The following is a 54,821-nucleotide window of genomic DNA, read 5'->3' as shown; positions in this document are numbered from 1 at the left end:
CACGCCGCGCTCGCGCTGCAGCTCGTCGGGATCGAACACCGAGTTGCGCAGGATGTCGGCGACCAGCTCGACGCCGAGCCCGACATCCTCCTTGAGGACCGAGGCGTGGTAGGCGGTGATCTCGCGGCCGGTATAGGCGTTCAGGCTGCCGCCGACATTCTCGATCTCCTCGGCGATCGCCCGCGCCGAACGGGTGCGGGTGCCCTTGAACGCCATGTGCTCCAGCATGTGGGCCATGCCGTTCAGCTCGGCCGATTCGTGGCGGGTGCCGCAGGCCACCCAGATGCCGAGCGTCGCCGATTCGACCTCGGGCATCTCGTCGACGGCGACGCGGAGGCCATTGGGGAGCGTCGAAAGCTTCACGGTGGTCATGCGATGTCCTTCTGTCGCCGCGCTGATCGCGGCTGGCGGAGCCCGTCCATGCGTTCGTCGATCAGAACCTTCAGCGCAGCCGCGTCGTTGGGCAGGCCCTCGACACGCTCGGCGCGGTCCAGGAGATCGGCCAGCCGCGGCGGCAGCGCCGGCCGCTCGCCGGTCGCCTTCTCGACGGCGTCGGGAAACTTGGCCGGATGGGCGGTCGCCAGCACCACCATCGGCACGGCAGCATCGCGCCGGTGGCGCTGCGCCACGGCATAGGCGACCGCCGTATGGGGATCGAGCGTCTCCCCGTAGCGCTTCCGGCAGTCGGCGATGGCGGCGAGCGTGCTTTCCTCGTCGGCCCGGCCGGCATCGAACAGGGCGCGGACGCCGCCCAGGGCATTATCTCCGACCGCCAGCCGGCCGGTGGCGCGAAACGCCGTCATCGCCTCGGCCAGCGCCCTGCCGTCGCGGCCGTAGAGATCGAACAGCAGGCGCTCGAAGTTGCTCGAGATCTGGATGTCCATGCTGGGGCTGTAGGTCGGCACGACGTCGGCCACCGTCATGGCGCCGGTCTCGAAGAACCGCGCCAGGATGTCGTTGCTGTTGGTCGCCACCACGAAGTGCGAGACCGGCAGGCCCATGCGCTCTGCCGCGTAGCCGGCATAGACGTTGCCGAAATTGCCGGTCGGCACCGTGAAGGCGACCGGGCGCTCCGGCGCGCCGAGCTTCACCGCGGCCCAGAAGTAGTAGACGATCTGCGCCATCACGCGGGCGAAGTTGATCGAGTTCACCGCCGTCAGCGCCCGCCGGTCGCGGAAGGCGAGGTCGTTGAAGCAGGCCTTGGCGAGGTCCTGGCAATCGTCGAACGTGCCGTCGACGGCGATGTTGTGGACGTTGGGCGCCAGCACCGTCGTCATCTGGCGGCGCTGGACCTCGCTCACGCGGCCGCGCGGGTGCAGCATGAAGATGTCGATGGTCGGCCGGTCGCGCACCGCCTCGATCGCGGCCGAGCCGGTGTCGCCGGACGTCGCGCCGACGATCGTGGCGTGCTGGTCGCGGGCGCTCAGCGTGTGGTCGAGCATGCGGCCGAGCAGCTGCAGCGCCACGTCCTTGAACGCGAGCGTCGGCCCGTGGAACAGCTCGAGCAGATGCAGGCCGCTGTCACCGAGCGGCTCCAGGGGCGCCACCTCGGGCGCGTCGAACGTGGCATAGGCCTCGCCGATCAGCCGCCGGAAGGTCGGCTCGTCGAAAGCGTCGCCGACGAAGGGACGCATGACGCGGTAGGCCACCTCGGCATAGGGCTGGCCGCGCAGGGCCGAGATCTCGGCCGGAGAGAAGTGCGGCCACTCGGCCGGCAGGTAGAGCCCGCCGTCGCGGGCGAGGCCCGCCAGCATGACGTCCTCGAAGCCCAGCGGCCGGGGCGTGCCCTGCGAGCCGTGGCGCGTGCTGATGTAGTGCAAAAGAAAACTCCGACTAGGGTCTTCTCCCAAGCGAAGCTCGGGGAGGAATTACTACGCCACCTGGCGGCAGGGCGCATGGTCCTTGCGGACCCTCTTGGTCGAGGCGGGGTACTTCTCCAGCATCCGGGCCGGTCGCGTCGGACGCTTCACGAGATCACCCCCGCAGTTGGGGCAAAGGCCGCCCAGACGAGTTCGGGCGCAGTCGGCGCAGAACGTGCACTCGAAGGTGCAGATCAGGGCCTCGGGCGCGCCGTTGGGCAGGTCCTTGTCACAGCATTCGCAGTTGGGGCGAAGGTCGAGCATGGCTCCCTCTTACGCCGACAGGTAGCGGCTTTCCAGATGCGCCTTGAAGGCCGAGGTGCCGAGCGCGGCGCCCGTGGCCTCCCGGAGGATCTCGTCGGTGCCGGCAATCGAACCCTTGCCGTGCACATGCGCGCCCAGCCAGCCGATGAGGGGGCCGAAATCGCCCCGGGCGATGGCCGCCATCAGGCCGGGCTCCGCGGCCCGCGCCGCGGCGAAGAGCTGGGCGGCCGCGAGCGCACCCAGCGTGTAGGTCGGGAAGTAACCCCAGCCCCCGTCCGGCCAATGGATGTCCTGCAGGCAGCCCAGCGCGTCGTCGGGCGGGACGATGCCCAGCAGATCGCGCATCCCGTCGTTCCAGGCGCCCGGGAGATCGGCCAGGGCGAGGTCGCCCGCCAGCATCGCCCGTTCTAGCCGGTAGCGCAGCATGATGTGCAGCGGGTAGGTCACTTCGTCGGCGTCGACGCGAATGAACCCGGGAGCAACGCGCGTGTAGAGACGGTGGATGTTGTCGGCCGTCCAGGCCGCGCCGTCGCGGCCGAAGGCGGCGCGCATGCGCGGCGCGGCAAAGGCGACGAAGGCGTCGCTGCGGCAAGCCTGCATCTCCATCAGCAGCGACTGGCTCTCGTGCAGCACCATCCCCCGCGCGTTGCCGACGGGCTGGCGCCGCCAGTCGCGCGGCAGGCCGGCCTCGTAGAGGCCGTGGCCGGTCTCGTGCAGCACGCCCATGAGGGCGCGCGCGAAGTCGGCCTCGTCGTAGCGCGTCGTGATGCGCACGTCGTCGGGCGTGCCGCCGGTGAAGGGATGGGCCGAGACGTCCAGCCGGCCGCGCGTGAAGTCGAAGCCGATCCGGCGGATCAGCTCCTCTCCGAGCTGCCGTTGGCGCTCGACCGGAAACGGACCCTCGAGCGCGAGCGGCGGCGGCATCGCCGCCTGCCGCTCCATCACCCGACCGAGCATGTCGGGCAGGAAGCCGCGCAGCTCCGCGAACAGCGCGTCGATGCGCGCCGCCCGCCCGCCGGGCTCGAACTCGTCGAGCAGCGCGTCGTAGAGCGAGGTGCCGAGCACCGCCGCCTTGGCCTCCCCCACCCGGCGCATGATCGCCAGGACCTCGCCCAGCGCCGGCAGCAGCGACCGGTAGTCGGCCGTCGCCTTCGCCTCCCGCCAGACCAACTCGCAGGCGGCCGTGGCCCGCGTGCGCGCCTCGACCAGATCGGCCGGCAGAGCGCTCTCGTGGATCCAGACGCGACGCATCTCGCGCAGGTTGGCGGCGCGCCAGGCATCGAGGTCGGCCGCACCTTCTTCCGCCCGCGCCAGCAGCTCGGGCATGTCGGGCGCCGAGATCAGGCCGTGGGCGACGACGCCCAGCGTCGCGAGCTGGTCGGCGCGATCCTCGCCCGCGCCGGACGGCATCATGGTCGAGCGGTCCCAGTGCAGGATCGCGCTGGCGCGGTTGAGGGCGCTCAAGCGCGCGAAGCGGCGCTCGAGCTCGGCATAGGAGGCAGCGGCGTTCATGGCGCGTCCTCGGACGTGACCTTCGTGCGGCCCGCGACGGTGAGGCGGCCGTTCTCCCAGTGGTAGGCGAGGTAGACGCCAGCCAGCGCGGCGGCGAGCAGGAACCAGGTGATGGCGTACTGCAGGTGATCGTTGGGGATATCGAGCCGCGTCTGGCCGCCGATCGGCACGCCGCCCGGATTGGGCGTCGGATCGGCTTCGAGGAAGAACGTGTCGAGCTTCGCGTCCGGCTTGCCGCCGGCCATGCTGCGCATCAGCGGCACGTCGACATGGAACCAGACGTTCTTGTCGGGAACGTTCTCCGGCGCGAACTGCCGCTTCTCCTGGCTGCGCCGCACGATTCCGGTCAGCTCGACGCGCCCAGCGACCTGGCCCTGGGCGCGCTTCGCCGGGTCCTTCTGCTCCTGCGGGATCCAGCCGCGATCGAACAGCACGATCCGTCCGTCGTCGGTGCGCAGCGGCGTGACGACCTGGAGTCCGACCTTGTTCCGCAGGCTGCGCGCCGCGAGATAGAATTCCCTGTCGTTGAGGAACGTCCCCGCCACACGGACGCGACCGTATTCGTGCGCCAGCGGGTCGCCCCGCAGCAGCTCGTCCAGCGCGATCGGCGCGGCCGCCTGGTTCACCTCGATACGGTGGAGGATGTCGCGCTTCCACTCGCGGCGCTCCATCTGCCAGAAGCCGAGGCCGAGGCACACCACCAGGATCGGCAGCGATACGAGGGTCGGCCAGAAGGCGGGCCGCAGCCGGAACATGTCGTCTCCCTACTCGTCGAGGGCGGTGGAGCGGTGGCGGTACTGCAGGGCGATCAGCAGGCCCTTGAGGAGGCGCAGCAGCCAGACCGCGAGCCCCACGGTCAACGGCCCCCACAACAGGACGTGCAGCCACCACGGCGGCTCGTAGCGGAACTCCACCCAGAAGACGAGGATCATGATGACGGTGCCCAGCCCCAGGATCACGAACACCGCCGGGCCGTCGCCGGCATCGTGGCCGCGCAGGTCGAGCCCGCATTCCGGGCAGCGCTCGACGACCTGCAGCAGGCCGGCGAACAGCCGTCCACGTCCGCAACGCGGGCAGGCGCCGCGCAGAGCGACCTCGGCGGGCGATTGGCGCGGCCAGTCGGACATCACGCTCCTCCAAAGGCGAACCGCCGGGGAACACCCGGCGGTCCAGAAGTCATCCGTCGTGAGGCGACGTCAGTGCAGCGCGATCGGCGCGTTGCCGGAACCCCACCAGTAGATGCAGAAGAACAGGAACAGCCAGACGACGTCGACGAAGTGCCAGTACCAGGCGGCCGCCTCGAACCCGAAATGCTGGTTGGGCTTGAACTGGCCGGCCATCGCGCGGAACAGGCAGACGAGCAGGAACGTCGTGCCGACGAGCACGTGGAAGCCGTGGAAGCCCGTCGCCATGAAGAAGGTCGACGAGTAGATGTTCTCGCGGAAGCTGAACGGCGAATGCAGGTACTCGTAGGCCTGCACGCCGGTGAAGAAGATGCCGAGGATCACGGTGAGGGCGAGGCCGCGCACGGCGTCGCGCTTGTTGCCCTCGAGGATCGCATGATGCGCCCAGGTCACCGTGGTGCCCGACAGCAGCAGGATCAGCGTGTTCATGAACGGCAGGTCGAACGGCGCGATGACGCTGACGCCCTTCGGCGGCCAGATGCCGCCGGTCGCCTCGGTCTTGATCGGCATCTTCTCCCCGCCCGGATAGAGCGAGGCATCGAAGAACGCCCAGAAGAAGGCGGCGAAGAACAGGACCTCCGAGGCGATGAACAGGATCATGCCGTAGCGCAGGCCGAGCTGGACCACGGCGGTGTGGTACTTGCGCGACTCCGCGATGACGTCGCTCCACCACCAGAACATCACGGCCAGGATCACCAGAAGGCCCGGCGCGATGACCCACCACTCGAACTTCTTGGCGATCGATTCGAAGCCGCTGCCGAACAGGTCGGGATGCATGCCGAGGGCGGCTCCCAGCGCCAGCAGGAGCGCGCCCAGCGCGCCGAGCGCCGGCCAGGGGCTGGGATCGACCAGGTGATAGGGGTGCTTCGGTGCGCCGTCAGCCATTGTCATCCACCCTTTCCGGTCGCCTTGGCGGGAATGCCGCCGAGCAAAGTCTTCGCCCGCTCCGTCTTGGCCTCGAAGAAGGTGTACGAGAGCGTGATGGTGCGAATGTTGTCGTAGCGCCGATCCTTGTCCATCTCGGGATCGACGAAGAAGATCACGGGCATGTCGACGGACTGGCCCGGCTGCAGCAGCTGCTCGCTGAAGCAGAAGCATTGCACCTTGTTGAACCACCCGCCGGCCGTTTCCGGCGTGACGTTGAAGGTCGCCGTGCCGACGATCGGCCGCTGCGACAGGTTGGTCACCCGGAAGTGCGTCAGGTGCTCCTCGCCGAGATGGACGCGAATCTCACGCTCCACCGGCTCGAAGCGCCAGGGCAGGTTGGGGTCGACGTTGGAATCGAAGCGCACCGCGACGGTGCGGGCGGCGACCGGGCGTGTGCCCTCGACGGCGACGACCGGCGTGCCGCCGAAGCCGGTGACGCGGCAGAACATCTCGTACAGCGGCACCGCCGCGTAGGCGAGCGCCAGCATGCAGCCGACGACGCCGGCGAGCTGCCAGGCGAGGCGGGCGTTGCGGTCGACCCGCTTCACTCGTGGCCTCCCATGCGCACGATGGTCAGCGCGAAGAAGATCGCCGCCATGACCAGCAGGAAGCCGGCCACGAACAGGTTCTTCCCCCGCTGGCGGCGGTGCACGTCGGTATCGCCGGGGCGGCGTTCGTCGCTCATGACGTCGCTCATCCGCCCGTCGCCCAGGAGAGCAGCCGGTCGAGAGGAAGGGCCGCGAACAGGGCCGCGAGATAAAGCAGGGAGAAGCGGAACATCCGCCGGGCCGGAGGATGGGCCGACGCATCGTCCGCCGTGCGCCAGACGCCGAGCGCCCGGACCACGAAGACGAGGCCCAGCGCCACCGCCACGGCACCGTACAGCCAGCCGACGGCGCCCAGCAGCACCGGGACCAGCGAGACCGGCAGGAGCGCCAGCGTGTAGACCAGCATCTGCCGCTTGGTCTCGCGCGCCCCGGCCACCACCGGCAGCATCGGCACGCCGGCACGGCGATAGTCGTCGCTGCGGTAGAGGGCGAGCGCCCAGAAATGCGGCGGCGTCCACAGAAAGATCAGCAGGAACAGCGCGATGCTGACGGCCGACACGTCGCCGCCGACGGCGGCCCAGCCGATCATCGGCGGGAAGGCGCCGGCCGCGCCCCCGATCACGATGTTCTGCGGCGTCCGGCGCTTCAGCCAGATCGTGTAGACGAAGACGTAGAACAGGATGGCCGTGGCCAGCAGCGCCGCCGCCACGAAGTTGGTCGACACCGCCATCAGCAGGACCGAGAAGATCGACAGCAGCACGCCGAGGCCGAGCGCGTCGTCCGGCGCGACGCGGCCGGTCGGCAGCGGCCGGCCGGCGGTGCGGGCCATCAGCCCGTCGAGATCGCGCTCGTACCACATGTTGATGCAGCCGGCGGCGCCCGATCCCAGCGCGATGGCCGCGACGGCCAGCGCCGCGGCGAACGGATGGAGGTGCCCGGGCGCAATCAGGACGCCGACCAGCCCCGTGAAGACGACCAGCGACATGACGCGCGGCTTCAGGAGGTCGACATAGTCGCGCACGCGCGACGGCGTCGTCCCCTCGAACGCCCCAGTCAGCAGGTGTGCCGTGTCGCTCATCGGTCAATCCGGCGGTAGTGCCGGCCCGCGCTCGTCGTCGGGCCGGCGCCGCCTGCGCTCCTCAGTGGTGGGCCTGCGGCGAGACGTGCGGCAGTTCCTCGAACGTGTGGAACGGCGGCGGCGAGGCGACGGTCCACTCCAGGGTGGTCGCGCCCTCGCCCCAGTAGTTCGCACCGACCCGCCGGCCGGCCAGCAGGCCGCCGAACACGACGAAGATCAGCCAGAAGATGGTCGACCCGAACGAGAGGAACGCGCCGATCGACGACAGGTAGTTCCAGTGCGCCATGGCGTCCGGATAGTCGACATAGTGGCGCGGCATGCCCGACAGGCCGCTGAAGTGCATCGGGAAGAAGGTCAGGTTGACGCCGATGAAGGTCGTCCAGAAGTGAACCTGCGCCGCCCATTCCGGATACTGGCGGCCGCTCATCTTGCCGATCCAGTAGTAGTAGCCGGCGAACATGCCGAACACCGCGCCCAGCGACAGCACGTAGTGGAAGTGCGCGATCACGTAGTAGGTGTTGTGCAGGGCATAGTCGACGCCGGCATTGGCCAGCACGACGCCGGTGACCCCGCCGACGGTGAACAGGAAGATGAAGCCGATCGCCCACAGCATCGGCACTTCGAGGCGGATCGAGCCGCCCCACATGGTGGCCACCCAGCTGAAGATCTTCACGCCGGTCGGGACCGCGATAACCATCGTGGCGGCCACGAAGTAGGCTCTCGTGTCGACGTCCATGCCGACCGTGTACATGTGGTGCGCCCACACGACGAAGCCGACGACGCCGATCGCCACCATCGCGTAGGCCATGCCCAGGTAGCCGAAGACCGGCTTCTTGGAGAAGGTCGAGATGATCTGGCTGACGATGCCGAAGGCCGGCAGGATCATGATGTACACCTCGGGATGGCCGAAGAACCAGAAGAGGTGCAGGAAGAGCGTCGGATCGCCGCCGCCCTCGGCCTTGAAGAACGAGGTGCCGAAGTTGCGGTCGGTCAGAAGCATGGTGATGGCGCCGGCCAGGACCGGCAGGGCCAGCAGCAGCAGGAACGCCGTCACCAGGATCGACCACACGAACAGCGGCATGCGGTGCAGGGTCATTCCCGGCGCGCGCATGTTGAAGATGGTCGTGATGAAGTTGATGGCGCCCAGGATGGAGCCCGCGCCGGCGATGTGCAGCGAGAAGATCGCCAGATCCATGCCGGCGCCCTGGCTGATGCTGAGCGGCGGATAGATCGTCCAGCCGGTGCCGACGCCCCCGCCGATCACCGCCGACATGAGCAGGAGGATGAAAGCCGGCGGCAGCAGCCAGAAGCTGATGTTGTTCATGCGCGGGAAGGCCATGTCCGGCGCGCCGATCATCAGCGGCACGAACCAGTTTCCGAACCCTCCGATCAGCGCCGGCATGACGACGAAGAACACCATGATCAGCCCGTGGGCCGTCACGATCGTGTTCCAAAGGTGGCCGTTGGGCGCACCGTCCGCGCCGTTGAAGTACTGGACGCCGGGCTGCAGCAGCTCGAGCCGCATCACCACCGAGAAGGTGGCGCCGATCAGGGCGGCGAAGATCGAGAACACAAGGTACATCGTGCCGATGTCCTTGTGGTTGGTGCTGAACAGCCAGCGCTTGATGCCGGTCGGCGTGTGGTGATCGTCGTGCCCGTGGGCTTCGTGGCTGCGGGCGGCGCCGTGCGCGGTTGCCATGTCTTTGTCTCCTGCGGCGATGCGCTTAGCGGTTGGCGGGAGCGGAGGCGGAAGCGACGTCGGTCGACGGCAACAGCCCCGCCGACTTCTTCTTCTCCTCGACCCATTTGTCGAATTCGGGCTTGGACACCACGCGCACGCCGATCGGCATGAACGTGTGGTTGTCGCCGCAGATCTGGGAGCACTGGCCGAAGTAGTAGCCCTCCTTGGCGACGTTGATCCAGCCTTCGTTGAGGCGGCCCGGGATCACCGTCTTCTTGAGGCCGAAGCCCGGCACCGTCCAGCCGTGCATGGAGAGGCCGGCGGCCGTGCCGATGATCCGGATGGTCGTGCCGGCCGGGATCACCATCTCCTCGTCGACGGCCAGCAGGCGCGGCACCTGCGGCTTCAGCTTCACGCGCTCGGCTTCCGGCAGCATGCGGCTCTCGACGGTGAAGTTGCCCTGGTCGGGATAGGTGTAGGTCCAGTACCACTGGTTGCCCGTCACCTTGACGGTGAAGGCAGGGTCCTGCGCCTTGTCGCCGAAGTAGAGCAGGCGGAAGGACGGGATCGCGATGATGACCAGGATCAGGATCGGGATGACCGTCCAGGCGATCTCGAGCGCGGTATGGTGGGTGGTGGTCGACGGAACGGGGTTGCGGGCGGCATGGAAGCGCCAGACGGCATAGATCAGCAGGGCGAGGACGAAGAGGCAGATCAGCGAGATGATGACCAGCAGCAGGTCGTGCAGGGAAACCAGGCGGTCGCCCACGGGCGTGTAGCCCGGCGGCATGTTCATTTCCCAGTCGTGCGGCACGCCGACGATCGGCTGGGCCTGCGCCACGCCCACCCATCCAAGCGCCACGACGGCCACATAGCAAAGAACGTCAAGAATGCGCCTGCCGGTCATGCAATCGTCCCTTCAGCGGGCGGCCGCCTGTGGACGTTTCCGGCCCGCAAAATCCCCCGCATTTTCACAGCGGTTAGTACCAGATATAGGCCTGTCAGGTAACGGGTTTTCACCTATGGCCGATATGTGGCGGCCAGTCGCAGCCACTGTCCTGGCGGCCCGGTCGCTGGGCCGGATCGTCGCGCCCCGGCCCTTGTGTTTCCATGGTCCGCCAGTATGGTCGCGCCCGCCGGCCGCCCGGCACGGTTCAGCGAAAGGATCTCAGCATGCGTCGAGCACTGACGCCGTTGATCGTCGCCATCTCTCTCATGTTCGCAGGAGCGACCGCCGCCATGGACAAGGAAAACACCCTCAACATCGACCTGAAGGACGGCCGCGTCGTCATCGAGATGCGTCCGGACCTCGCCCCCAACCATGTCGCCCAGATCAAGAAGCTGGCCCGCGAAGGCAAGTATGACGGCGTCGTCTTCCACCGCGTGATCGAGGGCTTCATGGCCCAGACCGGCGACCCGACCGGCACCGGCACGGGCGGCATGGGCGAGCCGTTGAAGGCCGAGTTCTCCAAGGAGCCGCATACGCGCGGCGCCGTCTCGATGGCCCGCACCCAGGATCCCAACAGCGCCCGCAGCCAGTTCTTCATCGTCTTCAAGGACTCGAACTTCCTGGACGGCCAGTACACGGTCTGGGGCAAGGTCGTGTCGGGCATGGAGTTCGTCGACAAGATCAAGCGCGGCCAAGGCCAGTCGGGCGCCGTTCCCGACCCCAAGGACAAGATGATCAAGGTCCAGGTCGCCGCCGACGCCAAGGACTAGCCAACGAAGCGGATGCCATCTCGAGTGCCAGCGAGGGACCTTTCAGGCGACAGGAAAGGTCCCTCGCTACGCTCGGGATGACAGTTTGCCCTGCTCCTGCGCGCCCTATTCCTTCGTGACGGTGTGGAAGGTCTTGGAGATGATCTGCCACCGTCCGTCGACCTTCAGCAGCGTCAGGTAGTCGGTGAAGTAGCGCGGCGGCAGCTGGCACTCGACCTTGGCGATCGCGGTGGTCGGACCCGAGAAGTCGATCGACACGATGCGGTCGGCCCGCGCGCTGCCCTTGGCCTTCCCCGAAGGGCGGCCGTCGACCATCTTGAACCATTCGGCGCGCGGCCAGTCCGTCGCCTTGCCATCCGCCGCGGCGGCGTAGAGGTGCGAGGCGGGATGGAAAGCCTCGCCCAGCTTGGCCGTGTCGCCCTCGTAGAGGCCGTCGAAATAGACCTGCAGCACCTTCTCGACTGCCGAAACGTCCGAGCTCATCGCCCCTCCTCCGTGTTCAGACCGCCCCGCCGGGGCTTACCAGGATCTTGCCGTTGCGGCCGCCCCGGTCGGCATGCGCCAGAGCGTCCCTTATCCTATCGATCGGATAGACGGTATCGACCGGCGCGACCAGTCGCCCGGCCATCACCTCGGCCGCCAGCCCGGCGTAGATCGCGCGGACCTGCTCGGGGCTGCGCTTGGCCAGGAAGCGGCCCAGCATGAATCCGGTGAGCCGGATGCCGCGATAGATGAAATGGCTGCGGCCGACCGCGGGATCCTCGCCGCTCATCGATCCGTAGTGCACCAGCGTCCCGTCGGTCGCGAGGCATTCCGCCAGCCGGCCGGTGGCCGCGCCGCCGATCGCCTCGACGCCCAGCGCGATCCGCGCCCCGCCGGTCGCATCGGCGGTGCGGGCGGCGAGATCCTCGCCGTCGACCAGCACCCGATCGGCGCCCAGCGCGGCGAGTTCGGCCGCGAGGTCGGCGCGACGCACGACATTGACGGTGCGCAGGCCGCGCTGGCGCGCCAGCACGATCAGCAGGCGGCCGACCGCGGAGTTGGCGACATTCTGGATCACCCAGTCGCCCGGCTGGAGGTCGACGAAGTCCGACAGCATGAGCTGTGCGGTCGGCGGGTTGATGCGGACCATCGCCGCCTGCTTCAGGTCGATGCCGGCCGGCAGCGGGATCGCATCGTCGCCCTTCACCTTGCGGCGCTCGGCCCAGTTCTCGCGCTGCAGGTTGATGACGAGATCCCCCGGCCGGACGTGCGTCACCGCGCTGCCGACCGCCGCCACGCGGCCGACGCATTCGGCGCCCGGCGTCGCGGGCAGCGGCGGCTTCAGCCGATAGCTGCCGCGACAGAACCACATGTCGGCGGGATTGATGGGGAAGGCCAGCACATCGAACACGACCTCGTCGTCGGCCGGCGGCCCGACGTCCGGAACGTCGACGCAGCGCGCCACTTCCCACGGCACGCCGTAGCGGTCGATCTGGACCTGCTTCACCCTGCGTCTCCCCGTTCTCTCGTGCCGCTTTGTTGGCCCGTCGATTGCTTATATGGTGATTCGACAGGGGGTGAAATGCCGGATGGCAGGATCGGCGTTTGACGAGATGAACTCCGGCGCGGCGGGAGCGATACGCGATCCCTACCGCGCCGTCGCGAGCTGGCTGGCCCGAACGTCGCCCGAGAAGGTGGCGGCGACGCGCCACGAGGTCGACCTTTTCTATCGCCGCCACGGTATCACCTTCGGCGCCTACGGGTCCGTCGACGGCAGCGAAACGACGATTCCCTTCGACATCATTCCGCGCGTCATCGCCTGGGACGAATGGGAGTATTTGCACAAGGGGCTGGTGCAGCGCGTCCGGGCGCTGAACGCCTTCCTCGCCGACGCCTACGGCCAGCGCGAGATCTGCCGGGCCGGCGTGATCCCCGAGCAGCAGGTGCTGATGAACGCCGAGTTCGTCGCCATGGCCCAGGGCCTCGATCTGCCGGGCGGCGTCCATGCGCACATCGCCGGCATCGATCTCGTGCGCGTCGGCGAGAAGGAGTTCTTCGTCCTCGAGGACAATGTGCGCACGCCCTCCGGCGTGTCCTACGTGCTGGAGAACCGCGAGGTCATGATGCGGCTCGCGCCCGAGCTGTTCTCGGCCAAGCGCGTGATGCCGGTCGCCCACTACACCGAGGAGCTGCTGGCAACGCTGCGGTCGGTGTCGTTCAGCGACGATGCCGAGCCCAACGTGGTCCTCCTCACGCCGGGACACTTCAACAGCGCCTACTTCGAGCACGCCTTCCTGGCCGACGAGATGGGCATCGAGCTGGTCGAGGGCTCCGACCTGTTCGTCGACGAGGGCCGCGTCTACATGCGCACGCCGCGCGGGCCTCAGCGGGTCGACGTGATCTACCGTCGCGTCGACGACGCCTTCCTCGATCCCCTGGCGATGCGGCCGGATTCCTACCTCGGCGTCGCCGGCCTGCTGGGCGCGCTGCGGGCACGCCGCGTCAACATCGTCAACGCGCTGGGCAACGGCGTGGCCGACGACAAGTCGACCTACACCTACGTTCCCGAGATGGTGCGCTTCTATCTCGGCGAGGAGCCGATCCTGAACAACGTGCCGACCTGGCGCTGCGACCGCGAGGACGACTTCAAGTACGTGGTCGAGCGCCTGTCTGAGCTGGTGGTCAAGGAGATCCACGGTTCCGGCGGCAAGGGCATGCTGGTCGGCCCGACCTCGACCCGGGTCGAGATCGAGGAGTTCTCGCTGCTGCTGAAGGCGAGGCCGCACAACTACATCGCCCAACCTACGCTCGCGCTGTCGACCTGCCCGACCTTCGTCAGCCAGGGCGTGGCGCCGCGCCATGTCGACCTGCGGCCCTTCGTTCTGTCCGGCCGCAAGACGACGATCGTGCCGGGCGGTCTCACCCGCGTCGCCCTCAAGGAAGGGTCGCTGGTGGTCAATTCGAGCCAGGGCGGCGGCACCAAGGACACCTGGGTGCTCGCGCCCGAATCTTCGGGCGGGTAGCACGGCATGCTGAGCAGCACCGCCAAGAACCTCTACTGGATGGGCCGCTACCTGCAGCGCGCCAAATCGACGGCGCGGCTGATCGAGGCGATGCAGCGCATGGCGCTGCAGTCGCGCGGGGAGGAGGCGGTCGGCGTTGCGGCGATCTTCGGCATGGAGGACGAGTTCCGGCAGACCCAGCAGCAGTCGGGAGGGCGGCTCTCCAGCCTGATCGACTTCCTGGTCGTCGACGAGAACAATCCCTCCTCGATCGTGAGCTCGATCGGCGCGGCCCGGCGCAACGCCCGCGAGGAACGCAACAACATCACGGTCGATGTGTGGGAAAGCCTGAACGCCCTGTGGCTCGAGCTCAACGAGCGGCTGCGCGGCGACCGCACCCTGCTCGACCGCGGTGCGCTGATCGAATCGGTGAAGAAGCAGGCGGTCATGATCTTCGGCGCCGCCCAGGTCACGCTGCTGCGCGACGAGGCCTATAATTTCCTGCAGCTCGGGGCGTTCCTGGAGCGCGCCGACAACACGGCGCGCATCCTCGACGTCAAGTTCCACGTGCTGCGCCCGGACGGCAGCCCGCACGCCGACGAGCTCGACTACTTCGCCTGGTCGGAGGTACTGGCCTGCATCGGCGCGGTCCGGACCTACCGCCGCATCTACCGCAGCGCGCTCGATCCCATGAAGGTCGCCGACCTGATGATGCTGCGCCGCGACGTCCCGCGCTCGGTGCACCATTGCCTGTGGATGGTCGACCGCAGCATGAACGAGCTGGCCGAAATCTACGGCACGCGCGGCGAGGCCGACCGGCTGGCCGGGGAACTGCACGCCCGCCTGCGCTATGCCCGCATCGACCGCGTGTTCGAGGAAGGCCTCAAGACGTTCCTGGGCGACGTGCGCACCGACATCGCCACCCTGTCCGACGAGATCGGCCGCCAATTCCTGCTGGATTGAAGACGATGCGCCTGTCCGTCCACCACGCCACGCGGTTCACCTTCGACCAGCCCTCCGGCCATTCCATCCACGACGTGCGGCTGACGCCCAAGCCGGCGAGCGGCCAGCGCATCGTGTCGTGGCGCATCGACGGACCGGGCAAGCGCTCGGAGTGGCAGGACGGGCACGGCAACCTGGTCACGACCTTCTCGGTGGCGCGCCAGCACGACACGGTCGAGATCACGGTCGAGGGAACCTACGAGTATGTCGGCAGCGACCACTGGCTGCGCTACGCCGAGACCCCGACCCTGCCGGCACCGTTCTGGCTGCGGCGATCGGCGCTGGCCGACGCCGACGAACGCTTCGATCCGCTGCTCGCGGGCCTCGCCGAGCGGGCGGTCGAGGCGGCGCAACGCGTCGCGGTCCTGCACGAGCTGATGGGCCGCGTCCACGACCGCATCGAATACCGCACGGGCGTCTCGACCGTTGACACGACCGCTGCGGAGGCCCTGGCGCGGGGCGCCGGCGTCGCCCAGGACCATGCCCACGTGTTCATCGCCTGCTGCCGCCGGCTGGCGGTTCCGGCGCGCTATGTCAGCGGCTACCTGCGCAACGACGATCCGGAGCTGCATGTCGGCCGCACCAGCCATTCCTGGGCCGAGGCCTGGGTGCCGGGCCTGGGCTGGGTCGGCTTCGACCCGACCAACAACATCAGCCCGCGCGGCGACAGCCTGCGGGTCGCGGTCGGTCTCGACTACCGCGACGCCGCGCCGGTCAGCGGCCGGCGGGTCGGGTTCGGCTCGGCGACGATGGCGGTCGAGGCGGCGGTCAGGCTGGTCGAGGCCTGAGGGACGGACGCCGAGGGCTAGGCTTAACCCGGGTACGGGGCGGCCTACGATAAGTAGTCCTCGCAGCCGCCGCGCGACACCGCGCTGCCTTGCGGAAAGGTCGCGGCGCACGTAGGTTCCGCGCGCTTTTCAACGCCCGCCAGGAGGCGCCGCCGTCATGGCCTTCATCGCCGACCGTCTCAGCCGCATCAAGCCCTCTCCGACCAACGCCGCCCAAGGCAAGTTCCTGGAGATGAAAGCGGCGGGCAAGGACGTGATCGGCCTGGCCGCCGGCGAGCCCGACTTCCCGACGCCCGACCACATCAAGGAAGCGGCGATCAAGGCGATCCACGACAACGACACCAGGTACACGGCCGTGCCCGGCACGCCGGCGCTGCGACAGGCGATCTGCGCCAAGATGAAGCGCGACCACGGGCTCGACTACAAGCCGTCGCAGACCGTCGTCACCTCGGGCGGCAAGCAGATCATCTTCAACGCCATGCTGGCGACCCTGAACCCCGGCGACGAGGTCATCATCCCGGCGCCCTACTGGGTGTCGTATCCGGAGATGGTCATGTTCGGCGACGGCACGCCGGTCATCGTCCAGTGCCCCGAGTCGAGCGGCTTCAAGCTCAGGCCCGAGGATCTCGAACGGGCGATCACGCCCAAGACCAAGTGGCTGATCCTGAACTCGCCCAGCAACCCGACGGGCGCGGCCTACACCAGGGCCGACCTGCGGGCGCTGTGCGACGTGCTGCTGCGCCATCCGCAGGTCCATATCCTCACCGACGACATGTACGAGAAGCTGGTCTACGACGACTTCGTGTTCGCGACGCCGGCCGAGGTCGAGCCCAGGCTCTACGAGCGCACGCTCACCATGAACGGCGTGTCCAAGGCCTACAACATGACCGGCTGGCGCATCGGCTACGCGGCCGGCCCGCAGAAGCTGATCGACGCCATGATCACCGTGCAGTCGCAGAGCACGTCGAACGCCAGCTCGATCAGCCAGGCGGCCTCGGTGGCGGCGCTGAACGGCCCGACCGACTTCATCCCGAAGAACGTCGCCGTCTTCAAGCAGCGCCGCGACCTGATCGTGTCGATGCTGAACCAGGCCAAGGGGCTGAAGTGCCCGCGGCCCGAGGGCGCCTTCTACGTCTACCCGTCCTGCGCCGGCGTGATCGGCAAGCGCACGCCCGATGGCAAGGTGATCGAGAACGACACCGACTTCGTGAACTACCTGCTGGAGGCCGAGGGCCTGTCGGTGGTCCAGGGCTCGGCCTTCGGCCAGGGCCCGGCCTTCCGCATCTCCTACGCCACGGCGACGAACCTGCTGGAGGAAGCCGGCCGCCGCATCCAGCGCGCCTGCGGGGCGCTGTCGTAGGAACGGAAGGCGACCGAAACGAACCGGACCGCGAGACCGGATCCTATCGATCGGGATCGAGGTCCGGATGCTGCCGGGCGATCGGGAAAACGAAGTCGCGCGCGAGGATGCCCATCATGCCGCCGAGCGCCTGAACGAGCTCATTCTTTTCGCGCCCGGCATCGAGCGTGCCGACGACGGAATCGAGCTTCTCGAGTTCACTCCCGACGCTGAGCGCCGTACTCATGAGCCGACGGGCAACTTCCTTCTCCATTGCTCCCCTCCTCCAGAGATGGAACCTGGCCCTGCCAAAGCGATGACTTCGGTGAAGGCAACGCCAGACCGATGGGGAAACAATCTTCCCCCGCCCCAACATTGACTCCCCTGGCGGGGAGTGGAAGCATTTCAGGGACAAGACTTCGCTCCGGCCGAGCTCGGTAGCGACCCACGTCCGGGGCCTTTGTGCGCAAGAGAACGCGCCAGAAGGAGGACGTTGTCATGGCCGACATCAAATCCGAGACGATCCAAGGCGGCAGACCAGGCAGCGGCGCGCATCGCGTCGTGGCGCTGTGCGGGCCGTACCTGTCGGGCAAGACCAGCCTCCTCGAGAGCATCCTCTACGCCACCGGGGCGATCGGACGGCGCGGTTCGACGCGCGCCGGCACCTCGATCGGCGACGGCGCCGCCGAGGCGCGCAAGCGCGGCATGGGAACCGAGATCAACGTCGCCTCCGTCGACTATCTCGGCGACCAGTGGACGTTCCTCGACGTCCCGGGCTCGGTCGAATTCCAGCACGACGCCCTCGCGGCGCTCGCGGTGTGCGACGCGGCGGTGCTGGTCTGCGAGCCGTCCCCCGAGCGCGTCGCCGCCCTCGCTCCGCTGCTGAAGGTCATCGAGGACCACCACATCCCGCACATCTTCTTCGTCAACAAGATCGACTCGGCCGAGGTGCGGGTGCGCGACATGCTGGCCGCCCTGCAATCAGTGTCGACGCGCAAGCTCGTGCTGCGCCAGGTGCCGATCCGCAACTCCACCAAGGACGGCGGCGAGGAGACCGTGGGCTATGTCGATCTCGTGAGCGAGCGCGCCTACCGCTATCGCAGCAGCGGCGCCTCCGACCTGATCGAGATGCCGGCCGAGATCCTGCCGCGCGAGGCCGAGGCCCGCCGCGAGATGCTGGAGACGCTGTCGGAGTTCGACGACACGCTGCTCGAGCAGCTGATCGAGGACATCGCCCCGGAGAAATCGCTGATCTACCGCGACCTGCACGACGAGTTTGGCGCCGACAAGATCGCGCCCGTGCTGCTGGGCGCCGGCGACCGCGAGAACGGCGTGCGTCGCCTGCTGAAGGCGTTGCGCCACGACACGCCGTTCGTCGCCGAAACGGCCGAGCGCCGCGGCCTCGCCGCCGACGGCGCCGTCGCGGCGGAGTGCTTCAAGGTCCTGCACCAGAGCCATGCCGGCAAGCTGTCGCTGTGCCGGGTCTGGTCCGGCGCGCTGGCCGAGGGCCAGAGCATCGGCGGACAGCGCATCGGCACGCTGCTGCGTCCCTTCGGACAGCGCCTCGACAAGGTGGCCTCCGCCGGCGCCGGCGAGGTCATCGCTCTCGCCAAGGTCGATCCGCTCTCCGCCGGCCAGACGCTCACAAGTGACGGCATTGCGCCGACCGCGGACTTCCCGGCGCCCGAGCCGCCGGTGTTCGCGCTCTCGGTCACGGCCCGGAACCGCAACGACGAGGTCAAGCTCTCGGGCGCGCTTCACCGGATCGTCGAGGAGGATCCCTCGCTCAGCTTCGAGGCGCGCGGCGAGACCCACGAGCTGCTGCTCAAGGGCCAGGGCGAGATGCATCTCAAGGTCGCCGTCGACAAGCTCGCCGGCCGCTACAACGTCGCGGTCGAGACCGCGACGCCGCGCGTGGCCTATCGCGAGACGATCCAGGGCGGCACGCAGCAGCATGCCCGCTACAAGCGCCAGACCGGCGGCCACGGCCAGTTCGCGGACATCAAGGTCGAGATCAAGCCCCTGCCGCGCGGCGCGGGCTTCCGCTTCGTCGACCGGGTCGTGGGCGGCGTCGTGCCGCGCAACTTCATTCCTGCCGTGGAGGAAGGGCTCATCGACTATCTGAAGGAAGGCCCGCTCGGCCAGCCGGTGGTCGACCTCGAGGTGACGCTGTTCGACGGCCAGTATCACAGCGTCGACAGTTCCGAGATGTCGTTCAAGATGGCGGCGCGCATCGCCCTCACCGAGGCCCTGCCGAAGTGCAAGCCCGTGCTGCTGGAGCCGATCCTCAAGGTCACGGTGGCGGCGCCGAGCGACTCGACGCCGCGCATCCAGCGGCTGATCTCCGGCCGGCGCGGACAGCTCCTGGGCTTCGACGCGCGGCCCGGCTGGACCGGCTGGGACGAGGTGTCGGCGCTGATGCCCGAGGCCGAAATCGCCGACATGATCGTGGAGATCCGCTCGGTGACCCAGGGCATCGGCACGTTCCGGACCGAGTTCGACCACCTGCAGGAGCTGGTGGGGCGGACGGCCGAGCGCATCGTCGAGGAGACGCGCAAGCGGGCCGCCTGACCCGGTCACAAGACGGTGAGACGGCGCGTGAGCGGGTTTTCGCCCCGCGTCGGACCCTGCATACCTGTCCCGTGGAACGTTTCCACGGGAGCTACTGTCCATGTTCAGCAGAAGGTCCGCGTTGGCGGGCGGCCTGGCGATGGCCGCGACGTCTTCCCTGACCCGCATCGCGCAAGCCCAGGCCGGCAAGCCGATGCTGGTTTTCGTCGGCCACGAGCTTTGAGGCGGCTGCAAGATCTGGCGTGCCCAGTCTGAGCCCCTCCTCCTCAAGTCCCAGGCCTTCCCTAAACTCGACTACCAGGTCGTCCATCCGGCGAACGCGTCGCTGGTGATGGCCGAGGCGAGCTGGCCGCAAGCGGCACGGCCCGTCCGGTCGATGTTCCTTGCCAGCGACGAAGGCAAGTCCATGCCCGACGTCACGCCCCGCTTCATCCTCGCCCAGGACGGAAAGATCATCCTCACCGTCACCGGCAATCGCGGGTGGAAGGAGCAGATGTGGCCGAAGATCGTGGAGGTGACGGGCGCAAGCGGCTGACGGGCGGGGCCGCTTTTCCCAGACCGGAGCCTGGACCATAGTGCCCGCGGGCAAACGGTGCCCGTGGAGGAACGCGTTCGCATGGTCCCGAGACAGATCCTGGTGATGATCGTGGCGATCCTCGCCGCCGCGGCGGCGACGCCGGCCGGGGCGCAGGGCGGTGCAGCGGCGGGCGCGAAGCCGGTGCTCGTCTACGCCTGTGACGCCCAGTCCGAGCCGTGCAAGGTATGGCAGCGCCAATGGCAGCCCCTGTTCGCGGCGTCGCCGGCCTACAAGATGATCGACATGCGCAGCGTGGTTGCGCCGACGGCCAAGGACCTGCTGAAGCCGGCCGCCTGGCCGCCCGACCTGCGCTGGGTGCTCGACACGTTCCTGATGAGCCAGGACGGACAGTGGCAGGAATACGAGACGCCGCGCTTCTTCCTGCTGCAGAACGGCGAGATCACGGCGACGACCGGCGGCAACAACAGCTGGCGCGACTACATGTGGCCGACGATCCTGGACGTGACCAACACCCGGCCATAGGGCGATGGTCGGGGCGCGGCTCCGTCACGGTGCGGTGAGCGAGGGTTGATTTGCCGCCGCAGGGCGACGAGGTCAGACAGGAAGCGGACCAGAGACATGGAACAGGAAACGGGGCACAGAGGAGGTCTACGCATGTTGATCAAGCGCAGACGCGGCTGGGAATTGCCCGAGAACCGCGTAACGCCGGAAGGCATCTATCTTCAACGCCGCGACCTGGTGCGCGTCATGGGACTGGGCGCCGCGTCGCTCGCCCTGCCCGGGATCGCCCTGGCCCAGGGCGCCGACCCGTCGGCTGCCCGCTATCCCGCGCCGCGCAACGACCGCTACGGCGTGCCCACGCCGATGACGGCCGAGAAGCAGGCCACTACCTACAACAACTTCTACGAGTTCGGCACCGACAAGAGCATCTGGCGCGACGCCCAGAAGCTCGAGGTCCGGCCGTGGACCATCAAGGTGAGCGGGCTGGTCGAGAAGCCGTTCGAGATCGGCATCGACGATCTCCTGGCCAGGCTGCCGCTCGAGGAACGGGTCTACCGCCATCGCTGCGTCGAGACCTGGTCGATGATCGTGCCGTGGACGGGCTTTCCGATGCGTTCGCTGGTGGCGCTCTGCAAGCCCACCAGCGGAGCGCAGTACGTCGTGATGAAGACGCTGAGCAAGCCATCGGTCATGCCCGAGCAGCGCGACCTGCTCTACCCCTGGCCCTACACCGAGGGGCTGGCGATGGACGAGGCCATGAACGACCTCACCTTCATCGCCACCGGCCTCTACGGCAAGCCGATCCCCAAGCAGAACGGCGCGCCGCTGCGCCTTGTGGCGCCGTGGAAGTACGGCTTCAAGAACGTGAAGTCGATCGTCAGCCTGGAGTTCAGCGACAAGCGGCCGGTCGGCTTCTGGGAGAAGCTTCAGTCGCAGGAGTACGGCTTCTGGGCCAACGTGAACCCCAAGGTTCCGCACCCGCGCTGGAGCCAGGCCACCGAGAAGCCGCTGGGCAGCAGCGAGCGCATCCCCACCCTGCTCTACAACGGCTATGCCGAGTTCGTGGCCGGCCTGTACACCAACCGCACGGCGGAAAAGCTCTACATGTAGCGGCCGGCGCCGCCCTCCCGGCTTTGCTTCAGCGCGCCGCGCCGCGCTACAAGGGGCGCGCTGAAGCGAAGGGAGCGAAATGAAGACGAACGTCGGTCGCCGGTCGGTACTGGCAGGAGCGGCCACCCTCGCGGCGACGCCCCGGGCGTTCGCCCAGGCCTGGCCCAACCGGGCCCTCAAGATCGTGGTGCCCTTCGCGGCCGGCAGCGCGACCGACCTCGCAGCCCGCGGACTGGGGGCGAGGCTCCAGGAGATCCTGAAGCAGCCCGTCGTGATCGACAACAAGCCCGGCGCCAGCGGCCAGCTCGGCGCGTCGGCCGTCGCGACGGCGCCGCCCGACGGCTACACGCTGCTGATGGGAACGAACACGACCAACGCCGCCAACCCGGCGCTGTTCAAGAAGCTCAGCTACGATCCCGAGAAGGACTTCGCGCCGATCATGCGCTGCGTCACCGGCGTCAATGTGCTGGTGGTCAACAACGAGCTGCCGGTCAAGAGCGTCGCCGAGCTGATCGACCACGCGAAGAAGAATCCCGGCAAGCTCAACTACGCCGAGGCCAGCGCCTCGCAGCGCCTGTCGGCCGAGATGTTCAACAAGCTGGCCGGCGTGAAGATCGAGCGCGTCCCCTACAAGGCGAGCCCGCAGGCACTGGGCGATGTCGTGTCGGGCCAGGTCCAGCTCATGTTCCCCGACCTGCCGCAGGGCCTGACCCAGATCGAGGCCGGCAAGGTGCGCGGGCTGGGAACGACCGGCCCGCAGCGCACCACCGTGGCGCCCGACCTGCCGCCGATCGCCGACACCGTCCCCGGCTATTCCCTGGTCTACTGGCTGGCGGTGTTCGCGCCGGCCGCCACACCGCAGGACATCCAGAAGGCGCTAGCCGATGCCATCGCCGAGGCGCTGAAGGATCCGGCGACGGCCAAGGCGATGACGCAGGGCCGCATGGAGATCTCGCCGCTCGCCCTCGGGCCGTTCGCCGCCTACGTCCGCGAGCAGACGAAGTGGTGGACGACCGAGATCAAGGCGGCCGGCATCGAACCGGAGTGATCGCAATGAGCAAGGTCATCATCGAGAAGAACGGGCCGGTCAAGACGGTCTGGATGAACCGCCCCGAGAAGCGCAACGCGCTCGACAGCGAGCTGCTGCGCGCGATGATCGAGGCGCTGCAGGCGCCGGTCGCGGCCGAGGATCGCGTGCTGGTGATCCGCGGCAAGGGCGACGTGTTCTGCGCCGGCCTCGACATGGCCGAGCGCAGCAAGTCGGCCGGAGCGGGAGAGGCAAGCGGCATCGAGGTGATGCTGCGCGCCATCGAGCTCTGCCCGCTGCCGGTCGTCGCCGTTGTGCAGGGCGACGCGATCGCCGGCGGCAACGAGCTGGCGCTGCATTGCGACCTCGTCGTGGCGAGCCAGAAGGCGCGCTTCGGCATGTCGCTCGCCCAGGTCGGACTGGCGCCCAACTGGTTCCTGGCGAAGAAGCTGATGGAGGTGCTGGGCCCGGTCACGACGCGCGAGATGCTGCTGCTCGGCGACCCGCTGCCCTCGACCAAGCTGCATGCGCTCGGCCTGATCGCCCGTTGCGTGCCGGCCGACCAGCTCGAGGCCGAGGCAGGCAAGGTGATCGACCGCCTCGCCGCCAACGCGCCGCTCTCGCTCAAGGCGATGAAGGCGCTCACGGTGCGGCAGCTCGAGTTCCGCGACGGCATCAAGCACGACGACGTCGATGCGCTCGTCCGCGCGGCGATGCAGAGCCAGGACGCCCAGGAGGGCATGAGGGCCCGCCTGGAGAAGCGCACGGCGAAGTTCCAGGGCAAGTGACGTGGCGCTGCGCCTGCGCCTCGACAAGCCCTGGCAGCCGCTGACGGCGGAGACGGCGGCGCGGCTGCCCGGCCAGCTCGGCGTCTATCAGGTCGCCGATTCCAGGGGCACCATCGTCTATATCGGCCAGGCCGGCGCCCGCTCGCCGTTCGGGCTGCGCAGCGAGCTGCAGCGCGAGGTCGCGGAGCGGCCTCCGGGGCACCAGTTCCGCGTCGAGATCAACCAGCAATACCGAACGCGCTGGTTCGAGCTGCTGATGGTCCACCAGGCCGACCATGGCAGCCTGCCCGCCGACAATGCCAGGAACCCGCCGCCCAACCTGGGCCGGCTGAGCCCGTCCTGAAAGGCGGGCCGTCTCACCCGAGGGAACGCCGATGGACTTCGAGCCCAGCTCCGAACAGCAGATGCTGATCGACCAGGTTCGCCGCTACGTGCGCGAGGAGATCATCCCGCTCGAGGCCCGGCTGGACCCCGACGCCTCCGAGCTCGATCCCGCCGACCATGCGCGCCTGGTCGAGAAGACCAAGGCGATGGGCCTCTACGGCATCGACATCCCCAAGGAATTCGGCGGTCCCGACATCGACATCGTGACGCGCGTGCTGCTCGCCATCGAGATGGCACAGCACCGCGCCGGCCTCTACGTCCCCTGCTACGGCACCTTCGGCGGCGCCGGCCTGGCGCAGATCTTCGAGGCCAACGAGGACCAGAAGGAGCGCTACCTCTATCCGACGCTGCGCGGCGAGAAGAAGCCGTTCTTCGGCCTGACCGAGCCGTCGGGCGGCAGCGACCCGGCGCGCGCCATCCAGACCAGGGCCGAGCGCAAGGACAATGGCTGGGTGCTGAACGGCGCCAAGATCTTCATCTCGGGCGCCGACCGCGCGCAGTACGGCATCGTCTTCGCCCGCACCGACGCCTCGAAGGGCCGAGCCGGCATCACCTGCTTCATCGTCGATGCCGGCACGCCGGGCTTCCACGTGCGGCGGGTCGTGCACACGCTGCGCTCGTCGAGCTACGCCACCGAGCTCGAGTTCAAGGATTGCTGGGTGTCGGACCACCAGGTGCTGGGCGAGGTCAACAAGGGCTTCGCCGTGGCCAACGATCGCCTGACCCGCCAGCGCATCCCCTATGCCGCGGGCTGCATCGGCGTCGCCATCGCGGCCCACGAGATGGCGGTCGAATGGGCCAAGATGCGCACCACCTTCGGCGAGAAGCTGGCCAACCGCCAGGCCGTGCAGTGGATGCTGGTCGACAACGAGATCGACATCCGCACCGCCCGCCACTTCACGCTCGAGGCGGCCGAGAAGGCCCGCCGCGGCCTGCCCTTCCGCACCGAGGCCGCGATCGCCAAGCTCACCGCCTCGGAAGGCGGCGGGCGGGTCGTCGACCGGTCGATGCAGATCCACGGCGGCATGGGCATGACCAAGGACCTGCCGCTCGAGCGCTGGTACCGCGAGATGCGCATCCGCCGCGTCGGCGAGGGCCCGAGCGAGGTCCAGCGCATGGTGATCGCGCGCGAGATCCTCGGCAGCAACCTGCGATGAGCGCGCCGGCTGCCGGGCGGCCGCTGGCCGGCATCAAGGTCGTCGAGTTCGGCCAGAACCTGGCCGGCCCCTACTGCGGCCAGATCCTGGCCTTCCTCGGCGCCGATGTCGTGAAGGTCGAGCGGCCCGAGGGCGACGATGCGCGCAAATGGGGACCGCCCTTCATCGAAGGTGACGCGGTGGGCTTCATCGCGCTCAACCGCGGCAAGAAGTCGATCACCTGCGACCTCGGCGACCCGGCCCAGCGCGCGGCGCTGGTCGAGCGGATCGGCGCGGCCGACATCTTCGTGCACAATCTCCGGGCCGACGTGCCGGCGAAGTTCGGCATCGACGGCGCCGCCCTGACGGCGCGCTTCCCGCGGCTGATCTATGCCGATCTCGGTGCCTTCGGCCATCTGGGGCCGTGGAAGGATCGGCCGGGCTACGAGCCGATCATCCAGGCCGTCGCCGGGCTGATCTCGCTGAACGGCGATCCCTCGGGCCCCGAGGCCCGCATCGGCGTGTCGATCATCGACCTGTCGACCGGCATGTGGACGGCGATCGGCGTGCTGGCGGCGCTGGCCCGCCGCCATGCCACCGGCCGCGGCGGGCTGGTCAACACCTCGCTGTTCGAGAGCGGCCTGATGTGGGCTTCCAACCATGCCGCCTCCTACTCGGTGACCGGCCGCATGGCGCCGCGCCAAGGCACCGGCCATCCCTCTCTGACGCCCTACCAGGCGTTCGACTGCAGCGACGGGCCGCTGATGATCTGCCCCGGCAACGACCGGCTGTGGCGCAAGTTCGCCGAGGCGCTGGGCCATCCCGAATGGCCGGACGAGCCGCGCTTCCGGACCAACGTCGAGCGCATGCAGAACCGGCCGCTGCTGCTGGGCATGATCGCAGACATCATGAAGGACCGGAGCCGCGACTACTGGTCGGGCCGGCTCGACGCGCTCGGCGTGCCCAACGGTCCGCTCAACACGGTGCCGCAGGTGCTCGACCTCGCCCAGGTCGCGGCGCTCGGCATGTTCAGCAGGCCCTATGCGGGCGCGGACGCGCTGTTCCACGGCCTGCCGGTCAGCATCGACGGCGAACGCGCCGCCGAGGTCGCCAAGGCGCCGAAGATCGGCGAGCACAACGGCAAGGTCTAGACCAGGGCCAGAGGCTCGTTGACGGGCGTCATTTGACGCCGTCCGCAAGGTTCGGGGTGGACGTTAGCTATGAAAGTCCAACTACGTCGTAGACGTAGACGTCTCCCCGCCAACCCAGGATCAGGCGACCGCTTCGCGGGTCGAACGACAGTGGCGCAACTGGCTCAGTGCCTGGAACGCGATAGTCAAAGATGGGCTCAGGCTTGGTGAGGGTCCATAAACGCAGCGCGTAGCCGCGCTCTCTTTCATCCTTACCGCCAACCGATGCGAGCAGAGTGCCTGAAGCGTTCCAGGCCAGCGCGGCAACGCCGTCATGGAATCCAGAAATGGACCTTACGAGGCTACCTGTCGAAGCATCCCAGATCCGGATCGGATCATTGTCGCGTATCCAGGTCGAGGCGTTCTCTTTCGTAAGGCCTGCCGCACCAGACGCGATGTATCGCCCTTCTGGGCTCCATGCGATTGCACCAACGAGCGGGACGTGGCCTTGCAAGACACGAGCGCGCTCGTTGCTCGTGACGTCGAAAGTCTGGATTTCCTTTCGAACCGTGGCTCTGGCCGCAATTCCAAAGAAATTTATGTCGGTGGCGAGTTGATCAGCTGGCCCCGTCACCAGCCGCCTGCTCCAACTACCCGAAGGTGTCGCAAGGCGACCAATGAAGTCACCGGTTACGGCGTTGAAAATCAGAATCGCCGTTTCTCGGATGCCAACCAATACGGCCGCGTACCTTCCGTCTGAGGTTACGACTATGGCGTTGGTGACTGCCTGCGAAAATTCGGGCGGACGTTGAACGTGCCTATCCAAGCGGCCCGTTGCGGCATCATGAACTGCAAAGGCCCACGGACTCCGACCTTGCTCTGCGAGCGTAGCGATCTCCGAGTTCGTCAGGAATGCGAGCGTGGAAGTGCCCAGCATCTGAGCTCGATCAAACTGACTGACTTTCTGCCAACCCGATGTTTCGAGGACGACAACCTTGTTGGTGTTGTCAACGACGACCGCAAAGTAGCGCAAGTCTGGGCTCCAAACGCCTTCCCAGATTGTGCCGCCAAACCGAGCCGATCCTACTCGCACTCGGGCGATCCGGCTCAAGAATACAGTCGAAGATCCAGAACTTCGAACGACGGCACTTCCAAGTGACGTATCACGAGGACACGCGCCCAACAGCGCGCCAGTGATACCGACCCCGCCAATCGTGCCGAGCAGCGCCGCCCGCCGACTGACTCGCGGTCTCTTGGTCATTCTCGTCTCACCCAATTCCAGCCTCTACGGCACAACGGGTGTCCCAAAACGTGATCGTTCTCCCGAGCAGCATGTTGCATGCGGAGTCAAGCCGCGCCAAACACGAAGGTGTCGACTATGACCATTCAGGCGACCGAACGAGCCGGCTCGAGCGCGAGGGCAAGCTCTCGGCCGGGTGCGGCTGCGAGCCAAACGCCCGCCAAGTCCGATGGATCGTGGGGGCGCGTGACCTACTGCCGCCGCCATCGACCGCATTGACCAGTACGTGACGCCTCTTGTCGGCGTGGCCTGTCCTAAGCGCCCCCCGGGGAGCCGGGATCGTCAGCCGGCGAAGCTCAGGCAGTATTCGCGCACCCGCTCGAGCGGGATGCGGGCATGGCTCTGCACGATGATGAACTTGCCGCCGGGATCGTTGCCATAGGGCATCTTCACGAGGCGCTCGAAATCGTCGGCCCCCCAGACGCAGGACTGCTCCGAGAACAGATGCACGTCGGCGCCGTAGCAGATGTTCCATTCGACGTGATAGTCGAACAGGTTGCCGCGCAGCTCGGCGACGCTGGTGTAGAGCGAGTATTCCGTCCACGGCACCTTGGTCGGCCGCCGGATCTTCCACGACAGGAGCGAGGTCGTGGCGCCGCGCCAGTCGGCGCGCATGTAGTCGAGCGCCTGTTCCGCCAGCTTGCCGTGCAGCAGGTTGGGCGTGACCGAGAGGCCATGCCCCTTGGCGTCGTAGGCGGTGCCGACGATCTCGGTGACGTTGCGCCACCATTCATGGTGCCGCTTGGGCTCCCAGCGTGAGAGGCCGCGACGGTCCTGGACGAAGGTGGTCGCGTCGAAATCGCCGACGCAGCAAACGTCGGAATCCAGGGTCAGGTAACCGCCGAAGCCCAGCATCACCGGCACGGCAAGCTTGACGACCTGCTGCCGATACCAGCCGGTCATGAGGTAGAAGGTGCTGAACAGCGGAAAGAAGTCGCTTTCCGGCCGGACCGAGACGTTGATCTTGGAGAAACGCGGCAGGCTGGTGCGCAGAAGATGGGTGTCGCCCGCCGGCGCCACGATCAGCAGCTCGAACGGCTTGGTGTCGCGCCAATGCTTGGCCAGCGATTCGATCAGAAGACCGGCGCGCTCCAGGTCGCCCCGGCGCGTGATCTTGCGCAGAGCCAGGGGCAGGATTGCTTGGCGGACTTCGGAGAACATCGTCTTGGTTGGCCCAGAAAATACATGTGGTATCGGGCGCCTGCCACATCAATCGCTGGGCCACCGCTGGGCACGAGCATACCAGCGGCAGAACGTCCCAAGCGGCGGGTCTCCGCAGCTGCGGCGCAAAAAAAACGCCGGGCCCGTAGGCCCGGCGAGTCAAACAGGGAGGCTTCACGTCTGGGAGACGTGGGATCATGAGGATCCCGAGTTTCGAACGCGAAAAGTGCGAACCGTTCGTGTCGATAACCTGAGAGAAAAATAATCCTGCCATTGCCCAGTGGTAGGGGGGTATTTCCGAGAACTGACATGCGATGGACGCATGGGTCTCACCGAGTATGCAATCCTGCAACTCTGATCTTCAAAAACGTGTCTCGGCGACCTTGCGCAGGAGGAAATCCCGGAAGACGGCGATGCGCTTGGAATGCCGTAGCTCCTCGGGATAGGTGAAATACACATCGGTCGTACGGACATTCAGGTCCGGCAGGACCATTTCGATCTTGGTCGATTCGCGGGCCAGATAATCGGGCAGAGAGGCAATGCCCAGGCCCGATTCCACGGCCCTGAAGATGCCGTAGGTGTTGTTGACCCGCAGCACCACGATCCGGGCGGAGGTCTCGCTCTCCCCCTCGCGCAGCAGCCAGTTGACGTCCTGGACGGGCGCCCGCGCGTCCTCGCCGAAGATGATCAGCCGGTGCTGGTCGAGCTCCTCGACCGACTTGGGCTTGCCGTACTTCTGGATGTAGCCATGCGACGCATAGACATGGCTGCGCACCGTCAGGAGATGCCGCTGCACCAGACCGGGCTGGCGCGGCATGACCATGCGGATGGCCACGTCGGCCTCGCGCATGCCCAGGTCGAGCTCGTTGTCCGAGAGGACGAGGCTGACGTCGATCTCCGGATACATGGTGATGAATTCGTGCATCTGGGCGGTCAGCCAGGTCGAGCCGAAGCCGATCGTGGTCGTGACCTTCAGCCGGCCCGCCGGCTTGTCCTGGTTGGCCCGCAGCAGCGCCTCGGCGGTGTTGACCTTGGCCGCCATGTCGCGCGCCGTGCGATAGAGCAGCTCGCCCTGCTCCGTCAGGATGAGGCCGCGCGCATGGCGATGGAACAGCATGACGCCGAGCTGCTCCTCGAGGGCGCCGATCTGCCGCGATATGGCGGACTGGCTGAGCTTCAGCGTCTCGCCAGCATGGGTGAAGCTTCCCGCGTCAGCCACGGCCTGAAAGATCCGCAGCTTGTCCCAGTCCATTTCATCGCCTCCCTGACCGCGCGGCCGCGGTTTACGCTACTCCGCGGCCTGCGCGAGACGGGCTTCCTGACCCGCCAGCCACCTCTCCGCTTCCAATGCCGCCATGCATCCCGTGCCGGCCGCCGTGACGGCCTGGCGGAAGATCTTGTCCTGGACGTCGCCCGCCGCAAAAACGCCGTCGATGTCGGTCGCGGTCGAATCGGGCCGGGTGATCAGGTAGCCCTCGCCGTCCATGGCGAGCTTGCCCCTGAACAGCTCGGTATTCGGCGAATGGCCGATGGCGATGAAGACACCGTCCGTCTCGAGCACCTGCTCGGCGCCGGTCTTGACGTTGCGCAGGCGCACGCCCTTCACCAGGGGGGCCGGCGCGGCCTCGCCCACGATCTCCTGGACCGTGTGGTCCCATAGGACGGTCACCTTGGGGTTCCGGAACAGCCGCTCCTGCAGGATCTTCTCGGCCCGGAAGGAATCGCGGCGATGGACGATCGTCACCTTCGCGGCGTGGTGCGTCAGGTAGAGCGCTTCCTCGACCGCCGTGTTGCCGCCGCCGACCACGACGACGTCGCGTCCGCGGAAGAAGAATCCGTCGCAGGTTGCGCAGGCGGAGACGCCGCCGCCGCGGAACGCCTCCTCGCTGGGCAGCCCGAGCCAGCGCGCGCTGGCGCCCGTCGAGACGATCAGCGCATCGCCCTCGTAGCGGTCGCCGGAGTCGCCGGTGCAGACGAACGGTCGGCGGGACAGGTCGACGTCGACGATCGTGTCGAAGAAGAGCTGCGTGCCGACATGCTCGGCCTGCTTCTGCATCTGCTCCATCAGCCAGGGACCCTGGATGACGTCGGCAAAGCCCGGATAATTCTCGACGTCCGTGGTGATGGTGAGCTGGCCGCCGGGCTGGATGCCCTGCACCAGCATCGGCTTCAGGCTGGCGCGCGCGGCGTAGATGGCGGCCGTGTAGCCGGCCGGACCGGATCCCAGAATGAGCACCTTGGTGCGATGAGTTTCAGCCATGACCCTTTCGCATCCCACAAACCGCATATCTGCCGACATATATGCAAACCTCGCGGGAGATGCACTCCCGATGTTGGGGTTCTCGCGCAATTGTTCACGGAGACCGGCGCCGGAACGGCAACTTTATTGCGCGACCGGCACGGTTCTGGCATAGAGCGCGCCCACGGAGGAGTTGATGGCGCGCGCAAAGCTGGATCGGATCGACCGGCGCATTCTGAGTGACCTGCAGGCCAATGGACGCATGACCAATGTCGAGCTGGCCGAGCGGGCCGGCATCTCGGCGCCACCCTGCCTGCGCCGGGTGCGGGCCCTGGAACGGGCCGGCATCATCAAGGGCTACCACGCCGAACTGAGCCCCGAGACGCTGGGCTACAGCGTCGCCGTCTTCGCCCTGGTCGGGCTGAACAGCCAGGCCGAGGCGGATCTCAAGGCCTTCGAGGAGCTGATCGCCGGCTGGGACGAGGTCCGGGAGTGCCACATGCTGGCGGGCGAGGCCGATTTCCTCCTGAAGATCGTCGCCGAGACCTGGGACGAGTACCAGAAGTTCCTGACCACCCGCCTCACCTCGGCGCCCAATGTCAGCCACGTCAAGTCGATGATGGTGTTCCGGACGGCCAAGCAGCTGCCCGGCGTACCCATCGCCGTCGAATAGGGGCACGGTCATGGACGGCAGCACGGTATCCGACGTCACCCTGGAGCGACTGCACGAGATCGCCGCCGCCTTCGCCCGGCGCGACGTCGGCGGCATCGTCGCGGCGTTCGCCGAGGACGGCGAGTTCCGCAATGCCCGCGGCCCCCACTACTGGGGCGAGAGCTTCAAGGGCAAGGCAGCGATCCGTGGCTACTTCGAGCGGCTGTTCTCGGCCAGCGGCGACGTGACGTGGCGGCACACCGCCGAGTTCATCCACGGCGACAGGGCCGTCACCGAATGGCACCGCACGGCCACGCTGGCGAGCGGCGAGCGGCAGGAGTGGCTGGGCTGCGATCTCTACACGTTCCGCCGCGGCCTGATCGTCATGAAGGACACCTACGTCAAGGTCGTGATCTGAGTTAGAAGGCGCTTGCGGGAAACGGTGTGTATCGATAGCGTGGGCGATCGGGACACACCGTTACCGACAAGGGAAGATCGTCATGGGCAACCTGATGCGATCGGCGCGGCTGCTGGTCTTCGACCTCGCCTCGACCCTGCTTTTCCTGGTCCTGCTGCTCCTCACCAAGAACCTCATCCTGGCGGTGGCGCTGGGGGTCGCGCTCGGCGTCCTGCAGATCGGCTGGCTGCTGGCGCGCCGCCGCCCCATCGACACGATGCAGTGGATGAGCATCGGCCTCGTGGTCGCGTCCGGGGCGGCGACGCTGCTAACCGACGATCCGCGCTTCGTGATGCTGAAGCCCACGGTCATCTACTGCATCGTCGGCGCCTACATGCTGCGGCCGGGCTGGATGAACCGTTACCTGCCGCCGATCGCCATCCAGACCGTGCCCGATCTCGCCTGGCTGTTCGGCTTCGTCTGGTCGGGCCTGATGTTCCTGTCGGCGGGGCTCAACATCGCCCTCGCCATGACCCTCGATCCCGTCGCCTGGTCGGCCGCCATGTCGGCCTGGGGCATCGCCAGCAAGGTCGTGCTGTTCCTGGTCCAGTACGCGACGATGCGCCTGATCGGCCGCCGGCGCGCCCTCGCGACCGCGGCGGCGCCGACCGCTACTTGAACTGGACGGCGACGACCTCGTAGGAGCGCGCGCCGCGGGGAGTCTGGACCTCCACGGAATCGCCCACCGTCTTGCCGATCAGGGCCCGCCCGATCGGCGAGGTCACGGAGATGCGGCCCTTCGCCAGATCGGCCTCGTAGGGCCCGACGATCTGGTACTTCACCTTCTCGTCGGTATCCTCGTCCGCCAGCTTCACGGTGGCGCCGAACTTCACGATCTTGCCCGACAGCTTGCTGAAGTCGATGACCTCCGCCCGCGAGATGATGTCCTCGACCTCCGCGATGCGGCCCTCGATGAACCCCTGCTTCTCGCGCGCCGAGGTGTACTCGGCGTTCTCGGAAAGATCGCCATGCTCGCGCGCCGCCGCGATCGCCTTGATGATCGCAGGACGCTCGACGCTCTTCAGCTGCTTCAGCTCGTCCTCGAGGCCCTTCAGCCCCTCGGCCGTCATCGGAACCCGTTCCATTGCCTGATCGTCCTTAATGATTCGCGTGCCGTCAACGCCCAACCCGGCCCGACACCGGTTGGGTCGGGCCGCGGCGGACGAGGCTAGAACGCCGTCTTGAAGTAGGATTGCAGGGGCGCCACGTCCAAGGCGCCCTCGTGGAGGGCGGCGATGCCCTCGACCGAGGCCTTGGCGCCGGCGACGGTCGTGTAATAGGCGATCTTGTACATCAGCGCGGTGCGGCGGAGCGTGAAGCTGTCGGTCAGCGCCGCCGAGCCATCGACCGTGTTGAACACCAGCTGGACCTTGCCGTCCTTCATCAGGTCGACGATGTGCGGCCGACCCTCCAGCACCTTGTTGACGCGCTGCGCCTCGATCCCGTGGCGGCCGAGGAATTCGGCGGTGCCGCCGGTCGCCACGACCTTGAAGCCGAGCTCGATGAGCCGCTTGACCGGCTTCACCATCGCCGACTTGTCGGTATCCTTGACCGAGACGAAGACCACGCCATCGACCGGGACCTTGCTGCCGGCGCCGAGCTGCGACTTGGCGAAGGCCCGGCCGAAACTCGAATCGAGGCCCATGACTTCGCCCGTGGAGCGCATCTCGGGGCCGAGCACGACGTCGACGCCGGGGAAGCGGGCGAAGGGGAACACCGCCTCCTTGACCGCGATGTGCTTGCCGCGCGCCTTCTTGATCGCCAGCGCCTTCAGGGGCTCGCCCACCATCAGGCGGGCGGCATGCTTGGCGATCGGCTGGCCGGTCGCCTTGGCGACGAACGGCACGGTGCGGCTGGCGCGCGGATTGACCTCCAGCACGTAGACCTCGCCGTCCTTGACCGCGTACTGGACGTTCATCAGGCCGACGACCTTGAGCGCCCGGGCCATCGCCTCGGTCTGGCGCTCGATCTCCGACAGGATCTTCGACGGCAGCGAATAGGGCGGCAGAGAGCAGGCCGAGTCGCCGGAGTGGATCCCCGCCTCCTCGATATGCTCCATGATTCCGGCGACGAACACGTTCTGGTCCTTGTCGGCCAGCGCGTCGACATCGACCTCGATCGCGTCGCGCAGGTAGGAGTCGATCAGCACCGGATTGACGCCCGAGACGCGCACGGCGTCGCGCATGTAGCGCTCGAGCCCGCCGCGGTCGTAGACGATCTGCATGGCGCGGCCGCCCAGCACATAGGACGGGCGGATGACGACCGGATAGCCGATCTTCTCGGCGACGGCGATCGCCTGCTCCTGCGACGTCGCCGTGCCGTTGTCAGGCTGGCGCAACTTGAGCTCGTGGATGAGCTTCTGGAAGCGCTCGCGGTCCTCGGCCAAGTCGATCGCGTCGGGCGAGGTCCCGAGGATCGGGATGCCCACGGCCTCGAGCGGCTTGGCGAGCTTGAGCGGCGTCTGGCCGCCGAACTGCACGATCAGGCCGAGGAGCTCGCCGGTGCGGCGCTCGACCTCGACCAGCTCGATCACGTCCTCGTCGGTCAGCGGCTCGAAGTACAGCCGGTCGGCGGTGTCGTAGTCGGTCGAGACCGTCTCGGGATTGCAGTTGACCATGATCGTCTCGTAGCCGGCCTCGCGCAGGGCGTAGACGGCGTGGACGCAGCAATAGTCGAACTCGATCCCCTGCCCGATGCGGTTGGGCCCGCCGCCCAGGATGATGACCTTGCGCCGGTCGCTGGGCTCGGCCTCGCATTCCGCAGGGTGCAGCCCGTCGCCCTCGTAGCAGGAGTAGAGATAGGGCGTGCGTGAGGCGAACTCGGCGGCGCAGGTGTCGATGCGCTTGAAGACCGGACGGATGCCCATCGCGCGGCGCGCGGCGGCGACCTCGGCCGCCGACCGGCCGGTGAGCTCGCCCAGCCGCTCGTCGGAGAAGCCCTTCTTCTTGAGGTCGATGAAGTCCTTGGCGTCGCGCGGCAGGCCCTTGTCCCGCACCTCGGCCTCGATCCTGACGAGCTGCTCGATCTGCCGCAGGAACCACGGCTCGAACTTCGAGGCCTGGGCGACCTCCTCGACCGACAGGCCGAAGCGGAAGGCCTGCGCGATCACCAGCACGCGGTCGGGCGTCGGCCGGGCGAGCGCGCCGATGACCGCCGCCTTGTCCGGCGCGCCCTTGATCTCGATCTCGTTCAGCCCGGTGAGGCCGGTCTCCATGGAGCGCAGCGCCTTCTGCAGCGATTCCTGAAAGGTCCGGCCAATCGCCATGGCCTCGCCGACGCTCTTCATCGACGTCGTCAGCAGGGCCTCGGCGCCGGGGAACTTCTCGAAGGCGAAGCGCGGCATCTTGGTCACGACATAGTCGATCGTCGGCTCGAAGGAGGCCGGCGTCGTTCCCGTGATGTCGTTCAGCAGCTCGTCGAGCGTGTAGCCGACCGCCAGCCGCGCCGCGACCTTGGCGATCGGGAAGCCGGTCGCCTTCGAGGCCAGCGCCGAGGAGCGCGACACGCGCGGGTTCATCTCGATCACGACCATGCGGCCGGTCTGCGGGTCGACCGCGAACTGCACGTTGGAACCGCCGGTGTCGACGCCGATCTCGCGCAGGCACGCGATCGAGGCGTCGCGCATGATCTGGTATTCCTTGTCGGTGAGCGTCAGCGCCGGCGCCACCGTGACCGAGTCGCCGGTATGGATGCCCATCGGGTCGACGTTCTCGATCGAGCAGACGATGATGCAGTTGTCGCGCCGGTCGCGCACGACCTCCATCTCGTACTCTTTCCAGCCCAGCACCGATTCCTCGACAAGCACCTCGCCCACCGGCGAGGCGTCGATGCCGCCCTGCACGATGTCGAAGAACTCGTCGCGATTGTAGGCGATGCCGCCGCCGGTGCCGCCGAGCGTGAAGGACGGCCGGATGATCGCCGGCAGGCCGATATGGTCGAGCGCGTTGACTGCCTCCTCGCGATTGTGCACGACCTCGCTCTTCGGGCATTCCAGCCCGATCTTGATCATGGCCTCGCGGAAGAGCAGCCGGTCCTCGGCCTTGTCGATCGCCTCGGCGTTGGCGCCGATCAGCTCGACGCCGAGCTTCTCGAGTCGGCCGTCGCGGTGCAGGGCCATCGCCGTGTTGAGCGCCGTCTGGCCGCCCATGGTCGGCAGCACCGCGTCCGGCTTCTCCTTCTCGATGATGCGCGCCACCATGTCGGGCGTGATCGGCTCGATGTAGGTCGCGTCGGCCAGCCCGGGATCGGTCATGATCGTGGCCGGGTTGGAGTTCACCAGGATGACGCGGTAGCCCTCGTCCTTCAGCGCCTTGCAGGCCTGGACGCCGGAATAGTCGAACTCGCAGGCCTGGCCGATGACGATCGGCCCGGCGCCGATCACGAGGATGCTCTTGATGTCTGTGCGCTTGGGCATGAAATCCTACTTGCCCTTGCTCTTGTCGATCATGTCGACGAAGCGGTCGAACAGGTAGTGGCTGTCGCTCGGGCCAGGCGACGCCTCGGGATGGTACTGGACGGAAAAGGCCGGCTTGTCGGTGCAGCGCAGCCCCTCGTTGGTGCCGTCGAACAGCGAGACGTGCGTGACCTCGGTATTGCCGGGCAGCGATTCCGGCACGACGCAGAAGCCGTGGTTCTGCGAGGTGATCTCGACCTTGCCGGTCGTCAGGTCCTTGACCGGCTGGTTGGCGCCGCGGTGGCCGCGCTCCATCTTGCGGGTCTTGCCGCCGAGCGTGAGCGCGAGAATCTGGTGGCCGAGGCAGATGCCGAACAGCGGCACCTTCCTGTCGAGCACGCCCTGCACGGCGGGCACGCTGTAGTGCGCGGTGGCCGCGGGGTCGCCCGGGCCGTTCGACAGGAACACGCCGTCGGGCTTGTGGCGCAGGATGTCCTCGGCCGAGGCCGTGGCCGGCACCACCGTGACCTTGCAGCCGGCGTTGGCGAGGCAGCGCAGGATGTTGCGCTTGGCGCCGTAGTCGACCGCGACCACGTGATACTTCGGCCTGTCGAGCTTGCCGTAGCCCTTGCCCAGGGCCCAGGCCGTCTCGTCCCAACCGTAGGTCTGCTTGGTCGTGACCTCGATCGCGAGGTCCATGCCGTCGAGCCCGGGCCAGTCCTGGGCCACCTTGCGCAGCGCCGGAATGTCGAACTTGCCGTCGGGCGCGTGCACGACCACGCCGTTGGGCGCCCCGCCGTCGCGGATGCGCCGCGTGACGGAGCGGGTGTCGATGCCGCAGACTCCCGGCAGATCGTGGCTCTTCAGCCAGTCGTCGAGCGGCTTGGCCGCCCGCCAGTTGGCCGGCTCGGTGATGTCGCCGCGCAGCACGACGCCGCGGGCCGCCGGATTGATGCTCTCGATGTCCTCGAGGTTGGTGCCGACATTGCCGATATGGGGGAAGGTGAAGGTGATGATCTGGCCGGCATAGGAAGGATCGGTGATGATCTCCTGGTAGCCGGTCATCGAGGTGTTGAAGCACACCTCGCCCACCGCATGCCGGGCCGCCCCGACGCCCTTGCCCCAAAAGACCGAGCCATCCGCCAGCACCAGCGCGGCCGTGGCCCAACGCGGCGCGGCGTCATTCGCGCCGGCGGTCTCAGGAGAAGCCATGTGAATGTGTCCGCTCTTGCGGCCCGCCCATCCTCGCCCGGGGGGGCGACCTGCGAGCCGGGCGGGTTGTAACCAAGCGGTCGCAGAGGGTCAAGGCGCGGGAGACTGCCGAATACCAAGTCATTTCAATAACTTATTTGCTTTGCCAACAGCATCCCGGACGATTAGTTTCCGCGCTTCGATCGATCGGGACCTGAAACCATGCTGCGCGACAAACTGAACGAGGCGCTGAAAGAGGCCATGCGCGCCCGCGACACGGCCACCCTGGGCACCGTCCGGCTGATCCTGGCCAAGCTCAAGGAAGTCGATATCGCGGCCCGCACGGAGACCAGCCGCGAGGGCGTCGCCGACGACCGTATCCTCTCGATGCTCCAGACCATGATCAAGCAGCGCAACGAATCGGTGGCTCTGTACGAGAAGGGCGGCCGGCCCGAGCTCGCCGCCAAGGAGAAGGCCGAGATCGTCGTGATCGAGCGCTTCCTGCCGCAACAGATGGACGAGGCGGCGGTGGGCGCGGCGGTGGCCGAAGCGGTGGCCGCGACCGGGGCGACCTCGGTCAAGGACATGGGCGGTGTCATGGCCGCGCTGAAGGCCAAGTATGCCGGCCAGATGGACTTCGCCAAGGCCTCGGCGGCGGTGAAGAAGGCGCTGAGCTAGCGCGCAAGCACGCTATCCGGCACCGAGCAACAAGAACGACAACGCCGGCGACGGACAATCCCCGCTATCCCCTACCCGCCTTCACACACGCATCCTTGTTTGGCGTTGTTTAGCCTAATGTAGGCGCATGGCCTTCCCCCCGGGCTTCCTCGACGAGTTGCGCGCGCGCCTCAGCCTGTCCGACGTCGTCGGCCGCAAGGTCTCGCTGAAGCGCAAGACCGGGGCCGAATATGCCGGCCTCTGCCCCTTCCACAACGAGAAGACGCCCTCATTCACCGTCAACGACAAGAAGGGCTTCTTCCACTGTTTCGGCTGCGGCGCGCATGGCGACGCGGTCGGCTTCGTGATGAAGACGGAGGGTCTCTCCTTCCCCGAATCCGTGGAAAAGCTGGCGCGCGAGGTCAACCTGCCGGTGCCCCGTGCCACGCCGGCCGAGCGCGAGCGCGCCGACCGCCTGGCCGGCCTGCAGCAGATCAGCGAGGAGGCCGCGCGCTGGTTCCAGAAGCAGCTCCGCCTGCCGGGAGGCCGGCAGGCGCTGGACTATCTGCGCGGCCGCGGCCTGTCGGACGCCACGATCGACGATTTCCGCCTGGGCTTCTCCCCCGACTCCCGCGAGGGGCTGCTCGCCCATCTCAAGCGCGAAGGCGCGGCGCAGGACAAGATCGTCGAGGCGGGGCTGGCGATCCAGCACGAGGGCCGCGAGCCCTACGACCGCTTCCGGGGGCGCGTCATGTTCCCCATCGCCGACCGTCGCGGCCGCATCATCGCCTTCGGCGGCCGCGTGCTGGGGGCGGGCGAGCCCAAGTACCTCAACTCGCCGGAGACGCCGCTTTTCCACAAGGGCGCCAACCTCTACTGCCTCGACCGCGCCCGCCTCGCCGCCACCAAGGATCAGCCGGTCATCGTGGCCGAGGGCTACATGGACGTCATCGCCCTCCACGGCGCCGGCTTCACCGGCGCCGTCGCGCCGCTCGGAACCGCGCTGACCGAGGGCCAGCTCGGCGAGTTGTGGAAGCTGGCCGACGAGCCCTTCCTGTGCTTCGACGGCGACAATGCCGGCCGGCGTGCTGCGGCCCGGGCGGCGGAGCGGGCCCTGCCGCTGCTGCGGGCCGGCAAGAGCCTGCGGTTCCTGTCCCTGCCGGCCGGAGAGGATCCCGACAGCCTGATCCGCAGCCGCGGGCCGGAGGCGCTGCGGCGCAGCCTCGACCTGGCCCAGGCGCTGTCCGACGTCGTCTGGGCGATGGAGACCGAGGGCCGGCCGACCGACACGCCGGAACGCCGCGCGAGCCTGCAACGCGCTGTCGAAGACCGGGTGGCCGCCATCGCCGATCCGATCGTCCGCGACTATTACCGCAGCGACATGCGCGGCCGTCTGGGCCGGCTGCGGCGGCCGGATGCTGCACCCTGGCGGCCCGGCATTCGCCGGCCGCAACGTCCGGGCGCCCCCGAACCGGCCCCGTTTGCCGCGGGGTCCGCCGCCCGCCTGGCAAGTGTCGATCTCGACGGCACCCGCCAGGAGCGGGCCCTTCTGGGCGCCCTGATCGAGCGCCCCGCCCTGCTCCATGTCCTGGCCGAGGACCTCGCCGCCCTGCCGATCGGCAACCCCGAGCTGATGCGGCTGCGCAGCGGCCTGCTCGACGCCCTGTCCCTGGCGCCGTCCGGGATCGACCCGGCGGCCGACGAGGCCCTGGCTGGATCAGGCGCGGAGGAGCCGCCGGTGGAGGCCCGGCTGATCGCCGAGCATCTGGAACGGTGCGGTCTGGGGCGGCAGGCCGAGGCCGCCCGGGCCAAGGCCCGCGAGACCTTCCGGGACGACCCGGCGGACGTCGACGGCTGGGTCGGTCAGTGGCGCCGGGCGGCCCGGCACCTCAGCCAGCTCACGGCCGATCCCGAGGAATTGCGGCGGGCCGAGGAGGCCCTGGCCGAGGACATGAGCGAGGAGAACCTTCGCCGTCTTCAGGCGATTCTCGACCGGATGCGACGCGAAAGTCTGGATCAGGGCCTTGGCTGAGGGCATCCCGCTGCATATTTGAGCATCTTCTCTCTCGCGGCTTGAATTTAAGTCCCATATAGTAGAAGGGGTTCGCGGGGCCGCCCACCCGCCTCCCCTTCTTGCAGCCAATCCCACGGCCATTCTGGCCGCAGTCCTGTTTGTGCACGCTCAAGGAATCCAAATGGCGACCAAAACCGCGCCCGTCGTTCAGCCCGAACCCACCGACGCCCGCGAAGAGGGGCCCGACGCCCCCCTGCTGGACACGCTCGGCGCCGAGCTGAAGAAACTTGTCCAGAAGGGCAAGGAGCGCGGCTACGTCACCTACGATGAGCTGAACGCCGCCCTGCCGCCGGACGAAGTGTCCTCCGAGCAGATCGAGGACACGATGGCCATGCTGTCCGAGGCCGGCGTCAATGTCGTCGAGGCCGAGGAACAGGAAGAGGTCACCGCGGCCAACTCGACGGAGCCCGCCAAGACCGCCGTGGTCGCCGCCGAGGCGACCGGCGAGGACGAGGAGCTCGGCCGCACCGACGATCCGGTGCGCATGTACCTGCGCGAGATGGGCAGCGTCGAGCTGCTGAGCCGCGAGGGCGAGATCGAGATCGCCAAGCGCATCGAAGCCGGCCAGGACAAGATGATCGGCGGCATCTGCGAGAGCCCGATGACGATCACCGCGCTGCTGGAGTGGCGCGACGCGATCAACGAAGGCCGGATGCTGCTGCGCGACGTGATCGACCTCGAGGCCACCCAAGGCGGTGCTCCGGGCGAGGGCAAGGGTGCCATGCCGGCAGCGGCCCCGGCCGCGCCTCCGGTGCCGCGCCCGTCCATGCCCAAGCTGGTGCGCCCCGCAGCGCCGCCGCCGCCGGCGGCCAACGGCGAGGCGACCGAAGCTCCCGCCGAGGGCGGCGAGGAGGACGACGAGAACGCGCTGTCGCTGTCGGCCCTCGAGGAGAAGCTCAAGCCCGAGGTGCTGCGCACGCTGACGCGCATCGCCAAGGTCTATGCCGAGATGTCGAAGGTGCAGAACCGGCGCCTGGCGACCCTCAGCCGCGGCCAGAAGCCGAGCGCGGAGTTCGAGAAGAGCTACGAGAAGCACCGCAAGAAGATCGTCGAGCTGGTGCGCACGGTGCACATCAACGCCCATCGCATCGAGCAGCTGAAGCTCTCGCTCTACGACCTCAACCGCAAGCTGATGATGCTCGAGGGCAAGCTGATGCGGCTGGCCGAGAGCTTCCGCATCCCGCGTCAGGAGTTCCTCGACAACTACCTCACCTACGAGATCGACCCCAACTGGCTCGACAAGGTCGGCAAGCTGTCCGGCCGGGGCTGGAAGGACTTCGCCAAGAAGCGGGCGCCCGAGGTCGAGAAGCTGCGCGCCGAGATCAAGATCATCTCGGACGCTGCCGGCGCGCCGATCTTCGAATATCGCCGCATGTGCAAGACGGTGCAGGATGGCGAGCGCGAGATGATGCGCGCAAAGAAGGAGATGATCGAGGCCAACCTGCGCCTCGTGATCTCGATCGCCAAGAAATACACGAACCGCGGCCTGCAGTTCCTCGACCTGATCCAGGAAGGCAACATCGGCCTGATGAAGGCCGTCGACAAGTTCGAGTACCGCCGCGGCTACAAGTTCTCGACCTACGCGACCTGGTGGATCCGTCAGGCCATCACGCGCTCGATCGCCGACCAGGCGCGCACCATCCGCATCCCGGTGCACATGATCGAGACGATCAACAAGCTGGTCCGCACCAGCCGCCAGATGCTGCACGAGATCGGCCGCGAGCCGCAGCCCGAGGAGCTGGCCGAGAAGCTCGGCATGCCGCTCGAGAAGGTGCGGAAGGTGCTGAAGATCGCCAAGGAGCCGATCAGCCTCGAGACGCCGATCGGCGACGAGGAGGACAGCCACCTGGGCGACTTCATCGAGGACAAGAACGCCGTCATCCCGCTCGAGGCCGCGATCCAGGGGAACCTGCGCGAGAGCACGACCCGGGTGCTGGCCACGCTGACGCCGCGCGAGGAGCGCGTGCTGCGCATGCGCTTCGGCATCGGCATGAACACCGACCATACGCTCGAGGAAGTGGGCCAGCAGTTCTCGGTCACCCGCGAGCGTATCCGCCAGATCGAGGCCAAGGCGCTGCGCAAGCTGAAGCATCCCAGCCGGTCGCGCATGCTGCGCAGCTTCCTCGACCAGGGCTGAATCTGAACGGCCGGTCGCGGCCGTCCGCCGCCTTCGGACAGTACAAGGCCGGGCTCCTGCCCGGCTTTTCTCTTGGGGTCGAAGGGCTGCCCCGTCCGGCATGTGCCTGAGATGCCGCAGCATAGGGGCAGCGGCGCACAGCGGCCGGTGATCATTGCGTGCGACCGTGATCTTTGAGTGACCCGGCGTGGCTCCGGCCGCCAAGCCTTGCCAAAGTCGGCCACAGCCTCAACATGTCCACATGTCGAGCGGGGCGCCCGGGGCCGTTAGGCCCGGGGCGCGGTCGAAGCTTCGGGGAGCACAAATGGTGCAACCATCTGCCGGGTGTTCGCGTTGACGCGGGCGGCCCGCAGCCTTGCCCCATCCAGGACACAGAGCGCCGCTACGGCGTTCAGGGACCCCTGTCGGGTCCCCGGTGACTGGAAAGGAAGGATGAGCAGCACAAGCCTGGCGACGCGGAGCGTGGTGATCGGGCTCCTCCTGTTGTCGGGTTGCGACGTCGCGCAGAGCATGCGCAGCGATCTCGCCCGGCTGACCTCGCCCTATGCCGCGACCCAGAAGCCCCCGGCCAAGACGCCCGCCAGGCGGGCGCAGCCCCCCGTGTCGACCGCGAGCGCCTCAAGCACCGGCGTGTTCGCCGTGCCCCAGGAGCCGCCGGCGCCGCCCCTGCTGCCCTCCGGCCCACCGCCGGTGACCGGCCTGGTCGGCAAGAGCGAAGGCGAGTTGCGCGCCCTCCTGGGAGCCCCCAACAGCGAGGAGGACCAGCCTCCCGGCAAGCGCTGGCGCTATCGCGACGGCCAATGCACGCTCGACGTCCAGCTCTATCCGGACGTCAGGACCAAGCAGTATGGAACCCTAGCGTACGAGGTGAAGACCAATGACGACACCGATGAAGGAAAGCGTCACTGTCTGGCCCAGCTCCAGTCCCGTGCCCGCGCCGGTCAGTGACGACGCCGGCGAGCGTCGGATCCGCGTGGCCTTCGTCGAGGACGACGACGACTTCCGCGAGGCCGTGACCGGCGAGCTGACCGACCACGGCTTCGAGGTCCAGGCCTTCCCCGAGGGCAGCGCCCTGCTCGCCGCGCTGGCCGACGGCGCGGCCCCGGAGATCATCATCCTCGACTGGAACCTGCCCAACATGTCGGGCATCGACCTGCTGCCGCGCCTGCAGCGCGACGGGATCAACCTGCCGGTGGTGTTCCTGACCGGGCGCTCGCTGCCCGACTACGAGAAGCTCGCCTTCGATCGCGGCGCGCTCGACTTCGTCGACAAGTCGCGCGGCGTGCCGATCCTGGTCCATCGCCTGAAGCTGATCGCCGGCGCCGCCCGCAAGCCCGTCGAATCGCAGCCGGCCGAGTACCAGTTCCACTGCGGACGGCTGATGCTGAAGCCCGGGATCAGCCGCGCCTACTGGGACGATGTCGATGTCGGACTCACGCTGACCGAGTTCAAGATCGTCCATCTCCTCGCGTCCAACGTCGGCAGCTACGTCACTTACCGCGCCGTGTATGATTGCATGCACTATGTCGGGTTCATCGCGGGGAGCGGCGAGAATGGCTACCGAACCAATGTCCGCTCCTGCATCAAGCGGATCCGGAACAAGTTCCGGGCGATCGACTCCGGGTTCGGGGAAATCGACAACTACCAGTCCTTCGGCTACCGCTGGGGAAAGGCCTAGCCGACGCTCTTCCGCGGCCGGCCTGCGCCGGGCGCTCCGCCTCCTCGCCACGTCGCTCACCGTCAAGCTGGTCGTGCTGGTGAGCATCTTCATCGCCCTGCCCGTCGTGCTCTACGGCCAGTTCGAGAGCGCCGACCGGCAGATGCGCGAGCTCGTCACGCGCGCCATCCGCGACCGCAGCACCCTCATCGCCGAAGCGCTGGCCCCGCGTCTGGGCAGCCTCGACCGCGATGGCCAGGCCACGCTGAGCGCCGAGCTCGCCAAGTACACGAGCGACGGCACGGTGCTGAAGCTGATGTTCCAGCCCGGCGAGGAACGCCACGCCGGCCGCTTCTACTTCGTCGCCTCCGCACCGACGATCCGGGCCGCCGAGGTCGCCTCCGAGCTCGACGAGCTCGAGCATCGCGGCATCCTGCAGCGCATCTCCGACGCCTGCATGTGGGACGCCGCCAACGAGATCCGCTACCGGCAGGCCGACGGCACGGTCGAGCTCCTGACGTCGGTCATCCCGATCCGTGCCAGGGGCGGCTGCTGGGTGCTCACCTCCACCCACACGACCTCCGACTTCCTCAACACGTCGATCGGCCGCCCCTACTGGGAGACGCGCGAGATCCGGGTGGCTGCGGCGATCTACCTGGTGCTGGCGGTCATGGCGCTGCTGGTCGCCGTCAGCATCCGCTTCAGCCTGCGGCGCTTCCGCTCGGTCGCCGCAGAGATCAGCCAGGGCCGCATCGGCGACGACGCCTTCAGCCACCGCAACACGGTGCCCGAGCTGGCCAGCGTCGCCCGGGACTTCGACAAGCTGGTGCGCGACCTGCGCGAGGTGTCCCGTCAGATCCGGCAGTCGGCCGAGGACAATGCGCATTCGTTCAAGACGCCGCTCGCCACCATCCGCTCGGCGCTCGAACCCATCCGGCGCCTCGTGCCGATCGACAATACCCGCGCCCGCCGGGCGCTCGAGATCGTCGATTCGGCCGTCGGCCGCCTGCTCGACCTCGTGATCGCCGCCCAGCGACAGGACATTAGCACCGCCGACCTCCTCGATGCTCCCCGCCTGCCGGTCGATCTCGACGCCCTGATCGGCGACACGGCCCTGCACTTCCGCGAGATCCTCAACGAACGCGACATCCGGCTGGTCCGCCGCATCCACGAGCCGGCGGTCGTTCGCGCCGGCCATGGCACGCTGGACGCGGTGCTCCAATGCGTGCTCGAGAACGCCATCAGCTTCTCGCCGCGCGGCGGCACCATCACGGTGACGCTCTCCTCCGCCGGTTCCGGGGTCGAGCTCGCGATCGAGGACGATGGTCCGGGCGTCTCCGCCGATGCACTCCCCCACCTGTTCGAACGGGGATATTCCTCGCGGCCACCCGGCGATCCGGATCGGCCGGCGAGCGGACACGCCGGGCTCGGCCTCTGGATCGTCCGGCGCAACGTCGAGGCGTTGGGCGGGCGCGTGCAGGCCGCCAACCGGTCGGATGGCGGCCTGTCGATCACCATCTGGCTGCCGCGCACCGGCCCGCGCGACTAGGGTGCAGCCGGCACGCCGCCCGAAGCTCGACGGGGAAGCGGGCTCAGGCCGCCGGCGCCATGCGCTTCTCGAGGTCGATGAGCTCGGCCCGCTGTTTGGGCAGGGCGGTCGGGTAGTCGGACTGGAGGAAGGCGATCAGCTTCTCGCGGACCTCGCAGCGCAGGTCCCAGGTCTGCTCGGGCGTGCGGGCGCTCACCAGGGCACGGAGCTGCAGCGCGCGATCGTTCGAATCGACCACCTGCAGGTTGACCACCTGGCCGTCCCAGAGCTTGGCGCCCTGCACGATCTCCTCCAGCTTCGTGCGGATCAGGCTCACCGGCACGGTATAGTCCACCCACAGCAGCACCGACCCGATCAGGTCCGTCGACTGGCGCGTCCAGTTCTGGAAGGGCTTCTCGAGGAAATACGACAGCGGCACCACGAGCCGCCGCCAGTCCCACACCTTGATGACCACGTAGGTGCCGGTGATCTCTTCGATCCAGCCCCATTCGTTCTCGACGATGACCGCGTCGCCGATTCGAATCGGCTGGGTGATGGCGATCTGGATGCCGGCGAACAGGTTGGTCAGGAGCGGCCGCGCCGCCAGGCCGACGACGAGGCCGGCGGCGCCGGCCGAGGCGATCAGGCTGACGCCGTAGGTCTTCACGGATTCGAAGGTCATCAACGCCGCCGCGACGGTGATGATGATCACGCAGGTCGCCGCCGTACGCCGGAGCACGCGCACCTGCGTCAGGTGCTTTCGCGCGGTCAGGTCGGCAGATCCCGCGATCTGCGACCGCGTGAGGTAGAAATCCGAGGCGAGATTGATCGAGGATGTCGCGGTCCAGCCGAGCAGGACGATGAAGGCGATGACCACCGCGTGCCACACCCCGGTGCGCGTCTCGGGATCGAGCGGCGTCGCCGGCATCACGGCCGCGACCACCAGAAGCACGAGCGCGAGCCGGGTGATGCCGTGCGTGGAGGACAGGAGCGACTGGAGGAACAGCCGCTTTTCCGGAACGAGTCGCCGAACGAGACGCAGGACCATGCCGTGAACGAGCAGCGCGATCAACGTCGCGCCGGCCAGGATCAGGAGGGCAGTCGCCCAGTTCGGCAGGAATTCCGTCCGAGCTTCGATGATTCCGATGATGTCGCTCAGGTTCATGGGGCACCGTCGCTGGGAGTCGCGGGAGTTGCGCCCGTGGCGCCGTGCGCAACATGGCCATGGCAATGCAGCACGAGCTTACCCGGGTGTCATCCCGGGTAAGCCCTTGCTGCGGCCAGAATGTGACGAGGTTAGCGCGTCGTGTAGACGGTGGTCGTCGTCGAGCTCGGCGCGCTGTCCGTATTGACGACCTTCGAGGGCGCCGGCGCCACGACGGTGGCGGGTGCCGGCTGCTGCACGGTCCGCTCCTCGCGGATGGTGCATGCCGACACCAGGACGACCGCGGAGCAGGCGGCAATGAGCACGGGCTTCATGGCGGGATTCCCGTTGTCCTAGCGCGTCGTGTAGACGGTGGTGCTCGAGCTGGTGCTCGACGGCTCGGTGTAGACGACCGTGCCCGCGGGCGCCGGCGTGGCGACGACCGTGCCGGCCGGCGCCGCCGCGGGCCGCTCCACGGTCTCGTGCTTGTAGGTGCAGGCGCCGGCGAGGCCGGCGACAAGGACGGCAACGATCGGCAGGGTCTTCATCGAAATGGACTTCATGGCAATTCTCCCAGTGTGGTCGGTCAACGGGCCGCACGCCCGCAGGTTGCACGCAAGGATTGCCGTCGCGCCGACTCGCGGGAATGCCACGGTGTGAGGCCCGCGAGCGCAGGCATCCTGATGTACCGGCGCAGGCCCGCCGGGCTGGAAGTGCTGCTCGTCCATCCCGGCGGCCCCTACTGGCAGCGCAAGGACAAGGGGGCTTGGTCGATACCCAAGGGCGAGCACGAGCCCGGCGAAGCGCCGGAAGCTGCCGCGCGGCGCGAATTCGAGGAGGAACTCGGCACACCGCTCCACGGAACGCTTCGCGAGCTGGGGAGCGTCCGCCAGCGCGGCGGCAAGGACGTGACCGCCTTCGCCGTGGAGGGCGACGTTGACGCGACGCGCGTGACCGCCAATCGCGTCGAGATCGAATGGCCGCCGCGGAGCGGCCGCCGGCAGTCGTTCCCCGAGATCGACCGCGCCGCCTGGTTCGGGCTGACGGACGCGCGAGAGAAGATCAATCCGGCCCAGGTGGCTTTCCTCGACCGGCTCGAAGCATCCGTGTCCGGCCCATGAAAAAGGCGGCCCGCGAGGGGCCGCCTTTTCCGTCTGAGGGACCCGACCTCGTGGTCAGCCCCCGTCCGTTCGTCCGTCGCCTAGTACTGACGCGGCGGCAGCTCGACCTTGGCATTGCGCAGCAGGCGCTCCAGGGTCGGGATGCCCTTGTCGGTGTTGCCCGCCTCGCACTCCGCCAGCGCGGCACCGGCGATCGAATCGGCGTTCGAATTGCTGACGTTCCGGCGATAGGAGGCGCTGAGCGCCCGGCAGTAAGCCAGCGGCGTCGTCGTGACGTAGGTCACGGCGGTCACCTGACCGCCGTCGAGAACGATCTCGACCCGGCGGTTCTGCGGCTCGCGCACGCCGTCCGCGGTCTGGACCAGCAGGCCCTGCTCGCCGCGGCCCATCACCTGGATGGCCGGCGCCGGCACGCCGTCACGCACCAGCTCGTTCTTCACGGCGTTCGCGCGACGCAGCGACAGCGCCATGTTGTAGCTCTCGGGGCCCGACGTGTCGGTGTGGCCGGTCGCCGTGATGCGCGCGCTGCCGCGGGTCTTGAAGGCCTGCGCGGCCTGCTGGATCGTCTGCACCGCCTGGGCGGAAAGGTTGGAGCGGTCCCAGTCGAAGAAGACCATGTAGGACTGCGCCTGGGGCGGCGGGGGCGGCGGCGGCGGGGGCGGCGGCGGCGGCTCGGAAGCGCAGGCAGCCAGAAGCACCGTCGTCGTGAAGACAACCAGCAGTTTTTTGAGCATGATGTATTTCCCCAACAGTGGCCTCGGCAGGGCGGAGCTCCCTGCCGGATCGCCCCCCAAGCGCTCAGCCCCCTCAGGCACCGGCATTTGGAGACGGCAGTCGAGCGGCAACGTGGCGCCCTGCCGCGGGTTCCCATCAAATGCAGAAACAAATGCGTGGGATCGCGCGGCTTTGACGACGATCAGGCTCTCCGGCCGTCACGCGGTGAGGCGGTACAATTCAACGACATTGTCGTGGAGAATGCGCTTCTTGAGTTCGGGACTGAGCTTGGCCGTCTGCTCGGCGATGACGTCCTGACTCCAGGGCCAGGTCGAATCGCTGTGGGGGAAGTCGCTCGCCCACATCAGCTGGTGGGGATCGAGCAGGTCGGCGAACTGGAAGGCGGTCCAGTCGTCCTGGAAGGTGAGAGCGATGTGCTTGCGGAAGTACTCCGACGGAAGCCGCTCAAGCTCCTTCCCCTTCATCCAGTAGCGATGGCGCTTGTAGGCATGATCCATGCGGTACATGAAGTGCGGTGCCCAGCCGGCATCGGCCTCGACGCAGACCACGCGCAGGTCGGGGTGGCGCTCGAAGACGCCGGAGAAAACCAGCATGCCCATGATGTCCTGGCAGCCGCGGATGATCGACAGGAAGCCGTTGATCTTAGGACCGCGCGGCTTGGCCAGCGTATTGTCCCCGCTGGTCGTCAGGATGTGGAAGCTGAGCGGCATCTCGAGCGCGACGGCAGCCTCCCAGAACGGATCGAAGGCCGGATCGTCGTAGTCCTTCTCGCCCGGATTGCCCGGCATCATGACGCCGCGGAAGCCCATCTCCTTGATGCGCTGCAGATCCTCGATCCCCTCCTTGACCGAGCGCAGCGCGGTCTGCCCCAGTCCGATCAGCCGTTGCGGATCGTGCGCGACATAGCCCTGGAGCCACCGGTTGTAGGCGTCGAAGCACGCCTTCTTGTAGTCAATGTCGGGATGGTTGCAGATCAGCATGCCGACCGTCGGATAGATGATCTCGGCGCCGACGCCGTCACGATCCTGATCGACCAGGCGCGCCGTGGGATCCCAGCCGCTGCGATGCAGGTCCTCGAAACGGGCGCCGCCGATCCGGATGTCCTTGGGGGCCACGCCGGCCGCCGCGATCAGGCCCATGGGCACGGGAGTCTTCATGCCGTCCACGACGTAGATGTCGCCCATCCCCTCCTTGTGCACGATGTGCGGTGCCCGTTCGCGCCAAGCCGGATCGATATGGTCGATGTAGCAATTGGGCGGTTCGGTGATGTGCGAATCGGCCGATATCGGACGCCAGTCCATGGGGTTCCTCCTCGGGGCTGCCTTCTCCGTGCAGCGAAATCGTCGCAAACGCAGGCGGCGGCGGCAAGGCGCGGCCGCCTGCCGGTTTCGGCGGGCGGCAGCGGTTGAACCAGCCCCTCCCCTATGGCATACCGCGCCGCGCCCAACCGTCATGGCGCTGCCGTAGCTCAGTGGTAGAGCACTCCCTTGGTAAGGGAGAGGTCGACAGTTCAATCCTGTCCGGCAGCACCAGCGGTGAGCGCCAGGTGCATTCAGGCAAGACCTGCGCCCGCTGGAGCGGGCCTCCATCGACGCAAGACATGCCGTCACGCCACCCCGGAGTCCCGGGGCGCGTCCCTGTCGTTGCCAGCCATGCGCGCAGACCGGCGCGCGTGCCGCGGAGCACGCGTGCCGGTGGTGACGGCCCCGCCTGGACTAGTTGCGGGTGAAGCCTTCGAGCTCGTTCTCCGCCCAGGCCAGCGTCTTTTCCAGCGCCTCGCCGCGATAGTGACGCACCGCCATCTGTGTCTGCAGGGCCTGCACGTAGATCTGCTCGCCGATCTTGTGTGGCGCCGGCGCACCGGCGATCGACAGGACCTGGTGGTTGTACGGGTTGGGATAGTGGTAGAGCGTGCCCTTGGGCGGCCCTTCCTCGGCCCAGGTCTTGAAGGTGGTGAAGTTGGCGAAGGACGGCAGGTCGTAGCCGTTGCTCGCCGCCACCATGCTCTCGACGACCGGCTTCTGCGACAGGTGGACGATCAGGCTCTTGGCCGCCGCCTGGTTCTTGCTGAAGTTCCAGACTCCCCAGAAGTAGGGCACGAACGGCGCGAACCGCCCCTTCGGTCCCTGCGCGAATCCGTGCGTCCAGAGCTGCTCGGCCACCTTGGGCGCGTCGCGCTTGGCGACCGCCCAGGCCGATGGCGGGTTCATGATCATCGCGCCCTTGCCCGACACCAGCCACTTGTTGTTCGAGGCATCGTCCCAGGACGGGACGTCGGGCGGCAGGTGCGCCATCAGGCGCTTGTAGAAGTCGAGCGCCTGGCGCACACCGTCGCTCTTCACCGTGATGTTGCCCTTGGCGTCCACGAGCTGGGCGCCGAAGCCGTGGAAGATCGCGCCGGCGGAATCGACGTTGTCGGATGTCGTGCCGACGCCGATGCCGAACGGATGGCCGCCCTTGTTGCAGGCCTCCGCCGCTTTCAGGAAGGCGTCGAACGTCCAGGCATCGGCCTTGGGCGGCGCGCCCGCCGGATACATTGCCTGCACGTCGATGCCGGCGAGCTCCTTCATCAGGTCGATGCGCGAGCAGGGACCCTTGATCTGGCTGCCGACCGTCGCCGGCACCGCCAGCCACTTGCCGTCGACCTTGCCGAGATATTCCACCGTCGCGTTGACCGCGCCGTTCTGCTTGATCAGCGGCTCCATGATGTCGTTCATCGACACGAGGAGGTTGCCGTAGCGCGAGGGCAACCAGGTCGAGAAGGCGAAGACGTCGTGACCCGACTTGGCCTGGGCCTCCGCCGCCCCGGTGAGCAGCAGCTTGTTGCCCTGCGACGTGATGAAGTCGACCTGGACCTCGACCTTCTCCTTTTCCGCCCATTGGTCGATGGCGGTCTTGGTCGCATTGTTGGCGTTGGGGACCCAATGGTCCCACAGCGCGAGCGTGAGCTTGCCTGCGGCATGAGCGCCGCGAACGAAAGGAGCGGTAACGAACGCGGACGCAGCAGCCGCGCCGACGACGAGCCGCCGGCGGCCAAACTTTGACCTGATCATGTTTCCTCCTCGCAAACTGGTCCTCGGCGGGACCTTGGGAGGAACGCTAGGCAAATGCCCTCTTCCGGGCAATGGAATTCCGTCAGGTGACCAAGGCGGTCGGTGCCCGGGCCCCTCCCGCGCGCCAACAGGCGGGCAAGGAAAAGGCGGCCTCCTTGCGGAGGCCGCCCCTTCAGCCGGCGTAGCGGCTATGGTCGGTCAGGTGCGCGGGGGCAGCTGAACCTTGGCATCGCGCAGGAGCTTCTCCAGCACCGGGATGCCGACGGCAGTGTTGCCCGCCTGGCACTTCGCCATCGCGTCGCCGGCGATCGCGTCGGCGTTGGAGTTGCTGACGTTGCGGCGATAGGAGGCCGAGAGGGCCGCACAGTACTGCTGGTCGTTGGTCATCGGCATGGCCGCCTCGGCGCCCACCACGGCAACCTCGACACGGCGGTTCTGAGGCTCACGCACGCCGTCCCCGGTCTGGACGAGCAGGCCCTGCTCGCCGCGGCCGACCGTGGTGATGGCCGGAGCCGGCACGCCGAGCTTGACCAGCGCGGCCTTCACGGCGTTCGCGCGGCGCAGCGACAGCGCCATGTTGTAGGCCGGCGTACCCGTCGTATCCGTGTGGCCGGTCGCGGTGACGCGCGCCGACTGCTTGGCCTTGTAGGCGTCGCGCGCCTGCTCGAGCACGTTCAGCGACGCGTCGGAGACCTTCGCGCTATCCCAGTCGAAGAACACCATGAAGTTCTGCGGCGGCGGCGGCGGCGGCGGAGGTGGCGGCGGAGGCGGCGGCTCGGACGCGCACGCGCCCAACAGGTATGCACCTGCCACAAGGGCAAGGATCTTCTTCAGCATAGGCTATCCCCCTCTTCGAAGTATCGCGCGCGCTCCGGACCCGCGAGGCGAGCAATATCGAAAGTCGCGCAAGACTATTGTGACGGCTCATGCAATCGGAGGCAACCCGGACACGGTATCGGTTGTTTAGTTGGATTCGACCGTTGCCCGAAGGTAACACTCTGCCGATCCGCGAGAGTGGTTCGCAGCGAATCAGGCCCGACAAGCAGGCAGAATCGCCGCCTTGCCGGCATGTCGGGCAGCCCCGGGGCCGGGCACGCGACCGGGACGGCCACAGGAAACAAAGCAGGCACGGGAACAAAAAAGGGCGGCCCGTCGGGGCCGCCCTCTCAATGTGCCGTCCGGTGGAGGACTTAGTTGATGACGATCTCGACGCGGCGGTTCTGCGGCTCGCGGACACCGTCGGCGGTCTGGACCAGCAGGCCCTTCTCGCCCATGCCGATGACCGAGATCGCCTGCGCCGGCACGCCGTTGCGCACCAGGGCGTCCTTGACCGCGTTGGCGCGGCGCAGCGACAGCGCCATGTTGTAGGCTTCCGGGCCCGACGTGTCGGTGTGGCCCGTCGCCGTGATCCGCGCGCTGCCCTTCGTCTTGAAGGCGTCAGCCGCCTGCTTGATCGTCGCCAGCGCCTGCTGCGACAGGTTCGACCGATCCCAGTCGAAGAACACCATGAACGTCGTCGCCTGAACGGCCGGCGGCGGCGGCGGCGGCGGCGGCGGAGCCGCGCCGAACTTCAGCTGAAGGCCCAGCATCACGCTGAAGTTGTTGTTCGTCCACTGCTGCCCGTTGATCGACGGGTTCGACGTGCCGTAGTAGCGGCCGTCCAGGTTCACGCGGAAGTTCGTGTCGACCAGCCAGCCCAGGCCGATGATGCCCTGGTAGGCGAACACCGTGCTGCTCAGCGAGCTCGAACCGTCAACGAAGCCGATGCCGGCGCCCGCGCCGATGTACGGCGTGATCACAGAAGCCGGCATGAAGTCGTACAGCAGGTTCGCCATGATACCCAGCTGGCCGATCTGGTTGTTGATCGCCGTGCCCGGGACGCCGACGTTCGTCGGGTTCCAGCGGTACACGCCTTCCAGCTCGACGCGCGGCCCGACAAAGTCGTAGCCGATCACGCCGCCAGCCGCCCAGCCCGTACCCGGCGTAACGCCGACAACGGGAGCCGCCGCAACGTTCGTGTTCGCGTTGAAGTTCAGCAGCCAGTTCAGGCCGCCTTCCGCTCCAATGTAGACGCCCGGCGCCGGAGACTGCGCCTGAGCAATGGCCGGCAGCGCAACAAGCGCAGCAGCAGCCATCAATGCCTTCTTCATCCTTAGCTCCATATTCTTGGCTAACGCCCTGAAGTCGCGGGCAGATCGCCAACTGCTGAAACGAGCCGGACTTTACCGGCCGCCCCGGCCTCCCGCCACAGGCGAGGCTTGCTCCGCCTCATTGTGTCGAATCGTGTGGCCCTCGGGACACAGGCTGGCCGCAGTCCTCCTGCAATCGCGGCCTCCGGCCCGCCCGGCCCCGCCCCGGACCGCGGGAGACCTGATAGGATGCGGCCGCGCCAAGGACCGGCGGCCAGGCCCGGGGACAGGCAATGGGTATCAGACTTATTCTCAGCGCCGGGATGATCCTGGCCCACGGCGGCAATGGCCTGGCCCAGGATGCCCGGCCGGTGCCCGGCCGCTCCCGGGAGATCAGCCGCGAGACGCCGGCGCTGCCCAGCACCGGGGCCAGCGACGAGCTCGCGGATCCCAAGACGGGATGCCGCATCGTTCGCGCCGATCGCGAGCCCGACACGACCATAAGCTGGTCCGGCGAGTGCTATCACGGCCTCGCCGACGGCAACGGCGTCCTCCAATGGTACCAGGCCGGCAAGCCGATCGCGCGCTACGAGGGCCAGATGAAGGATGGCTTGGCCAACGGTCGCGGTTCCATCACCTACGCCAACGGATCGCGCTACGAGGGCGACTGGTCGAACGGCGAGCGCAACGGCCGCGGGACCTTCGTCTTCGCCAACGGCGCCAAGTACACCGGCGACTTTCGCGACAACAGGCCGAACGGCCGCGGCATGTATGTCTGGCCCAACGGCAACCGCTACATCGGCGAGTTCCGCGAGAATCAGAGAACCGGCCAGGGGACCCTCTACTATGCCAACGGCGACCGCTACCAGGGCGAGTTCGTCGACGGCAAGGCCCAGGGACGGGGCATCCGCACCTTCGCCGCCGGCGGCCGCTACGAGGGCGAATGGCGCAACGACCTGCCCAACGGCTACGGCACCAGCTACGGCAACGGGCAGAACTATTCGGGCTACTGGCGGGACGGCTGCTTTCGCGATGGCCAGCGCTGGGCTACCGTCGGCGTGACGGCACAACAGTGCGGCTATCACTGAAGATGGTCTCCAGTCTCTACCTGACGCACGGCCTC

Annotated in this window: 57 protein-coding genes and 1 tRNA gene (2 of these 58 cut by a window edge); 28 read left to right on the top strand and 30 right to left on the bottom strand. The window is 67.9% G+C overall.

What is annotated here, in order from left to right:
- The 12 genes from ACO073_RS29910 to coxB all read right to left on the bottom strand — a co-directional run.
- Positions 1-372, bottom strand: partial view of a M16 family metallopeptidase gene (locus ACO073_RS29910; protein WP_422003040.1) — the beginning only. It extends 897 nt beyond the left edge of the window; only the first 372 of its 1,269 coding nucleotides appear in the window; it begins with the start codon at positions 370-372; the stop codon falls past the left edge of the window.
- Positions 369-1,820: a threonine synthase gene (gene thrC, locus ACO073_RS29905; RefSeq protein ID WP_422003038.1), complete on the bottom strand. Its 1,452-nt coding sequence runs from the start codon at positions 1,818-1,820 to the stop codon at positions 369-371. Before thrC ends, ACO073_RS29910 begins: the two co-directional genes overlap by 4 nt.
- 51 nt (positions 1,821-1,871) lie before the next feature.
- Positions 1,872-2,123 (bottom strand): DUF1272 domain-containing protein, encoded by a 252-nt coding sequence (locus ACO073_RS29900; protein WP_422003036.1) that lies wholly within the window; start codon positions 2,121-2,123, stop codon positions 1,872-1,874.
- A 9-nt stretch (positions 2,124-2,132) separates the two neighbouring features.
- Positions 2,133-3,635, bottom strand: a complete 1,503-nt coding sequence (locus tag ACO073_RS29895; RefSeq protein WP_422003034.1) for a carboxypeptidase M32 — start codon at positions 3,633-3,635, stop codon at positions 2,133-2,135.
- Positions 3,632-4,390: an SURF1 family protein gene (locus tag ACO073_RS29890; RefSeq protein ID WP_422003033.1), complete on the bottom strand. Its 759-nt coding sequence runs from the start codon at positions 4,388-4,390 to the stop codon at positions 3,632-3,634. The genes ACO073_RS29895 and ACO073_RS29890 overlap by 4 nt, the downstream gene beginning before the upstream one ends.
- A gap of 9 nt (positions 4,391-4,399) precedes the next feature.
- Positions 4,400-4,762, bottom strand: a complete 363-nt coding sequence (locus tag ACO073_RS29885; RefSeq protein ID WP_422003031.1) for a DUF983 domain-containing protein — start codon at positions 4,760-4,762, stop codon at positions 4,400-4,402.
- Between the two features lie 69 nt (positions 4,763-4,831).
- Positions 4,832-5,704, bottom strand: a complete 873-nt coding sequence (locus ACO073_RS29880) for a cytochrome c oxidase subunit 3 (protein WP_422003030.1) — start codon at positions 5,702-5,704, stop codon at positions 4,832-4,834.
- A 2-nt stretch (positions 5,705-5,706) separates the two neighbouring features.
- Positions 5,707-6,294 carry a cytochrome c oxidase assembly protein gene (locus ACO073_RS29875; protein ID WP_422003028.1) on the bottom strand — a complete coding sequence of 196 codons (588 nt, stop codon included), beginning with the start codon at positions 6,292-6,294 and terminating at the stop codon, positions 5,707-5,709.
- On the bottom strand, positions 6,291-6,431 hold the full coding sequence (locus ACO073_RS29870) for a hypothetical protein (protein ID WP_422003026.1): 141 nt from the start codon (positions 6,429-6,431) through the stop codon (positions 6,291-6,293). Before ACO073_RS29870 ends, ACO073_RS29875 begins: the two co-directional genes overlap by 4 nt.
- Positions 6,432-6,439: 8 nt before the next feature.
- Entirely contained in the window at positions 6,440-7,372 is a 933-nt protein-coding gene (locus tag ACO073_RS29865; protein ID WP_422003024.1) for a heme o synthase, read from the bottom strand.
- A gap of 61 nt (positions 7,373-7,433) precedes the next feature.
- Entirely contained in the window at positions 7,434-9,071 is a 1,638-nt protein-coding gene (ctaD, locus tag ACO073_RS29860; protein WP_422003023.1) for a cytochrome c oxidase subunit I, read from the bottom strand.
- Positions 9,072-9,096: 25 nt separating this feature from the next.
- Positions 9,097-9,960, bottom strand: coding sequence for a cytochrome c oxidase subunit II (coxB, locus tag ACO073_RS29855; protein ID WP_422003021.1), 864 nt, complete (start codon positions 9,958-9,960; stop codon positions 9,097-9,099).
- Positions 9,961-10,226: 266 nt separating this feature from the next.
- Here coxB and ACO073_RS29850 point away from each other — a divergent pair, with 266 nt between their 5' ends.
- Complete coding sequence (locus tag ACO073_RS29850) at positions 10,227-10,772, top strand: peptidylprolyl isomerase (protein WP_422003019.1); 546 nt, start codon at positions 10,227-10,229, stop codon at positions 10,770-10,772.
- A gap of 105 nt (positions 10,773-10,877) precedes the next feature.
- On the opposite strand, the gene ACO073_RS29845 is transcribed toward ACO073_RS29850, so the two are convergent.
- Entirely contained in the window at positions 10,878-11,255 is a 378-nt protein-coding gene (locus tag ACO073_RS29845; RefSeq protein ID WP_422003018.1) for a nuclear transport factor 2 family protein, read from the bottom strand.
- A 16-nt stretch (positions 11,256-11,271) separates the two neighbouring features.
- Positions 11,272-12,261, bottom strand: a complete 990-nt coding sequence (locus ACO073_RS29840; protein WP_422003016.1) for a zinc-dependent alcohol dehydrogenase family protein — start codon at positions 12,259-12,261, stop codon at positions 11,272-11,274.
- A gap of 82 nt (positions 12,262-12,343) precedes the next feature.
- Between ACO073_RS29840 and ACO073_RS29835 the strand changes: the two genes are divergently transcribed.
- The 4 genes from ACO073_RS29835 to ACO073_RS29820 all read left to right on the top strand — a co-directional run bounded on the left by ACO073_RS29835 (position 12,344) and on the right by ACO073_RS29820 (position 16,906).
- On the top strand, positions 12,344-13,777 hold the full coding sequence (locus ACO073_RS29835; protein ID WP_422003014.1) for a circularly permuted type 2 ATP-grasp protein: 1,434 nt from the start codon (positions 12,344-12,346) through the stop codon (positions 13,775-13,777).
- Between the two features lie 6 nt (positions 13,778-13,783).
- The gene (locus tag ACO073_RS29830; protein WP_422003012.1) at positions 13,784-14,719 is read left to right on the top strand and encodes an alpha-E domain-containing protein; all 936 of its coding nucleotides are present in this window, start codon (positions 13,784-13,786) and stop codon (positions 14,717-14,719) included.
- A gap of 5 nt (positions 14,720-14,724) precedes the next feature.
- Positions 14,725-15,546, top strand: a complete 822-nt coding sequence (locus ACO073_RS29825) for a transglutaminase family protein (RefSeq protein WP_422003010.1) — start codon at positions 14,725-14,727, stop codon at positions 15,544-15,546.
- A gap of 157 nt (positions 15,547-15,703) precedes the next feature.
- Positions 15,704-16,906 (top strand): pyridoxal phosphate-dependent aminotransferase, encoded by a 1,203-nt coding sequence (locus tag ACO073_RS29820; protein WP_422003008.1) that lies wholly within the window; start codon positions 15,704-15,706, stop codon positions 16,904-16,906.
- A 43-nt stretch (positions 16,907-16,949) separates the two neighbouring features.
- On the opposite strand, the gene ACO073_RS29815 is transcribed toward ACO073_RS29820, so the two are convergent.
- Entirely contained in the window at positions 16,950-17,159 is a 210-nt protein-coding gene (locus tag ACO073_RS29815; protein ID WP_422003006.1) for a hypothetical protein, read from the bottom strand.
- Between the two features lie 224 nt (positions 17,160-17,383).
- Here ACO073_RS29815 and ACO073_RS29810 point away from each other — a divergent pair, with 224 nt between their 5' ends.
- The 10 genes from ACO073_RS29810 to ACO073_RS29765 all read left to right on the top strand — a co-directional run bounded on the left by ACO073_RS29810 (position 17,384) and on the right by ACO073_RS29765 (position 26,091).
- The gene (locus ACO073_RS29810; protein ID WP_422003005.1) at positions 17,384-19,456 is read left to right on the top strand and encodes an elongation factor G; all 2,073 of its coding nucleotides are present in this window, start codon (positions 17,384-17,386) and stop codon (positions 19,454-19,456) included.
- 100 nt (positions 19,457-19,556) lie between these two features.
- On the top strand, positions 19,557-19,679 hold the full coding sequence (locus ACO073_RS29805) for a hypothetical protein (RefSeq protein WP_422003003.1): 123 nt from the start codon (positions 19,557-19,559) through the stop codon (positions 19,677-19,679).
- Positions 19,680-19,787: 108 nt separating this feature from the next.
- Entirely contained in the window at positions 19,788-19,991 is a 204-nt protein-coding gene (locus ACO073_RS29800) for a hypothetical protein (protein WP_422003001.1), read from the top strand.
- Between the two features lie 81 nt (positions 19,992-20,072).
- Positions 20,073-20,516, top strand: coding sequence for a hypothetical protein (locus tag ACO073_RS29795; protein ID WP_422002999.1), 444 nt, complete (start codon positions 20,073-20,075; stop codon positions 20,514-20,516).
- Between the two features lie 132 nt (positions 20,517-20,648).
- Positions 20,649-21,605, top strand: a complete 957-nt coding sequence (msrP, locus tag ACO073_RS29790) for a protein-methionine-sulfoxide reductase catalytic subunit MsrP (RefSeq protein WP_422002997.1) — start codon at positions 20,649-20,651, stop codon at positions 21,603-21,605.
- A gap of 79 nt (positions 21,606-21,684) precedes the next feature.
- The gene (locus ACO073_RS29785) at positions 21,685-22,653 is read left to right on the top strand and encodes a Bug family tripartite tricarboxylate transporter substrate binding protein (RefSeq protein ID WP_422002995.1); all 969 of its coding nucleotides are present in this window, start codon (positions 21,685-21,687) and stop codon (positions 22,651-22,653) included.
- Positions 22,654-22,658: 5 nt separating this feature from the next.
- Positions 22,659-23,420, top strand: a complete 762-nt coding sequence (locus ACO073_RS29780) for an enoyl-CoA hydratase/isomerase family protein (RefSeq protein ID WP_422002993.1) — start codon at positions 22,659-22,661, stop codon at positions 23,418-23,420.
- A 1-nt stretch (position 23,421) separates the two neighbouring features.
- Positions 23,422-23,763, top strand: a complete 342-nt coding sequence (locus ACO073_RS29775; protein ID WP_422002992.1) for a DUF7508 domain-containing protein — start codon at positions 23,422-23,424, stop codon at positions 23,761-23,763.
- Between the two features lie 31 nt (positions 23,764-23,794).
- Positions 23,795-24,961 carry an acyl-CoA dehydrogenase family protein gene (locus ACO073_RS29770; protein WP_422002990.1) on the top strand — a complete coding sequence of 389 codons (1,167 nt, stop codon included), beginning with the start codon at positions 23,795-23,797 and terminating at the stop codon, positions 24,959-24,961.
- Positions 24,958-26,091, top strand: a complete 1,134-nt coding sequence (locus tag ACO073_RS29765) for a CaiB/BaiF CoA transferase family protein (protein WP_422002988.1) — start codon at positions 24,958-24,960, stop codon at positions 26,089-26,091. The genes ACO073_RS29770 and ACO073_RS29765 overlap by 4 nt, the downstream gene beginning before the upstream one ends.
- Before the next feature lie 67 nt (positions 26,092-26,158).
- Here ACO073_RS29765 and ACO073_RS29760 read toward each other — a convergent pair whose 3' ends face one another.
- The 4 genes from ACO073_RS29760 to trxB form a co-directional block, all read right to left on the bottom strand.
- Entirely contained in the window at positions 26,159-27,103 is a 945-nt protein-coding gene (locus tag ACO073_RS29760) for a WD40 repeat domain-containing protein (RefSeq protein ID WP_422002986.1), read from the bottom strand.
- Between the two features lie 549 nt (positions 27,104-27,652).
- The gene (locus tag ACO073_RS29755; protein WP_422002984.1) at positions 27,653-28,531 is read right to left on the bottom strand and encodes a DUF6492 family protein; all 879 of its coding nucleotides are present in this window, start codon (positions 28,529-28,531) and stop codon (positions 27,653-27,655) included.
- A 361-nt stretch (positions 28,532-28,892) separates the two neighbouring features.
- Complete coding sequence (locus ACO073_RS29750) at positions 28,893-29,783, bottom strand: LysR family transcriptional regulator (RefSeq protein WP_422002982.1); 891 nt, start codon at positions 29,781-29,783, stop codon at positions 28,893-28,895.
- Positions 29,784-29,819: 36 nt separating this feature from the next.
- Positions 29,820-30,791, bottom strand: a complete 972-nt coding sequence (gene trxB, locus ACO073_RS29745) for a thioredoxin-disulfide reductase (protein WP_422002980.1) — start codon at positions 30,789-30,791, stop codon at positions 29,820-29,822.
- 175 nt (positions 30,792-30,966) lie between these two features.
- Between trxB and ACO073_RS29740 the strand changes: the two genes are divergently transcribed.
- The 3 genes from ACO073_RS29740 to ACO073_RS29730 all read left to right on the top strand — a co-directional run bounded on the left by ACO073_RS29740 (position 30,967) and on the right by ACO073_RS29730 (position 32,498).
- Positions 30,967-31,443 (top strand): Lrp/AsnC family transcriptional regulator, encoded by a 477-nt coding sequence (locus ACO073_RS29740; RefSeq protein WP_422002978.1) that lies wholly within the window; start codon positions 30,967-30,969, stop codon positions 31,441-31,443.
- 10 nt (positions 31,444-31,453) lie between these two features.
- The gene (locus ACO073_RS29735; RefSeq protein WP_422002976.1) at positions 31,454-31,840 is read left to right on the top strand and encodes a nuclear transport factor 2 family protein; all 387 of its coding nucleotides are present in this window, start codon (positions 31,454-31,456) and stop codon (positions 31,838-31,840) included.
- An 82-nt stretch (positions 31,841-31,922) separates the two neighbouring features.
- Entirely contained in the window at positions 31,923-32,498 is a 576-nt protein-coding gene (locus ACO073_RS29730; protein ID WP_422002974.1) for an inner membrane-spanning protein YciB, read from the top strand.
- Here the strand turns inward: ACO073_RS29730 and greA are convergent.
- From greA to carA, 3 genes are all read right to left on the bottom strand, one after another.
- Positions 32,491-32,964 (bottom strand): transcription elongation factor GreA, encoded by a 474-nt coding sequence (gene greA / locus ACO073_RS29725; protein WP_422002972.1) that lies wholly within the window; start codon positions 32,962-32,964, stop codon positions 32,491-32,493. The genes ACO073_RS29730 and greA overlap by 8 nt on opposite strands.
- Positions 32,965-33,047: 83 nt before the next feature.
- On the bottom strand, positions 33,048-36,293 hold the full coding sequence (carB, locus tag ACO073_RS29720) for a carbamoyl-phosphate synthase large subunit (RefSeq protein ID WP_422002970.1): 3,246 nt from the start codon (positions 36,291-36,293) through the stop codon (positions 33,048-33,050).
- 6 nt (positions 36,294-36,299) lie between these two features.
- Positions 36,300-37,484 (bottom strand): glutamine-hydrolyzing carbamoyl-phosphate synthase small subunit, encoded by a 1,185-nt coding sequence (carA, locus tag ACO073_RS29715; RefSeq protein WP_422002968.1) that lies wholly within the window; start codon positions 37,482-37,484, stop codon positions 36,300-36,302.
- A gap of 201 nt (positions 37,485-37,685) precedes the next feature.
- On the opposite strand from carA, the gene ACO073_RS29710 reads away from it, so the two are divergent.
- The 6 genes from ACO073_RS29710 (at position 37,686) to ACO073_RS29685 (ending at position 45,537) form a co-directional block, all read left to right on the top strand.
- Positions 37,686-38,141 (top strand): GatB/YqeY domain-containing protein, encoded by a 456-nt coding sequence (locus tag ACO073_RS29710; RefSeq protein WP_422002967.1) that lies wholly within the window; start codon positions 37,686-37,688, stop codon positions 38,139-38,141.
- Positions 38,142-38,268: 127 nt separating this feature from the next.
- Positions 38,269-40,152, top strand: a complete 1,884-nt coding sequence (gene dnaG, locus ACO073_RS29705) for a DNA primase (RefSeq protein ID WP_422002965.1) — start codon at positions 38,269-38,271, stop codon at positions 40,150-40,152.
- A 163-nt stretch (positions 40,153-40,315) separates the two neighbouring features.
- Positions 40,316-42,331 (top strand): RNA polymerase sigma factor RpoD, encoded by a 2,016-nt coding sequence (rpoD, locus tag ACO073_RS29700; RefSeq protein ID WP_422002964.1) that lies wholly within the window; start codon positions 40,316-40,318, stop codon positions 42,329-42,331.
- A gap of 432 nt (positions 42,332-42,763) precedes the next feature.
- Positions 42,764-43,279 (top strand): hypothetical protein, encoded by a 516-nt coding sequence (locus tag ACO073_RS29695; RefSeq protein WP_422002962.1) that lies wholly within the window; start codon positions 42,764-42,766, stop codon positions 43,277-43,279.
- Complete coding sequence (locus ACO073_RS29690) at positions 43,209-44,009, top strand: response regulator transcription factor (protein ID WP_422002960.1); 801 nt, start codon at positions 43,209-43,211, stop codon at positions 44,007-44,009. Before ACO073_RS29695 ends, ACO073_RS29690 begins: the two co-directional genes overlap by 71 nt.
- A 79-nt stretch (positions 44,010-44,088) precedes the next feature.
- Positions 44,089-45,537: an ATP-binding protein gene (locus tag ACO073_RS29685; RefSeq protein ID WP_422002959.1), complete on the top strand. Its 1,449-nt coding sequence runs from the start codon at positions 44,089-44,091 to the stop codon at positions 45,535-45,537.
- Positions 45,538-45,580: 43 nt separating this feature from the next.
- Here the strand turns inward: ACO073_RS29685 and ACO073_RS29680 are convergent, their stop codons facing one another.
- From ACO073_RS29680 to ACO073_RS29670, 3 genes are all read right to left on the bottom strand, one after another.
- Positions 45,581-46,681 (bottom strand): mechanosensitive ion channel family protein, encoded by a 1,101-nt coding sequence (locus tag ACO073_RS29680; protein WP_422002957.1) that lies wholly within the window; start codon positions 46,679-46,681, stop codon positions 45,581-45,583.
- A 131-nt stretch (positions 46,682-46,812) separates the two neighbouring features.
- Positions 46,813-46,995: a hypothetical protein gene (locus ACO073_RS29675; protein ID WP_422002955.1), complete on the bottom strand. Its 183-nt coding sequence runs from the start codon at positions 46,993-46,995 to the stop codon at positions 46,813-46,815.
- Positions 46,996-47,013: 18 nt separating this feature from the next.
- On the bottom strand, positions 47,014-47,223 hold the full coding sequence (locus tag ACO073_RS29670) for a hypothetical protein (RefSeq protein WP_422002953.1): 210 nt from the start codon (positions 47,221-47,223) through the stop codon (positions 47,014-47,016).
- 93 nt (positions 47,224-47,316) lie between these two features.
- Between ACO073_RS29670 and ACO073_RS29665 the strand changes: the two genes are divergently transcribed.
- Positions 47,317-47,781 carry an NUDIX domain-containing protein gene (locus ACO073_RS29665; protein WP_422002951.1) on the top strand — a complete coding sequence of 155 codons (465 nt, stop codon included), beginning with the start codon at positions 47,317-47,319 and terminating at the stop codon, positions 47,779-47,781.
- 80 nt (positions 47,782-47,861) lie between these two features.
- Here the strand turns inward: ACO073_RS29665 and ACO073_RS29660 are convergent, their stop codons facing one another.
- Both ACO073_RS29660 and ACO073_RS29655 read right to left on the bottom strand, forming a co-directional pair.
- Positions 47,862-48,515 carry an OmpA family protein gene (locus tag ACO073_RS29660; protein WP_422002949.1) on the bottom strand — a complete coding sequence of 218 codons (654 nt, stop codon included), beginning with the start codon at positions 48,513-48,515 and terminating at the stop codon, positions 47,862-47,864.
- 198 nt (positions 48,516-48,713) lie between these two features.
- The gene (locus ACO073_RS29655) at positions 48,714-49,817 is read right to left on the bottom strand and encodes an amidohydrolase family protein (RefSeq protein ID WP_422002947.1); all 1,104 of its coding nucleotides are present in this window, start codon (positions 49,815-49,817) and stop codon (positions 48,714-48,716) included.
- Between the two features lie 156 nt (positions 49,818-49,973).
- Here ACO073_RS29655 and ACO073_RS29650 point away from each other — a divergent pair.
- A tRNA-Thr gene (locus ACO073_RS29650) sits at positions 49,974-50,048 on the top strand.
- Positions 50,049-50,231: 183 nt separating this feature from the next.
- Here the strand turns inward: ACO073_RS29650 and ACO073_RS29645 are convergent.
- From ACO073_RS29645 to ACO073_RS29635, 3 genes are all read right to left on the bottom strand, one after another.
- The gene (locus ACO073_RS29645; protein WP_422002945.1) at positions 50,232-51,569 is read right to left on the bottom strand and encodes an ABC transporter substrate-binding protein; all 1,338 of its coding nucleotides are present in this window, start codon (positions 51,567-51,569) and stop codon (positions 50,232-50,234) included.
- Between the two features lie 198 nt (positions 51,570-51,767).
- Positions 51,768-52,406, bottom strand: coding sequence for an OmpA family protein (locus ACO073_RS29640; protein WP_422002944.1), 639 nt, complete (start codon positions 52,404-52,406; stop codon positions 51,768-51,770).
- A gap of 353 nt (positions 52,407-52,759) precedes the next feature.
- On the bottom strand, positions 52,760-53,719 hold the full coding sequence (locus ACO073_RS29635) for an OmpA family protein (RefSeq protein WP_422000068.1): 960 nt from the start codon (positions 53,717-53,719) through the stop codon (positions 52,760-52,762).
- Between the two features lie 272 nt (positions 53,720-53,991).
- On the opposite strand from ACO073_RS29635, the gene ACO073_RS29630 reads away from it, so the two are divergent.
- Complete coding sequence (locus ACO073_RS29630) at positions 53,992-54,786, top strand: MORN repeat-containing protein (RefSeq protein ID WP_422002942.1); 795 nt, start codon at positions 53,992-53,994, stop codon at positions 54,784-54,786.
- Positions 54,787-54,788: 2 nt separating this feature from the next.
- Positions 54,789-54,821, top strand: partial view of a hypothetical protein gene (locus ACO073_RS29625; RefSeq protein ID WP_422002940.1) — the 5' portion only. 477 nt of this gene lie beyond the right edge of the window; 33 of the gene's 510 nt are visible here — the first part of the coding sequence; its start codon is at positions 54,789-54,791; the stop codon falls past the right edge of the window.

Origin of the sequence: Reyranella sp., from assembly GCF_965229815.1 — a bacterium.
Lineage (GTDB): Bacteria > Pseudomonadota > Alphaproteobacteria > Reyranellales > Reyranellaceae > Reyranella.
This window is presented reverse-complemented; position numbering and strand designations above follow the sequence as displayed.

Excerpts from the sequence above, each read along its gene's own strand:
- ACO073_RS29895 (WP_422003034.1), bottom strand. The coding sequence starts at position 3,635 with ATGAACGCCGCTGCCTCCTATGCCGAGCTCGAGCGCCGCTTCGCGCGC.
- ACO073_RS29800 (WP_422003001.1), top strand. The coding sequence starts at position 19,788 with ATGGCCGAGGCGAGCTGGCCGCAAGCGGCACGGCCCGTCCGGTCGATG.
- rpoD (WP_422002964.1), top strand. The coding sequence starts at position 40,316 with ATGGCGACCAAAACCGCGCCCGTCGTTCAGCCCGAACCCACCGACGCC.
- ACO073_RS29845 (WP_422003018.1), bottom strand. The coding sequence starts at position 11,255 with ATGAGCTCGGACGTTTCGGCAGTCGAGAAGGTGCTGCAGGTCTATTTC.
- ACO073_RS29755 (WP_422002984.1), bottom strand. The coding sequence starts at position 28,531 with ATGTTCTCCGAAGTCCGCCAAGCAATCCTGCCCCTGGCTCTGCGCAAG.
- ACO073_RS29645 (WP_422002945.1), bottom strand. The coding sequence starts at position 51,569 with ATGATCAGGTCAAAGTTTGGCCGCCGGCGGCTCGTCGTCGGCGCGGCT.
- ACO073_RS29870 (WP_422003026.1), bottom strand. The coding sequence starts at position 6,431 with ATGAGCGACGAACGCCGCCCCGGCGATACCGACGTGCACCGCCGCCAG.
- ACO073_RS29710 (WP_422002967.1), top strand. The coding sequence starts at position 37,686 with ATGCTGCGCGACAAACTGAACGAGGCGCTGAAAGAGGCCATGCGCGCC.
- ACO073_RS29730 (WP_422002974.1), top strand. The coding sequence starts at position 31,923 with ATGGGCAACCTGATGCGATCGGCGCGGCTGCTGGTCTTCGACCTCGCC.
- ACO073_RS29640 (WP_422002944.1), bottom strand. The coding sequence starts at position 52,406 with ATGCTGAAGAAGATCCTTGCCCTTGTGGCAGGTGCATACCTGTTGGGC.
- coxB (WP_422003021.1), bottom strand. The coding sequence starts at position 9,960 with ATGACCGGCAGGCGCATTCTTGACGTTCTTTGCTATGTGGCCGTCGTG.
- ACO073_RS29675 (WP_422002955.1), bottom strand. The coding sequence starts at position 46,995 with ATGAAGCCCGTGCTCATTGCCGCCTGCTCCGCGGTCGTCCTGGTGTCG.
- ACO073_RS29795 (WP_422002999.1), top strand. The coding sequence starts at position 20,073 with ATGGTCCCGAGACAGATCCTGGTGATGATCGTGGCGATCCTCGCCGCC.
- ACO073_RS29680 (WP_422002957.1), bottom strand. The coding sequence starts at position 46,681 with ATGAACCTGAGCGACATCATCGGAATCATCGAAGCTCGGACGGAATTC.
- ACO073_RS29695 (WP_422002962.1), top strand. The coding sequence starts at position 42,764 with ATGAGCAGCACAAGCCTGGCGACGCGGAGCGTGGTGATCGGGCTCCTC.
- ACO073_RS29660 (WP_422002949.1), bottom strand. The coding sequence starts at position 48,515 with ATGCTCAAAAAACTGCTGGTTGTCTTCACGACGACGGTGCTTCTGGCT.
- ACO073_RS29810 (WP_422003005.1), top strand. The coding sequence starts at position 17,384 with ATGGCCGACATCAAATCCGAGACGATCCAAGGCGGCAGACCAGGCAGC.
- ACO073_RS29780 (WP_422002993.1), top strand. The coding sequence starts at position 22,659 with ATGAGCAAGGTCATCATCGAGAAGAACGGGCCGGTCAAGACGGTCTGG.
- ACO073_RS29850 (WP_422003019.1), top strand. The coding sequence starts at position 10,227 with ATGCGTCGAGCACTGACGCCGTTGATCGTCGCCATCTCTCTCATGTTC.
- greA (WP_422002972.1), bottom strand. The coding sequence starts at position 32,964 with ATGGAACGGGTTCCGATGACGGCCGAGGGGCTGAAGGGCCTCGAGGAC.
- ACO073_RS29735 (WP_422002976.1), top strand. The coding sequence starts at position 31,454 with ATGGACGGCAGCACGGTATCCGACGTCACCCTGGAGCGACTGCACGAG.
- dnaG (WP_422002965.1), top strand. The coding sequence starts at position 38,269 with ATGGCCTTCCCCCCGGGCTTCCTCGACGAGTTGCGCGCGCGCCTCAGC.
- ACO073_RS29655 (WP_422002947.1), bottom strand. The coding sequence starts at position 49,817 with ATGGACTGGCGTCCGATATCGGCCGATTCGCACATCACCGAACCGCCC.
- ACO073_RS29805 (WP_422003003.1), top strand. The coding sequence starts at position 19,557 with ATGTTCAGCAGAAGGTCCGCGTTGGCGGGCGGCCTGGCGATGGCCGCG.
- ACO073_RS29890 (WP_422003033.1), bottom strand. The coding sequence starts at position 4,390 with ATGTTCCGGCTGCGGCCCGCCTTCTGGCCGACCCTCGTATCGCTGCCG.
- ctaD (WP_422003023.1), bottom strand. The coding sequence starts at position 9,071 with ATGGCAACCGCGCACGGCGCCGCCCGCAGCCACGAAGCCCACGGGCAC.
- ACO073_RS29815 (WP_422003006.1), bottom strand. The coding sequence starts at position 17,159 with ATGGAGAAGGAAGTTGCCCGTCGGCTCATGAGTACGGCGCTCAGCGTC.
- ACO073_RS29880 (WP_422003030.1), bottom strand. The coding sequence starts at position 5,704 with ATGGCTGACGGCGCACCGAAGCACCCCTATCACCTGGTCGATCCCAGC.
- carB (WP_422002970.1), bottom strand. The coding sequence starts at position 36,293 with ATGCCCAAGCGCACAGACATCAAGAGCATCCTCGTGATCGGCGCCGGG.
- ACO073_RS29820 (WP_422003008.1), top strand. The coding sequence starts at position 15,704 with ATGGCCTTCATCGCCGACCGTCTCAGCCGCATCAAGCCCTCTCCGACC.
- ACO073_RS29690 (WP_422002960.1), top strand. The coding sequence starts at position 43,209 with ATGACGACACCGATGAAGGAAAGCGTCACTGTCTGGCCCAGCTCCAGT.
- ACO073_RS29770 (WP_422002990.1), top strand. The coding sequence starts at position 23,795 with ATGGACTTCGAGCCCAGCTCCGAACAGCAGATGCTGATCGACCAGGTT.
- ACO073_RS29835 (WP_422003014.1), top strand. The coding sequence starts at position 12,344 with ATGGCAGGATCGGCGTTTGACGAGATGAACTCCGGCGCGGCGGGAGCG.
- carA (WP_422002968.1), bottom strand. The coding sequence starts at position 37,484 with ATGGCTTCTCCTGAGACCGCCGGCGCGAATGACGCCGCGCCGCGTTGG.
- ACO073_RS29750 (WP_422002982.1), bottom strand. The coding sequence starts at position 29,783 with ATGGACTGGGACAAGCTGCGGATCTTTCAGGCCGTGGCTGACGCGGGA.
- ACO073_RS29830 (WP_422003012.1), top strand. The coding sequence starts at position 13,784 with ATGCTGAGCAGCACCGCCAAGAACCTCTACTGGATGGGCCGCTACCTG.
- msrP (WP_422002997.1), top strand. The coding sequence starts at position 20,649 with ATGTTGATCAAGCGCAGACGCGGCTGGGAATTGCCCGAGAACCGCGTA.
- ACO073_RS29825 (WP_422003010.1), top strand. The coding sequence starts at position 14,725 with ATGCGCCTGTCCGTCCACCACGCCACGCGGTTCACCTTCGACCAGCCC.
- trxB (WP_422002980.1), bottom strand. The coding sequence starts at position 30,791 with ATGGCTGAAACTCATCGCACCAAGGTGCTCATTCTGGGATCCGGTCCG.
- ACO073_RS29635 (WP_422000068.1), bottom strand. The coding sequence starts at position 53,719 with ATGAAGAAGGCATTGATGGCTGCTGCTGCGCTTGTTGCGCTGCCGGCC.
- ACO073_RS29785 (WP_422002995.1), top strand. The coding sequence starts at position 21,685 with ATGAAGACGAACGTCGGTCGCCGGTCGGTACTGGCAGGAGCGGCCACC.
- ACO073_RS29900 (WP_422003036.1), bottom strand. The coding sequence starts at position 2,123 with ATGCTCGACCTTCGCCCCAACTGCGAATGCTGTGACAAGGACCTGCCC.
- ACO073_RS29630 (WP_422002942.1), top strand. The coding sequence starts at position 53,992 with ATGGGTATCAGACTTATTCTCAGCGCCGGGATGATCCTGGCCCACGGC.
- ACO073_RS29865 (WP_422003024.1), bottom strand. The coding sequence starts at position 7,372 with ATGAGCGACACGGCACACCTGCTGACTGGGGCGTTCGAGGGGACGACG.
- ACO073_RS29885 (WP_422003031.1), bottom strand. The coding sequence starts at position 4,762 with ATGTCCGACTGGCCGCGCCAATCGCCCGCCGAGGTCGCTCTGCGCGGC.
- ACO073_RS29740 (WP_422002978.1), top strand. The coding sequence starts at position 30,967 with ATGGCGCGCGCAAAGCTGGATCGGATCGACCGGCGCATTCTGAGTGAC.
- ACO073_RS29670 (WP_422002953.1), bottom strand. The coding sequence starts at position 47,223 with ATGAAGTCCATTTCGATGAAGACCCTGCCGATCGTTGCCGTCCTTGTC.
- ACO073_RS29765 (WP_422002988.1), top strand. The coding sequence starts at position 24,958 with ATGAGCGCGCCGGCTGCCGGGCGGCCGCTGGCCGGCATCAAGGTCGTC.